Below are 57,040 nucleotides of genomic sequence, written 5' to 3'. Positions count from 1 at the left end.
CAAGAACAGGGCAAGCCTATTGGTGCATCGCTAGGCTCGATGTTTGAAATGGGGGGCGCTGTTGCTTGGACACGCTATACAGCAAGTTTAGAACTACCGGTAAAAGTACTTCAAGACGATGAAAATGGGCATATTGAGCTGCATCGTCGCCCTATTGGCGTCGTAGCTTCGATTACCCCTTGGAATTGGCCTGTATTGATTGCGATCTGGCATATTATACCGGCCATTTTGGCTGGCAATACCGTCGTTTGTAAGCCATCCCCTTATACGCCACTTTCGACACTGCGTATGATCGAAATAATGAACAGCATTTTACCAAAAGGTGTGGTTAATAGTATTGCAGGGGGTGATGAACTCGGTGCAGCGATTTCTGATCATCCTGATATCGACAAAATTGTGTTTACTGGCTCGACTGAAACTGGCAAGAAAGTCATGTCTTCATCCGCTAAAAATCTCAAACACTTAACACTTGAGTTAGGCGGAAATGATGCGGGTATTGTTCTAGGTGACTGCAACCCCGATGAGATTGCTCCAGGTTTATTTTGGGGCGCATTTATTAACAATGGCCAAACCTGTGCCGCAATGAAACGTTTATATGTACACCGCTCGATTTACAATGAGGTTTGTGACTCATTAACGGCTTTTGCAAAAAGTGTCAAAATGGGCGACGGCTTTGCCGAGGGCGCTGAGCTGGGTCCGATTCAAAATAAAATGCAATTCGACATCGTCAACCAGTTGGTAAAAACGTCCATTCAACAAGGCGGAAAAGTGTTACTAGGTGGGCCGCTTGATTCAGAAGACAGCCTATTCTTCCCCATCACATTGGTTGCCGTTGAAAACAATGAAAACGCCTTGGTGCAAAATGAGCAATTTGGCCCTGCTTTGCCAATCATTCCATTCGATACCGTCGAAGAAGCCATCAATCTCGCCAATGATAGCTCCGCAGGCTTAGGTGGATCTGTTTGGTCTAATGATAAAGCCTCGGCCGCTGAGATCGCAGGGCAAATGGAATGCGGTACGGTATGGCTCAATAAGCATGGTGCGATTCAACCGAATGCGCCGTTTGGCGGTGTGAAATCATCTGGACTTGGCGTGGAGTTTGGCGAGGAAGGTTTACTGGCTAACACGACTATCCAGTGCATATTTTCGTAATCAAGACATGAGCAAACGGTATTAGCTGATTGATAGCCAGCTAATACCTTGCTTTTAACTCATCACTTAGTAGGCACACTGGCATCATCCCTCGTAATGTTCACATCAAGCATTTTTCTAACAAACCAGCTTGGCGTCATGTGTGTGAAATACTTAAAGTCTTTGGTTAAGTGGGAGTCGTCATAATAGGAAAAACCCATAAAATCCGTGTGATGATTTTGCTGAAATTCCTCACCATATAAAATATCACTGATAATTTCTTGGAAGCGAACAATCCGGCTGTATTGCTTTGGCGACATGCCAATGCTTTGATTAAATTTCTTTCTGAGCAGTCGTTCGCTGATACCCATGTCATTGGACATATCCGCAATTCTTATTGTTCCATGACTGCTTATGATTTTGTCGATGCAATGATCAATTAAGTCTATTTTAGAGTCATTTAAAGCGCCTGAGTAGATCAGCCAGTTTTCTAATATTTCAACTCGCGACGGGAAATCCACCGCTGAAATTAACGCATCTACTGTCGATGAATCCTGCTTGGTCGCTTCAATAATGGGAATGCCCTGATTGATCATTTCTGAGAACGGTATATAAGCGAGTCTACGACTGATAGAGGTAGACACTCTAATGCCGCAATAGGTTTTTTCCGGCAGATAATGAATACTGGTTGGGGTGTCTACTGACCCCCATAAGATGGCAGATTGATGATGGCTATCACAACAGAACTGAAAATCAGCACACCCATCTGCCACCACTATGGTTGCTTCCGATGACGAGGTAGTAAATTGATAATAAAGAACGGAAAAATTTGAATAATGAACAATTCGTTCATTATAATTTTTGAAATCTAGTGCAAAGCAGTATTGGGCAGGAATCGCATGATGGGCATTCATATAAACCTCTTTAAACTCAGAAGACTCCTTTCTATCCAGTCATTGAATTAAAAGCCATTACCAATGTTTATAATGGCTTTTAATTCTATCCGCTTCAAATTTAAGTACGTGTTACTGACTTAATTCATTGACATTTTTTCTAAAGTAAGCCAGTGCCGCTTTTGCATCCGCTTTTCGATCAGAAACGGAATCAATCCAATCTTGATCAATGCCCTCTTCTAGTGCGTTCATTTCTTTTACGATCGCATCGTCTTCTGTGAGAAACACGACATTAACGCCTTTAGCTTTGGCTTCTAAAATACCGTCTTGGTCTGCTTTACCCCATGCGGCGCCGGCCAATCTTGAAAGCTTCTCTCCAGACACACTCATAATGGCATCGCGATCGTCTTTGCTAAGACTGTCTAACGTATCTGGGTTCATAACGATGCTGAAAGCTGTGGTGTAAAGTCCTTTCGGGAACAAGGTTAGATCAGTTGTCACTTCACTCAAACGTAAGGTTCTTTGCTGTTCCGCTGGTAAGAATGTCCCGTCTACAACGCCTTGTTGCATCAGCTCGTAGGATTTAGGCGCCGGCGCTGAGATCGGTGTTACTTCTAAACGCTCCGCTAGTGTGTTCACTAAGCCGCCACCGATACGCATTTTTTTGCCTTTTAAGTCTGCTAGCGAGTTCACTGGGAAGTTTGTATTTAACTGACCTGGTCCATGTACAAACAAGGCAAGTAATTCCAGCCCAATAAATTCTTCATCGTCTTTAAAGAACTTCTCATAAGTGTTCCATAAGGCCACAGAACCTACTTCCGCATCGGTAATTTCCCCTGGAATTTCAGCAACACTGGTCAATTTAAAACGACCCGGAATATAAGAATTCACACTGAACCCAACATCGTAAACACCGTCTTCTACGGCATCAAAAATGGTTTTTGGATCCCCAGTGTAGTTTTCAATGACGACCTCCACCCGGCCATCGGTCGCTTTCTCAACCCAACTTTTCCAAGTTGGCCAAACAATTGCGTTTTGCGAGCTAGTGGGTGGCAACCAAGTTGCTACATGCAAAGTGGTCTCTGCGGCTGACGCAAAACCAGATGCTAAAATTGATGTTCCACATAGTGCCCAAAGTAGATTTTTTTTAACCTGAATCATATTTATTATTCCTATATTTTATGATTTACATTAATAATATTTCGCTCTCTCAAGAATAACTTTTAATAACATTATTTTAATTAAATGTTTAAAAAGCCTAACAACACATTTAACTCGTATTATTCGTATAGAAATCTAGGTAAAAACATTGATACTGGGACGATAAAAATAATAATGAACAATCGGATAATATCGGCACACCAAAATGGCGTAACGCCTTTAAAAATCGTTCCTGCTTTTACATTTTTCAATACCGCACTTAAGACAAACACATTCATCCCGACAGGCGGTGTTATCAAACTAATCTCGGTGACCACGACCACAACAATACCAAACCAAACAAGGTCAAAACCTAAACTAGCAACCAACGGGTAAAAAACAGGTACCGTGAGCAGCAGCATAGAAAGGCTCTCGAACACCATTCCAAGAATGATATAAATGACCAAAATCACCATAATCACTAGCATCGGGCTAAGCTCTAATGCCGTAACGAAGCCTAATAACGCATCCGGCAACCCTGCTCGCGTGATAAAGTCCGAAAAAATGAAGGCACCTATGACCACACAAAACAACATGGCGGACGTTCTTGTGGTGTCCACTAAGGTTTCAAAAATGCTTCCAAAACTCAGGCTTCGACGGGACAGGCCAATCAGTAAGGCCCCACCCGCACCAATACCTGCAGCCTCAGTGGGTGTAAACACACCTAGATAAATCCCCCCCATTACTATCGTAAACAGCAATAGCACGCCCCAAATGCTCTTCAAGGCTGTCATGCGCTCTTTAAAGCCCATGCGCTCACCAGCAGGCCCAGCGGCAGGGTTTCGCCAGATAACAAAACGAACGGCGCCCATATAAAGCACGATACCCAGTAAGCCCGGTATAAAGCCCGCTGCAAACAACTCGCGAATACTCGATTGGGTCAACAAACCATAGATGACCAAGATGACGCTAGGGGGAATCAATATGCCCAATGTACCACCGGCCGCAATCGAAGCTGTAGCGAGGCTATCTGAGTAACCAAATTTGCGCATCGGTGGCATGGCGACTTTTGCCATGGTGGCAGAGGTGGCTAAACTGGAACCACAAATGGCAGAAAAACCACCACACGCCAATACGGTTGACATCGCTAAACCGCCTTTTCTATGCCCTAAAAAAGCATAAGACGCGTTATATAACTCCTGCGACAGACCCGATCGAGTGACTAAATTCCCCATTAAAATAAATAACGGAATCACGGATAAATTGTAGTCTTGTACTGTGCCAATCACTCGACTGGAAGCTAACGTGAGCGCCGCCGTCCAACGAAATGAAAATAGATTGTCAAAACTGAGGCCTTGCAGAATGGCAAAGCCTAGAAATCCAACCACACCCATGGCAAAAGCAATCGGCATACGGATGACTAGAATTAAAAATAAAAGAACGGCAAAACCAATTAATACAACGGACATGCTAGTCTCCTAACGGCTGTGATTCAGTGTCATCTTTAAGCACGCGATACGCGCCATAAGTCAGCATACAAGCCGCCGTTATCCAACTCATGATAGCGATGTATTCAGTCAGATAACCGGTGGGGATTTTTAGATACTCACTCACCTCTCCGCGACGCAGAGAGCGTTCAGCCAATTCGTAAATACGAACCGCTAAAAAATAGAAGGAAGACGAAACAATCAATACCGAGAAGATACCCAGTACTTTAACAATACGATTACCAAATAAATGATCAAATAAATCCACCACGACATGACTACCACGCCATGTGATTAATGGCATTTGCGCAAATACCATGACGGCCAGGCCAATTTGCGTCAGTTCAAAGGCTCCATTAACTGAGTTATTGAAAAGATAGCGGCCCGCCACATCTATGCAGGTTAGCGCCATCAGAAACACTAATACCGCCGCTGAAATTCCCTCTAATACAATGCCAATCCAACGGTAAATATTGGGCTCTGGATAATGCTTGTCTATCCAATTTCTTATCGACATGAGCGCTCCTAAATTTTTATTATTTTAGTCGGTCAAAAAACGAAAACACGAAAACTAGGGCGGAGTACCCGCCCCCATTCGGATCAAACAGATTGCTTCTTAACCAAGGTTAAAATGTCGTAACTGGCAACCAATTCATCATGCTGATTGGTTACTTGGACATCCCACACCACGACCCCTTGTGGCTCGCCCTTTGGACTTAATTTGCCTTGGTCAATTTTGCGTTTACAGGTAAGACGTGCGCGAATCGTGTCACCAATAGGCACTGGCGTAATAAAGCGCAATGTATCCAAGCCGTAATTGGCTAATACTGGCCCTTCTCCAGGCGATACAAATAATCCGGCTGCGGCCGAAAGAACAAAATAACCATGCGCAATACGTTGCTCAAACTGAGAGTCACGTGCAGCAATATCATCAAAGTGCATATAAAAATGGTCACCCGACAAACAACCGAAGTTCACAATGTCACTTTCTGTAACGGTACGGCGATGAGTCAGAAGCGATTCGCCGATTTGAAGGTTCTCAAAATAACGACGGAATGGATGCACATCAGTTTCAATAGTATCGCCACCCCGCACAAATTCTCCGGTCACCGCGGACAGCATGGTGGGTGAACCTTGAATCGCAGCACGTTGCATGTAATGTTTGACGCCACGAATACCGCCCAACTCCTCACCACCACCGGCACGACCTGGACCGCCGTGTTTTAGCAATGGCAATGGCGAACCGTGCCCAGTTGATTCTTTCGAACTGGCCTCGTTCAAGATATGTACGCGCCCGTGCCAAGCAGCCAGAGCTGGCACGACTTTTTGCGCGACGTGAGGGTCCTGCGTCACTAACGTAGTCACTAATGAGCCTTTACCACGAGCCGCCAAGGCAATCGCGTGGTCAATGTCTTTATATGGCATTAAGGTACTGATTGGGCCAAACGCTTCGATGTCGTGAGCGCCACCGTCCGCGTCTGGATCATTGCTCAGTAGCAATGTCGGCTGAATAAATGCTCCTTGTTTGGCATCACTTCCATGCAGCTCAAGCGTGTCTTTTTCATAGCCAAATACCACTTGACTGCTTTTCAATAATTGCTGAAGTTGCGCCAAAACATCGTCTTGTTGCTCAAAAGAAGCCAGTGCACCCATACGAACTGAATCTAAATGCGGGTCGCCAACCGTGACTTTGGCTAGGCGCTGAGACAGCTTATCTGACACCGCTTTGACATGAGCCTCGGGGATTAATACACGACGAATTGCGGTACATTTCTGACCCGCTTTGACCGTCATTTCACGAGCGACCTCTTTAATGAACAGGTCAAATTCAACGCTATCAACAGAAACATCTGGCGCCAAAATGGCACAGTTCAATGAATCGGCTTCGGCATTAAAAGGAATCGAGTTGTTGATAATATTAGGTGTGACTTTTAATTTGGCTGCCGTGCTTGCAGAGCCTGTAAAGGTCACCATATCTTGACTCTCCAAGCGATCTAATAAATCACCGGTTCGACCAATGATTAGCTGCAAACTGCCTTCTGGTAAAAAACCAGATGTTTGCATCAAGCGCACACAAGCTTCCGTCAAATAAGAGGTAGAGGTTGCAGGTTTTACAATACACGGCACACCTGCCAGAAAATTGGCCGCAAATTTTTCTAACATGCCCCAGATCGGGAAGTTAAAAGCATTAATGTGGACCGCAACACCTTGGCGGGGGACCAAAATGTGCGACCCGAAAAACTGACCTTCACGGCCTAACGGAAAAGCATCGTCTTCGTGAATCAAATTACCCGACGGCAGCTCGCGTCGTCCTAAACTAGCGTAGGCAAACAATGTACCGGCGCCACCTTCTATATCTACCCAGCTATCATTTCGGGTTGCACCGGTCAGCAAAGAGATCTCGTACAGTGACTCTTTGTGTTCAATAAGATATTTGCCTAAGTCTCTCAAGCAGGATGCACGGCTTTGAAAATCCATGTTCATTAACGCAGTGCGGCCTTGGTTACGGGCAAACGCTAATGACTTTTCAAAATCAATGGTTTCCGCATGGGTATGATAAATTGTTTCACCGTTAACTGGGCTAACAAGCGCTTTTTCAGCTTGCTGACCTAACCACTCTCCAGCAATAAAACTTTGTAGGACTGGGCTTTGGCTCATAGTGTTCTCCCTCGATGACTTTGTGCCATCGTAATTATTGTTTTTTATAATTTTGCGCACGAAGAAAAGGCGTTATATCTCGTCGAAATCCAGTACCACTTTCTTTGAGACTGGATAAGATTGGCAAGACAGTATGTAACCGGCTTCTACTTCGTAATCTTCAAGCCCAAGGCTGATGTCCATATCCACTTCACCTTCAATCACCTTACATTTACAGGTAGAGCACACGCCCGCTTTGCACGAAAACGGTAACTCCGCGCCATGCTCATTACCGGCATTTAGTAGGTTCTCTGTGTTTTGTTTGAGATCAAAGTTCATGGCATGACCGTCACGAATAACGGTAATTTCGGATACGTCTGCATGGGCAGCTGCCTGCGCTCGTTGCTCTCGTTTGCGTTCATTGCCTGCTGCAGCAAACAACTCAAAATGAATATTTTCTTCTGGGGTGCCAGACTCTTTTAATAAGTCTTTCACCATTTCGGTCATGGATTGCGGGCCACAAATAAAAGCTCCCGTTAGATTCTTTACATCCACCCAACGTTCGAACAGCACTCGACATTTATCCGCATCAATATGGCCGTTGTACAAGTCAATATCTTGTTGCTCTCGGCTCAACACAAAGATTAAATTCAAGCGATCCATGTAGGTATTTTTAAGATCCGCCAATTGATCTCGAAACATAGTTGACGATGTGGAGCGGTTGCCGTAGACCAATGTGACTTTACTGTGTGGCTCTGCTGCTAATGTTGTTTTTGCAATGGATAGAATGGGGGTAATACCGCTTCCGGCGGCCACTAATAAATAGTCCCCATGTCGCTCTGGATCCAGCTCAGAATAGAAGTGCCCAAGCGGTGGCATGACGTCTAACGCATCGCCTACTTTGATGGACTCATTGGCAAAGGTAGAAAACAGTCCGTCGGCAACACGCTTTATTGCTACACGCATTTCATTATCGTGTACGCCACTGCAGATAGAGTAAGAGCGGCGCACCTCTTCTCCGTCAATATGAGTACGCAATGTCAAAAACTGACCTTGCTTAAACTGATAGCTCTGAGCGAGTTCCTCAGGAATATCAAAAGCAAGTGAAATAGAATCACGTGTTTCACGACGTAAATCAGAAACGGTAAGAGTGTGAAATTGATTCATCTGTGTCTCCACGGCCACGTTATTGTTATCTATGGCTCAAATACATTTAAAATAATCAAACGGTTCTAAACAGGATTTACAGCGATACAAGGATTTACATGCGGTTGAGCCAAATTCACTCAGTTGCTCGGTGTCATCACTGCCACAATTTGGACATTCAACTTGCGTTATTCCAGACAACAAAGTGCGCTTATTTGAACTCCCTACTGGCGGTGCAATGCCATAGGCTTTAAGACGGTTTCGACCTTGATCCGTGATCCAATCGGTTGTCCAAGCAGGGTCTAAACGCTGAGTAATGTGAGGATGGGCAAAACCAGCCTCTTGCAGCGCTTCGCGTATCGAAGTTTCTATGTATTCCGTTGCGGGGCAACCTGAATACGTTGGTGTGACCACCACATATAGGTGCCCATCCGTCCAACCAACATCACGTACGATGCCAAGGTCCATCACGCTTACCACTGGCACCTCTGGATCCATAACGTCTTCCAATACGCTGTAAGCTCGCTGGATATCAGTCTTGTCTCCAGGGCGTCCTAGCTGATCCGTGACAATTAACTCACCAGCTTGCATCGGGATACGCTCTTTGTAAGAACTGCATTTCTGCTAATAAAAGCCCTAAGTGCTCAGAGTGCATGCCTGTTCGGGCACTTAAATAGAAGGTACTGGCGGCATCGGGGACCGTTAATGTTGCGTTAGTGAAAACCTCGCTTACGGTCGCATGCCACAATTCAGGCAATTCAGTTAGCGCCGGAATGTGGCCTGCTTCAGACAGAGACCATTCGGTATCGTTCTGTTCAACCAATTCAAAGGTAAAGCGCCAAACCGTATCAATGGCGTTTACCATACGCTGATGACTCTCGTCGGTACCATCCCCCAAACGCTCAACCCATTGACTAGAGCGGCGTAAGTGATACGTGACTTCTTTAAGCGATTTGGTTGCAATGGCTGCAATACGTTCGTCGCTGGCATTTTTAAGCAGAGTTAATATATGAAATTGCCAAGCATCATAGAAAAACTGCTTCGTCATGGTGACTGCAAAGTCGCCATTTGGCTGCTCAACTAATAGCAGATTACGAAAAGCCCGCTCATCGCGGCGAAAAGCTAATGCATCCGCATCGGTACCATCATTAATTCGCTCTGCGGCATAGTCATACCAGTTGCGAGCTTGACCCACTAAGTCCAAACCAACATTCATCATGCCCAGCTCTTCTTCCAGGGCGGGGGCTCGACCGGTCCATTCACATAGCCGTTGCGCTTGAATTAAGGCACTGTCACCTAGACGCAATAAAAATTCGGTTAAATCATCGTATTTCGTCATAACCACCTCACATGTGTCCGACTTCATCTGGCAACTCATAGAAGCTGGCATGTCGATAAACTTTGTCTTCCGATGGATCGAATAAAGGCTCTTTCTCATCCGTCGCGGTAGCAGTGATCAAAGCAGAAGGCATGACCCAAATACTCACTCCTTCGTTTCGGCGAGTGTATAGGTCTCGCGCATTTTCGATGGCCATTTCGGCATCCGCAGCATGAACGCTGCCGACGTGTTTGTGGTTAAGGCCATGTTTACTTCGGATAAAGACCTCAAAAAGTGTCCATTCAGACATGGTAAATTCCTCAGATTTTTAGGCTGCCGCCTGTTGTTTTTGTTTTTTGTTGGCATGAGCAACCGCCGCTTTTCTCACCCAAGCGCCTTCTAGAGTCGCATTACGACGGGTTTCCAACCGCTCACGGTTGCAAGGGCCATTACCTTTTAATACTTCGTAGAATTCTTCCCATTGAATTTCACCAAAGTCGTAGTGACCGCGCTCTTCATTCCATTTCAAATCAGGATCGGGAACCGTGCAGCCTAATAGCTCTAATTGCGGAATCGTTTGATCAATAAAGCGTTGACGCAACTCATCGTTGGTATGACGCTTGATCTTCCAAGCCATGGATTGAGCAGAGTTAGGTGAATCCGCATCACTTGGCCCAAACATCATTAATGAAGGCCACCACAAGCGATTAATAGCGTCTTGAACCATGTCTTTTTGCGCTTGATTACCATGGCGCATCATGTGCAAAAGGATTTCGTAGCCTTGACGCTGATGGAAACTTTCTTCTTTGCACACGCGAATCATCGCGCGTGAATAAGGGCCATAAGAGGTACGCTGGAGCGGAACCTGATTGACGATAGCAGCCCCATCAACCAACCACCCAACTGCGCCCATGTCGGCCCAATTCAACGTCGGATAGTTGAATATGCTGGAGTACTTCGCTCGGCCAGAATGAAGTTTTTCAATCTCTTCGTCACGATCTGCGCCCAGCGTTTCCATCGCACTGTAAAGATACAAACCATGTCCCGCTTCATCCTGAATTTTGGCCATCAGCTGCAGTTTGCGCTTTAAGGTTGGCGCTCGAGTCACCCAGTTGCCTTCTGGCAACATACCAACGATTTCAGAATGCGCATGTTGAGAAATTTGACGAATCAAAGTCTTACGATAGTTATCTGGCATCCAATTCTTTGCCTCGATCTTAATCTCAGCGTCAATTTTTTCCTGGAAGGCGCGTTCCTCTGCACCCATTTCGTCGAGCGATTTGACTGTTTTCGTCCCTGTTTCAACTTGTTGTGCGTACATGAGAATTCTCCAATATCGTAGATATAAGTCATGGCATTGATTAACAGAATAGACTAACGATACATAAATACAAGTATATTTTAATTTTTGTGTATCGCTTATTTTTGTGTTTTTTGGACACACAAATCCCCTGACCTCTTAACATAAGAGGTCACTTTCTGATAAATACTTAAGTTATTTAAACCGTGGGACGCTCATCGTAAACATGTTTAGCCTTACCTTCTGAGCGAGCTAAACTACCGACTTCTCTGAGCTTGACGTTAATACTGATACCGACTGAAGACTTAACGTGGTGACGCAATTCATTGATGGTGCTAGTGATTTTTTGGTCATCAAAATCCGCGCATTCCGGGCGCAGTTCAACATGCACATCCATACCGTCCATATTCCCTTTACGATACAAGTGTATTTCATAATTTTCAGAGAAGTGATTCACTTTTATCACCTCTTCTTCAATTTGCGTTGGAAAAACGTTAACACCGCGGATAATCATCATGTCATCGCTTCGCCCCGTAATCTTATCAATTCGACGCATACGTCGGGCTGTACCAGGTAAAAGACGTGTTAAGTCACGTGTACGGTAGCGGATCATCGGCAGCGCTTCTTTGCTGAGACTAGTAAATACCAGTTCACCCATTTCGCCATCCGGCAATACCTCGCCAGTATTAGGATCAATAATTTCAGGATAGAAATGATCCTCCCAAACGGTCGGCCCATCTTGGCTTTCAGCGCATTCCATCGCGACACCCGGCCCCATAATTTCCGATAAGCCATAAATATCCATGGCACGAATTCCCGCACGCTGCTCAACTGAACGACGCAGTTCATGCGTCCAAGGCTCGGCACCAAAAATCCCTAAGCGCAACTTGAGGTCTAACGGGTCAATCCCCTGTTTTTCCATTTCATCTAATAAATTCAGCATGTAGGACGGTGTCACCATGATGATGTCAGGCTGAAAATCTTGAATTAAACGGACTTGCTTCTCGGTCTGCCCACCAGACATTGGAATTACGGTACAACCAAGGCGCTCAGCGCCATAGTGCGCCCCCAAGCCGCCGGTAAACAGCCCATAGCCGTAGGCATTGTGCAATATATCGCCTTTACGGCCACCCGCAGCACGAATGGATCGCGCAACAATATTGGCCCAAGTGTCGATATCATTCTGGGTATAACCGACAACTGTCGGCTTACCTGTCGTGCCACTGGACGCATGAAGTCTTACCACTTGATCCATCGGTGTCGCAAACATACCGTACGGGTAGTTATCGCGTAGATCCGATTTGGTACTGAAAGGAAGTTTGGCAAGATCGTCTAATGACTTAATGTCGTCCGGGTGAATACCCAGTTGATCAAAACGCTGTTTATACATTGGAACGTTGTTATAGGCATGACGAACGGTCCACTGCAATCGCTCTAGCTGATGTGCTCGCAGCTCATCAATACTGGCCGTTTCCATTGGATCAAGTTGTTCTGGATTAAACTGGCTACGAATATCCATGATTTTGCTCTCTCATTTATTATTTTTAGAGTTTATGCTTTATCACTGTAGTATCACTTGTCATACAGCTTTTTTGTAACGGTTGGATTAATCCAACCGCTCAATGACCATTGCAATGCCCTGACCTACACCAATACACATAGTGCACAAAGCATATCGCTTATTCTTAATTTCTAACTCATTTAGAGCGGTGGTGATCAATCGCGCGCCACTCATCCCGAGCGGATGACCTAATGAAATAGCACCGCCGTTTGGATTAACTCGTGCATCATCATCTGCAAGCCCCAGTTCGCGCATCACGGCCAATCCTTGAGATGCAAACGCTTCATTTAATTCAATAACGTCCATTTCATCTAACGTCAGCCCCACTTGCTCTAGTACTTTTTTGGAGGCAGGCGCAGGACCGATCCCCATGATACGAGGCTCAACACCCGCTGCCGCCATACCAAGCACTCGACCTCGAGCCTTCAAGCCATAGGTCGCAGCCGCCTCTTCACTCGCCAACAACAAGGCACAAGCACCATCGTTAACGCCAGATGCATTACCTGCTGTGACAGATCCTTTGCCATCTTTTCTAAAAGGGGTGGAAAGCTTTGATAACGCAGCCAACGTGGTTTCGGCACGCGGATGCTCATCACGCTCCACGACTACTGGATCGCCTTTTCGTTGTGGGATCACAACTGGGACAATTTCTTTAGCGAGGCGTCCATTTTCTTGGGCAATGGCTGTTTTTTGCTGGCTACGTAAAGCAAATGCATCCTGATCTTCACGCGAAATATTGAACTCTTCTGCCACATTTTCAGCCGTTTCGGGCATTGAATGCACGCCAAACTGGTCCGCCATGAGCTTATTCACAAAGCGCCAGCCGATGGTCGTATCGTACATATCTGCTTGACGAGAAAATGCCTGATCGGCCTTACCCATAACAAACGGCGCACGCGACATTGACTCCACGCCTCCCGCAATCATGAGCCCTGCTTCACCTGAACGAATGGTTCTGGCCGCTAACCCTACAGCATCCATACCCGAACCACACAAGCGGTTAATCGTCGAACCAGGGACACTGTGTGGCAACCCTGATAGCAAAGAAGACATGCGCGCCACATTGCGGTTATCCTCACCTGCTTGGTTGGCGCAGCCATACAACACATCACTGACCTTTGACCAATCAACTGTTGGGTTTCGATCCATTAGAGATTTGATAGGGATTGCCCCTAAGTCGTCCGCCCTGACCTTCGATAGCGCGCCACCATAACGTCCAATCGGCGTTCGGATAGCATCAATAATTAGCGCATCAGTCATTTACATTCTCCTGTGAAAGTATCTCGCCTTTAACGCGGTAAGACTTACCATGAAAAATGGCGATCAATTGATCTTGTTGATTGTGTATTTCGACATCGTAATTCCCGGTCCGGCCACCACGGCTTTTTTCATGGCAACTCGCGGTTAGCACATCCCCTTCAAAAGCTGGGGCGACATAGTCAATCGAGCAGCCCAGTGCAAAAGTCGGTTGGTTATAGGTATTGCAGGCAAACGCAAAGGCTGAATCAGCCAGCGTAAAGAGATAGCCGCCGTGACACGTTTTAAGACCTTGCAACATAAAGTCCTGTACCGTCATGCGAACTTTGGATTGACCTGGCGCTGAAAAAAGCAACGCCATGCCTAAATGCTGAGTGGCCATATCTCGCTCGTACAAAGCTTTTGCACAACGCTCAGCCAGTTCAACATCCACTTGTGTATCGGTTGTATTATTCCCCATGAAAATACCCTCCTGTCATCGCAGTGCGACGCATGAGTAAAGAAGGACGGTATCTATCCTCACCATAGGACAGTTGCAACTGATGCAGCACCGCATTCACCTTAGCAACACCAATCGAGTCGGCCCAAGCCAGCGGCCCTTTGGGATAATTCAAACCAAAACACATGGCTGTATCCACGCCCTCGGCTGTGGCAACCCCTTGCAAAACCGCATCCGCGGCTTCATTCGCCAGCATCGCTACGGTACGCATTACTACCAAAGCAGGGGAATCTTCGACTTCGCTGATTTTGATGCCTGCCAAATCAAAGCATGTCACCACATCCTCAAACGACTTATCGGATGTTGATGCTGATCGGCTCAATGCAATGTGCTCTACCGCTAGATAATCTAGGGCCAGATCCACCAGTACCAGATCACTCAGCTGCTCATCGATGGCACGCTCACATGCCATGCGACCATCGGTAAGCGCCAACCAAGCATCGCCTACTTTTAAATAACCTGGTGCCAGGCTCGATTCTTGTGTGACTTGAATGCCTGCCTGAGCCAAACGCTCAACCAATCCAGTCAGATGCCCCATGTCCTTAGACACCTGGCACTTGATTGGCGTTGCTGGAACAGACGAAGCTGGGGAAAATTGCGCCTTGGGCTTTTCGACACCTTCTTGATAGGAGTAGAAACCTTGCCCTGTTTTCCGCCCTAAAAAACCGGCATCGACTAAGTCTTTTTGGATTAAAGACGGTTGGAAACGAAAATCGCCATAATAGGCATCAAATACCGAACAGGTGACAGCATAGTTCACATCGTGGCCAATCATATCCGTCAGCTCGAAAGCCCCCATGCGGAAGCCACCTGCACTTTTTATCAGTGCATCCAGCGTCGCGCAGTCAGCCACATGTTCCTGACACAGTCGAAAACTTTCCGCATAAAAAGGACGCGCTACTCGGTTAACAATAAAACCTGGTGTAGACGCGGCATGAACGGGTTTTTTACCCCAATTCGATGCGGTTTCATAAATGCACGCCGCGACGGTGGAATCCGTGGCTAAGCCTGATACCACTTCAACTAATTTCATAATGGGCGCAGGGTTAAAGAAATGCATGCCGATCATACGCTCTGGATGCTGCATGCCAGCGGCCAAACGAGTAATAGAAATGGAAGACGTGTTACTGGCGATAATGCAATCGGTAGCACAGACCGACTCCAAGGTGTCAAAAATGGCTTTCTTAACGTCAACATTTTCAACAATGGCTTCGACCACCAATCCAGCATTCGCCAGATCATTTAAGGAGCTCACCACCTCTAATCGAGACAATATCTGCTGAACTTGCTCTGTCGTAAACTTTTGACGCTCGACCAGCTTAGCTAATTGTTTCGCCATCGCGTCTATGGCAGAACTAGCCGCACCGTCTCGGTTATCGTAAAGCTTCACTGAGTGGCCTGCTTGAGCCGCAACCTGAGCAATACCCGCACCCATTGCGCCTGCACCAATGACACCAACCACAGTGTTTTGTTGTAATGCAGACATGGTTATTCTCCCTTAAATTCTGGCGTGCGTTTTTCCATAAAGGCTTTGACACCCTCACGGTAATCCTGAGTTTGACCTGCTAAACGCTGTAAATCGCGTTCTACATCAAGCTGAGCATGACAGTCATGGTCAAAACTTTGGTTGAGTGCGCGCTTAATAAAAGACAAACCTTTGGTGGGCTGAGTGGCTAATTGACGCGCTAACGATAAGGCCTCATCTCGAAGTGCCTCGTCATCCACAACTTTGTAAATCATGCCCCACTCTTGAGCTTTTTCTGCCATGAGCGGCTCGCCTAATAGAGCTAACTCTTTGGCTCTTGCCATGCCAATCAAACGCGGTAAAAACCACGTTCCACCGGAATCTGGAATTAAGCCAATTTTGCAAAAGGCCTGAATGAATTTGGCTGAACGTGCGGCAATAACAAGATCACATGCTAGAGGAATATTCGCGCCCGCCCCCGCTGCCACACCGTTCACGGCACAAATTACGGGCATAGGAAAAGACTGTAATTGTTTGATTAGCGGATTATAGAAACGCTCGATGGAAACTCCCAAATCGGGGGCATCTGCATTAGGATCAACATTGCGATCAGACAAGTCCTGCCCTGCACAAAAACCTCTTCCTTCTGCGGTTAATACCAACGCTCGGACCTGCGTATCTTTCAAAGCAGATTTAAGCGCTTGCTGCACTTCAAGATGCATGGCTTCATTAAAACTATTCAGCGCTTTGGGACGATTTAAGCTCAATAACGCAACACCTGAATCGACCGAATATAAAATGTGTTCGAAGCTCATGTCTGATTGTCTCTCTTAGAATTGAAAATAACGTTTAATTATTTTTGGCCAGTGAATTAGCGACCGGTAAATTTAGGGCGGCGCTTTTCTTTGAACGCCTTAATCCCTTCATTTCGATCATCGGTGCCAGCCAATACAGTAAAAGCATGTCGTTCAAAACGCAGACCCGTCGCTAAGTCTGTGTCCATGCCTTTCAGGATGGATTCTTTTGCAAGACGCACAGCTAAAGAACCTTTACTGGCAATAACACTGGCCAACGACAGCGCTCTTGTAACCGTTAGTTCGGGTTGGGTGATTTCACTGATGAGACCTGCGTCTTTTGCTTGCTGGGCTGTGATAGGTAGACCGGTAAGCACCATTTGCATGGTGAGGGATTTGCCGACGGCTCGAAGAAGACGCTGGGTTCCACCAGCGCCAGGCATAATGCCTAAATTGATTTCTGGTTGGCCAAACTGAGCATCGCGACCCGCAATCAAAATGTCGGCATGCATGGCTAATTCGCATCCGCCGCCTAAGCAGTAACCATTGATGGCCGCGATCACTGGCTTAGAAAAACGCGTGATACTTTGCCAATACTGCTGACGTGGATCGTTTAACATACCTACAAGGTCACGCTCTGCCATCTCGTTAATATCAGCACCGGCAGCGAAGGCTTTCGAGTTTCCAGTTAGTACTAGCACTCGAATATCGTCTGACACCTCAGCTTTGTCCATGACATCAGAAAGTTCTGCCAACAGTTCAGTCGTAAGGGCATTCAGCGCCTCTGGGCGGTTCAACTGCACTAGTTGAACGCCACTCTCGACCTGATGCACCACCAATAATTGGTAATTGTCATTTTTCATTTGATTCAAACACTCGATCTTATTGTTATTTATTTCTTAACCGATCAGAGCTCTGAGACTCTGTTTCGTTTCGATAAATATTAAGATGGACCATAAATTGATACAAAACAACTTAATTTTTAAGATTTTATGTATCCTTTTAAGTTTTACTTGCATCACTTGATTGGCAAAATAAAAATAAACCAATATATTCAATAAGTTATGTTAAACACAATTCTGAAGTCGTTTTAAAATTTTCATAAATCACTCAAATCACATTGCTTTAACACTTAAAAAAGGATTGTTTTCTGGAAATACGATACAAAAATAGCTATAAATAATATAAATAATAGAAATAATAGAAATAATAAAATACATAGAGAGATGCATTTATGCCGTATTACAAAATTGATGGTGTTACACCAGTGGTAGACCCGAGCGCCTATATCCACCCAACAGCCACACTTATTGGCGACGTGATCATCCAAAAAGGTTGTTATGTGGGCCCTGGCGCTTGCCTAAGAGGGGACTTTGGCCGAATCACCATGGAAGAAGAGTCAAACATTCAAGATAATTGTGTGGTTCACGGTTTTGCCGGTAGCCATACTGTCATTAGCAAACGTGGACACATTGGCCATGGTGCAGTGTTACATGGCTGTGTCATTGGGGAAGACGCGCTGGTTGGTATGAATACCGTGGTTATGGACGGAGCCGACATAGGCGAAGGCTCTATCGTTGCCGCTTGCTCTTTTATAAAAACCGGCTTCACCTGCTCTCCTAGATCCATGATAATGGGCACCCCCGGAAAAGTAGTTCGCTCTGTGTCCGATGACGAATTGAAATGGAAGCAAACCGGCACGCGTGAATACATCGAACTTTCTAAACGTTGCTTAACATCAATGGTTGAATGCGCACCGCTCACTTCTCTTGAGCCCAAAAGACCGACACTGCAAACAGGGTCCCATCAACCAAAAAGCTAATACTGTCTTTCATGTAAAAACATTAGTCTAAAGCAGCACAAGGCTATTTCACTTTACTAAGCTGAACAGGTTTAAGAAAATAGCCTGTCGACTTTACTCACTGGATTACCAGTCACTAATGAATAAACTTACTACTTTAGATACGTTAATTACTCGGTTCCAACAGCAGAAGCCCATTCGAGCGTCCTCACTTGTGATCACACTGTACGGCGATGCCATTGAACCTCATGGCGGCACGGTATGGCTCGGCAGTTTAATCAAGTTACTTGAACCTATGGGCATCAATGAACGACTGATGAGAACCACCATTTTCCGCTTAACTCAAGATGGCTGGCTAACCAACGACAAAGTGGGAAGAAAAAGCTATTACAGTTTAACAGGCTCAGGACGACGCAAGTTTGAGCAAGCTTTTCGACGTGTATACAACTCTAATCAGACTGTCTGGGACGGCTCATGGTGCTTAATCATGACGCAACAATTGTCACCGGAAGAACGAAAGCAGCTCTTAGATGACCTGAGTTGGCAAGGCTTTGTTGTGCTAACAGGCCAACTGATAGGCAGCCCGATCACCAACTTAAGCGATATTAATACCGTGCTGATATCATCCGGTCTGCAAAATAAAGTTATTGTCTTTAAAACCCAGCAACAAGAAGAGCTGGCAGGAAAGCAGGTTCGAACGCTCGTAAGAGAATGCTGGGAACTTGATAAGCTCGGCGTACAATACCAAGAATTTATAAATCTGTTTCGCCCAGTATGGCAAGAGCTAGGCGACAAAGAGAGCCTTGATCCGGAATCCAGCTTCCTAACTCGCACCTTACTCATCCATGAATACAGAAAGCTGTTACTTCGTGATCCCCAACTTCCCGATGAACTCCTCCCTGGCGACTGGGAAGGCCGAGCAGCACGCCAGTTATGCCGCAATATTTATCGCAAAGTCACGCCAGCGGCAGAGCAATGGCTTGGCAATAACCTTGAATCCGCAGATGGCCCACTTCCTGAAGCCTCCCAATCGTTTTACCAACGATTTGGTGGGCTCAATTAGTCCCAACAGTCGATTTTGAACGATTATCCATTAAAAATGGCCATCAACTCACATTGATGGCCATTTTTTAATACGTCTCAGTCTATTTATGTATTTGCCAATTCTCTATTACCTCAACAAAATGACTTAAAAATAAGTTCGTCTGATAGGCATCTAAAGCCCGATGATCAATGGAAAGCGAGACATAACATTTGGGCCGAATGACAATTGTCTCTTCACCGTTTATTTCTTCCACAACGGCTCTTTTTTCGAGCTTACCGATTCCTAATATGGCCACCTGAGGTTGGTTGATGATGATTGGAGCGGCAAACAAGCTACCACTAACACCATGATTTGAGATCGTGAACGTTCCGTCACGCATGTCAGCTGACGTTAATTTGCCTTGTCTGGCTTTATCCGTCTGGTGTTGAAGCGCTGAGGCAATGTCATACAGATTCTTTTCTTGAACCTGTTTAACAACGGGGACAACGAGTCCATCATCACCGAGTGCCGTACCAATACCAATGTTGATGTCCTTAAAAATTTCTAGACTGTCCTCATGAAAGCGCGCATTCACCATTGGCACTTTTTGAATGGCTTTTGCACTGGCTGCCAAGAAATAAGCTGTAAAAGTCAACTTAACACCCGCTTCTTCAAATCCCATTTTGCACTGATTTCGATGCTCTATAACACGTCCCATATCCATTTCGAAAACGCTCGTCACATGCGGAGAGGTGTGTAATAAACTCTCCACCATATGACTTGCGATCTTTTTACGCATGGGACTGTGAGGCACGAACTCACTCTTTAGCTCATTTAATGTTTCAGACGATGCACACACATCTGACTGTGTTTGAGTATGATCATTCTGCGACTCTACGAACGCTAAAATATCGTCACGTGTGACCCGACCACCCTTCCCAGTCCCATTGATAGCCGCTAAATTCAAGCCATACTTTCTTTGGAGTTTTCTCACCGCTGGACCGACCAAATGCCGCTTAGAGGTATCTTCAGTGGCATTAATTCCACTTGCCTCTACCCTTGCCTCATGTTTTGCACTGACATCGCTGCTGGCTTCAGACGCTATCTTTTGTGAAGACTCTGCTTGCTCAGCACAATTTAAGCGGCCAAGAACGGTGCTTTCATCGACATCAGCTCCTGACGTAGCAATAATATCAACAATTATTCCGTCGCTTTCGGCGCACACCTCCATCGATACTTTGTCCGTCTCTAACTCTAGGATCGGGTCACCTTTGCTAACATGATCACCCTTACCAACTAGCCAGCTTGAAACGACCGCCGCTGTGCCTTCTAACGTACCTTTTGGAAGGGTAATGGTCATGGATTCATTCATCTTTTTCCCCTTACACTTCAATCAGTTTTTTCATGGATTGGGCAATTTTTTGCTCAGTCGGAACCGCTTCTTCTAACAACAAAGCATTATGAGGGTTAGGAATATCGGGCATGGTGAGACGCTGAATCGGAGCATCTAGACTGAAGAACAATTCGTCGGCTAATGTCGCGGCAATTTCCGCGCCAAAGCCAGCGGTTCTATTGTCTTCATGCACGATCAGGCAGCGCCCTGTTTTTTCAACCGAAGCCAGTATCGCCGTCTTATCCCAAGGCTGAATGGTACGAAGATCAATCACCTCTATATCTAAATCCAGACTTAACGCCGCTTTTTCACAGCGTTCTACCATGGCTCCCCAACACACGACGGTTAAGGCCGCACCTGAAAGAATCGTCTTAGCTTGCCCAAAAGGAATGATGTACTCATCACCTGGATAAGGGCGACGTGACCAGCCATTGTCTAATAACGAACGATGCTCAAAGAAAATCGTTGGGTTGTTATCTCTAAGTGCGTAACGCAGTAACCCCACCGCGTCTTCCGCGTTCGAAGGCATGGCTAACTGCCATCCCACTTTGTGCGCCCATTCGACTTCATCACTCATGGAGTGCCAAGGATCGCCTCGACGCGCAAAACCACCTGGGATCCGAACTACCATGGGGGCTGCAAATTGATTGTTGGTTCGCCAGCGCATAATGCCTGTGTCTGATAACTGCTCTGCCGCAGGCTCCGCATATTTACGAAACTGGATTTCTGGTACCGGCATCAGCCCACTGAGGGCTAAGCCTACTGAACGCCCAATAATGCCCTCTTCCGATAAGCTGGTATCAAATACTCGATGGTTGCCAAATTTTTCATTCAGGCCAAGGGTCGCCGCATGGACACCTCCTTTCGGGCCAACGTCTTCTCCGAAGACAAGAACTTTAGGGTTTGTCTCAAGTTCATAGTCCAATGTCTTGCGGATCGCAGTGAGCATATTTAAACGAGCCCCTTCTGGCTTAGGCTGTTCACTTTGCACTGGAAACGTATGCCCACTGGCTGCCAATCCACCTCGAAGCTGAACTTGATCTTTTTCAGCGTATACATATCGAGTTAGGCTATCAGGATCAGGCTGTTGACGCAGCTTAGCACTATCAACAGATGCTCGAATCGCCGTATAGCATTCATCTTCCAACGCTTGCCATTCGTCAATCGCGATTAAGCCCTTGTTCAATAGATAGCTTCTTAGCTTTGGCAATGGGTCTTTAGCTTGCTCTTGCGCAATGAAATCTGCAGATTTGTAAGTTTGGGTGTCTTGGAAGGTATGACCACATAAACGTGGCACTTTTAATCGTAGTAAACACGTTCCCTGACCGGATCGCACATACTCGACCGCCTCTTTAATCAGGATTGGCGTTAGTTCAGGGTCGGTACCATCACCGTCAATAATCTTCAGATTTTTATAGGCTTTTAGATTTGCTACCTGATCACCACCCGGTGTTTGCACTTCCTGCGGTACCGAAATGCCATAACCGTTGTCTTCAATATAAAATAGATGCGGTAAATTATTCGTCGTCGAGATGTTTAGTGCCGCCCAAAAACCACTGGTCGACATTGAAGAGTCGCCTCCCATTGAAACAGCAATCGCACCTGCGTAGCTCTCATCTTTTAACTGTAATTGGTGATACCTAATGGACTGTGCCCAACCTGAAATCGGCGAATATTGAGCCCCTACACCACCACACATTGGGAACAACATAGCGCCTTTTCTATTCACATTAGGGTAGTTACATACGACACCGATGTCTCTGCCATCACTGTAACCACCCGATTTTGCCAAAGGTGATGCCACCACCTCATCTAGCTCGATCCCCAAGCTCATCACAAAGGGTCTTGAACGATAGTAGCCCGTCGCAGCGTCATGAGGATGCGTCAAAAGAGAACCTAAAAGAATTTGGGCAAAGTCGTGCCCGCGAGCGGAAAACTGATTAAACACTAATTTCTCAGGCACAAGCTCATGTTCTTCAATGTCATCAAGAGCGCGAGATAAAAGCATTAATCGACTGACGCTTCGCCAATCAAAATCAGGCTTATTTGTATTAAGCTTTGAAGTGCATGTTGGATTTTCTAGCAATTCATTCATTAAGACACATCCTCTTTCATTGCTTTTCAGCTTTATTTTTATAAGTAAGATGTAGTTAATGTTATCCACGAATTGACGAAATTATCTTTCTTAATTGCTATCTCTTTGCCACACTAAGCAACAAAGTTTCTTCAAACAACAATAAAGGGAAACAGTTCGTGCTGGATAAATTTGATATTAGTATTCTTGCAGCGCTGCAAAATGACGGCCGTTTAAGCAACAGGGATTTAGCGGATAAAATAGGACTTTCGAACGCACCATGCTGGCGTCGACTAAAACGTTTAGAAGACGAAGGCTACATCAGTGGCTATAAAGCTGAACTGAATGCGAAAAGGCTGAACTTAAATGTGATCGCTTTTGCACAGGTATCAATGGACAATCATCATCCTGAAACCCTTGAGCCTTTTCTCTCCATTGTCAGTGACTGCCATGAAATACAAGAGTGTCATTCCGTCAGCGGCGATTGCGACTACCTACTAAAAATTGTCACGAAAGACCTAATCACCTATGACGAACTACTAAGCCAAAAGCTCTTACAAGCTAAAGGCGTGCGCTCCGTGAATACCATGTTTTCAATGAAACAACCCAAGGTATCGAGAGAATATCCATTGCATGAATTTCCCATTAGTGACTTTTCGTGAAGATGCGACTTACAGACTGAGTCGATACTGTAACGCGCCGCTATTTTTGACATCACTTGATTAACCTGAAATTAGATATGAATGTTACCGAAGCGAGTGACACCACTAAACTCCTAGACTAGGGGGCAAACTAACATTTATATGCAAGAATCGATGTCCTCTACACATCCCCCCTTAATCCCACGCACGCCTATCAAGCGGTTAAGACGTCGATGCCTTGGTCTTTCAATTCGTTGTACGCACTGTCTGGCAAGCCGCTGTCGGTAATGACGGTATCGATGCATTGCATGTCCAGCGCATGGAAGGCGGCTATTTGGCCGTATTTTGAGATATCTGGTGCAGGGCACGGTGAAAGCCGTGTTTGATATCGACAGTCCCATGATAAATCGCTTTAGCGAAGCCGACCAACAGGGTATTGAGCAATTGGTGCAGACCTTTACGAAGGCCTGTGATTGGCAATGGTCGATCTAACGGCCTTCGAACTGAGAGTGCCTCCCACTCTCAGTGGCCCATGTTATGGGGCGCACCGAGAGCTTTAAGCACGGGGCTAGGTCTAAATATCGCCTAGACAGACGTATTTCATTTCTAGGTAGTCATCCAGTCCGTACTTTGAGCCTTCACGCCCTTGCCCGGACTCTTTGACGCCACCAAATGGGATCATCTCTGAGCTGATGGCTGTTTCATTGACACCCACCATCCCGTATTCCAAACGCTCACTCACGCGCCACGATCGGGATTGATCTTTGGTAAACACGTAGGCGGCTAAACCGAACTCTGTGTCATTTGCCATCGCGATGGCTTCGTCTTCCGTTTCGAATTTAAAGATCGGTGCCACTGGCCCAAATACTTCTTCTTTCGCCAAGCGCATTGTTTGATCCAAATCGCGGATCACGGTTGGCTGGAAGAAAAAGCCGGTGCCTTTATTGAGCGCTCCGCCGATGGTGAGCTGCGCGCCTTTTGCTAGCGCATCCGCTACCAACTCCGCCACACCCTCTGCGGCATGACGAGTAATCAATGGCCCCATGGTGCTGCTGTCCGCTAGGCCATCCCCCAAGACAAAGTGCTCTACTTTTTCTGTTAGGCGGCGCACAAATTCTTCGTAAATGTTGCTATGGACTAAGATGCGATTGGCACAGATACAGGTTTGTCCCGCGTTTCTAAATTTTGCCATCAACGCGCCCTGCACGGCTTTATCGATGTCGGCGTCGTCAAACACCAAGACTGGGGCATTACCACCCAACTCCATGGACGTGCGCTTAACGGTCTGGGCCGTTTGCGCCATCAAGATTTTGCCGACGCGAGTGGAGCCCGTGAAGGTCAGCTTTTTGACCAGTGGGTGACCAGTCAGTTGCTCACCAATCTCTGACGATTGTTTGCTAGGGATGACGTTGATCATCCCTTTGGGGATGCCTGCACGCTGTGCCAGCTCCGCGAGCGCCAAGGCCGAAAGCGGCGTTTCTGCGGCAGGTTTCAGGACAACCGAGCAACCCGCAGCCAGCGCTGGGGCAATTTTTCGCGTAATCATGGCGTTCGGAAAGTTCCAAGGCGTAATCGCTCCCACCACACCAATCGGCTGCTTGATGACCATAGAACGACGATCTTGTGTTGTGCTGGGCAAGATGTCGCCGTAGATGCGCTTGGCTTCTTCGGCAAACCATTCGATGTATGAGGCACCATAAGCCACCTCACCTTTCGATTCCGCTAACACCTTGCCCTGCTCAAGGGTCATGATCGTGGCTAAATCTTCTTGGTTCGCCATCACCAGGTCAAACCACTGACGCAGTAGCGCGGATTTTTCTTTGACGGTTCGCGTGTTCCAATCCGTCATGGCCACATTCGCGGCTTCAATCGCGCGCTTGGTTTCGGCGGCCCCTAAGTCGGCGACGGTGGCGATGCACTCACCGTTCGCAGGATTGAACACATCAAAGGTTTTATGGGCGTCTGCTGACACCCATTCGCCGTTAATCAACCCTTTTGATTTGAGTAAGCTTTGATCCGTTAGTTTTTGCTCGAACATTTTATGCTCCTAAATGTAGGGCCGAAGCCCTACTTTGGTAAAATTACTGCGCTTGTGTACGACCTGCAGATTGCTCGGCAGTGATAGGCTTAGCCAGATCGGCCTCAACATAGCGAATGCCCTGCTCCTCATCTTTTAACCCTTTAAACAGGGCCCAACACATAAAGATAAAGACAATTGAGAACGGAAACGCCGCCACAATAGAGGCTGTTTTTAGGGCATCAAGCCCGCCTGATACCAAAAGAATGCCTGATATCACACCCAGCCCGACGCCCCACGCTGCGCGTAGCCAATTCGGTGGATTGGTACAGCCCTTGGACACGATCGTACTGATGACCAAAGTGCCCGAGTCTGCTGAGGTCACGAACCAAGTCAGAATCAAGAATGTAGACAGCGCAGCCACCAATGTGGTCATAGAGTCCACACCGAGCGCTTCAATGGTGCTGTAGAGCGCTTGAGTCATGTCGGCATTCACCACTTCGGTCAGTTGTCCCCCTTGGAACAAGTCGATATGAAGCGCCGTGCCACCAAAAATCACGATCCAAAGGAAGCCGCCCAGTGGTGGAATCACGAGCGCTGACAGCAGGAATTGACGAATAGTGCGGCCACGAGAAATACGCGCAATGAACATACCGACTAATGGACCCCAAGATAACCACCAGCCCCAGTAGAACAGTGTCCACCAGCCTTGCCATTGACGTTCAGGATCTAGATCGACCCAAAAACCCATAGATGCAAAAGATACGGCGTAGTCACCAATGGCGGAGACCGCTAGGTCGAATAAGAATACGGTTGGACCTGCAATCACAAAGAACAAGATAACGAGAGTACTGAGACGAATATTCCAAATACTTAAGACTTTGATACCACGGCCTACCCCCGATACGGCCGACACCGTTGCAATCAGCGATACGACGGCAATCAATATCAGTTGAGACTCTGTGGAGATGGACATACCGAACAAATAGTTGAGTCCGGCGTTCATTTGCGATACCCCAAGGCCCAATGTCGTGGCGGTACCAAATAAAGTACTAAAGATCGCCAACAAGTCGACGGCATGACCGATCGGGCCGTTTACACGCTCACCCAAGAGTGGGTATAGCCCCGAGCGAACGGTGAGCGGTAAGCCACGGCGGTAGCAGAAGTAAGCCAGACACAAGCCGACCATAATGTAGACAGCCCAGCCATGAATCCCCCAGTGAAACATGGTGATCTCGATCGCCATTTGCGCCGCTTCGACCGTGTTTGGCTCAATGCCTTTCATGTCTAAGAAGGGATTTCCCTGCATATGAGTAATCGGCTCAGCGATACTCCAAAACAGCAAGCCCGTACCAATGGCACAACTAAACAGCATGGAAAACCAAGCGGTAAAGCTGAACTCAGGGGTTTCGTCGTCGGCGCCTAAACGAATTTGACCAAAGCGGCTAAACGCGACCCAGACAGCAAACGCTAGGACACCGCTCAAGATCAAGATGTAATACCAACTAAAATTGGTGGTGATCCATCCGTTGAGGGTATTAAAGATATCATTGGATAATTTGACGTTGGTGACCGCGAACACGACAAACACAAACACCATTAAGCTTGATGCGATACACATAAACTTATTAGTGCCCAGCCATGTGTCACGGCTCTCGACCGAATTGCTAGGTTTCATATTAACTCCTAAGCCACCCCCATTTTCGGGGGCTTTATTTTTATTTTAATGTTGTACCAAGCGCTTTTTCAGGGTGCAGAAACCTCCCCAAAGGGCGTTTTAGGCCATTCAGGTGTGTAGGTTTACGGCAATGAAAAAGGTTGGCGACCTAGCGCATCACAAAAGGATTCGACATAGGTTCACTTGAGGTGCTAATCCAAGTCGTTCGCACTCGAACATAGTCTTGGATGGCTTGTATCCCAGCTTCACGCCCATAACCTGATTGGTTAACACCGCCAAAAGGCGCCATGGGTGAGACAGCACGATACGTGTTTACCCAACAGATACCGGACTGTATCTGCTGCGATACTCGCAAGGCTTTGGATAGGTTTTCCGTGAACAAACCCGAACCCAAGCCAAATTCTGAATCGTTCGCTAATGCAATCGCCTCTTCTTCCGTATCAAAACATGCGATCGACATGACGGGGCCAAACAGCTCAACGTGGAGTGTTTCGATATCGGTATTTGGGCACTCAACAATGGTAGGCGCAAAATAATACCCTGCGCCCATGTCTTTAAGACGCTCTCCGCCGATTAAGATCTTGCCGCCCTGCTCGGTTGCTTTTTCTAGGGCCCGCTCGATGCCTTCGATTTGCGCCATGGTGCATAAAGGCCCGATGTGGGACTCAGCGTCTAACGGATCGCCAACCTTGATTTGTGCGGTACGCTCTAACAGTCGATCACGCAGAGCTGGGTAGAGATCACGTTGCACGTAGACTCGAGACCCTGCGACACAGGATTGACCCGATGCACCAAAGTTACCGGCGATAATGCCGTTGGTAGCGCTCTCCAGATTCGCGTCATTAAAAACCAGAATCGGGGATTTACCCCCCAACTCAAGCGATGTCACAGCGAAATTATTGGCCGTATTACGCACGACATGTTTTGCCGTTTCGGGACCGCCAGTAAACGCTAAACGGTCAATGTCGGCATGGGACGTTAATGGAATCGCACAGCCCTTGGCATCGCCTGTGATGACAGAGATTACACCGTTAGGGAAACCGGCCTTTTCAATCAACTTAGCAAACTCTAGGATCGCAACTGGGGCCATCTCAGAGGCTTTGATAATGACACTACAACCAGCGGCCAAAGCCGGTGCAAGTTTGGTCGCCGTCAGGAACATTTGTGCGTTCCAAGGCACCACCGCAGCGACGACGCCAATCGGCTCAGGCTTGGTGAATACATGCATATCTGGCTTATCAATCGGCAGCGTCTGCCCTTCGATTTTATCCGCTAGACCCGCGTAGTAACGGTAGTAGTTCGCCACGTATTTGGCTTGAGATTGGGTTTCCGCGGCGAGCTTACCGCTGTCAGTGGTTTCCACTGCTCCTAACGCTTCGGAATGCGCTTCGAGCTGATCCGCGAGTTTGTGCAAGAGTTGCCCACGCGCTGAAGCGGTCAAACCTGCCCAAGCGGGATCTTTCAGTGCACGACGAGCGGCTTTTACCGCACGATCAACGTCCTCTGGTTCAGCACAGGCGAAGGTCGCCCACTGTTGGCCTGTCGCAGGGTTCACCGTTGGCATCACATTGCCAGCGGAGCCTTCGACCCATTCGCCATCAATGTAGAGCAAGTAATGAGGTAATGTTATTTTTGACATACTGACGCTCGAATTGTTTAGTTGAAGGCAGGCATAACTTCGTCTATGAAGCGACGCAACGAGGTTTCTTTTTCTGCTCGGGTCATGCCGGAATCACTCCAGTAGGCAAACTCGTCGTAACCCAATTCTTCGTAATATTTTAGACGCTCAATGATTTGCTTAGACGTACCGATCATGAGGTCCTTACGAATGTCTTCACGCTTATAGAAAGGATGATTATCGATTTCTTCCTGACTGAGCGTTTCAACTAAGCCTTGGCTGATTGGGCGCTCATTCTTAAACCAAGCACCGAAATAGCAGTAGAACTCATGGAGTTTGCGGGTCGCTTGTTCGAGTTCTGCTTCATCATTCGCCACGTAAGCGTGTTGCAAGATCATAATCTTGGTACGCTTATCAAACTTGGCACAGGCCTCATTGTATTTACTGATCAGGGACTCCACTTCTTCTAGCCCTTGCCACAATGGTGTGACTTGCACGTTGCACTCTTGGCTTAGGGCAAACTCGTGACTGTTGATGTCTCGTGCTGCCACCCAAATTGGCGGACCATCTTCTGTTAGCGGTTTGGGTGAAGACGTCGTTTTAGGAAAGTTGTAATGTTTGCTTTCTTGGGTGTGATCCCCTTTCCAGAGTCCTTTCAGAGCAGGAATCATTTCACGCAGGCACTCACCTGCTTGCCATGCATCCATACCACCAGGCACCATACGCTCATACTCAAATGAGTAGGCACCACGGGCAATCCCTAGCTCTAAGCGCCCTCCGGTAATGATGTCTGTCATGGCCGCTTCGCCTGCCAGCTTGATCGGGTGCCAGTAAGGCGCAACAACGGTTCCGGTACCCAAACGAACATTTTTAGTTTGATGGGCAATATCAATCAGATTTAGAAATGGATTCGGCGCGATGGTGAAATCCATACCATGGTGCTCACCCGTCCAAATGGTTTCCATGCCACCTTCGTCAGCGATTTTACACAGTGACAAAAATTCGTCGTACAATTCCGTTTGGCGCTGGCTTTCGTGAACACGTTCCATGTGAGCAAAAAGTGAAAATTTCATCGAACATCTCCTTCTAAGTCATTACCAACATACAAACGGAAAACACCATGCTGCTTTTCAGTGACAAAGCGATTGACCATCGTGGTGAGATCGTAAGAAATAAAATTCAGATTCTGCAGCGCATCAATTGGCACGTATTCGCAGTTTTCGGGGGTTTGACCACCTGTGCGCTCAACACGATAGAATGCAATAAAGTTTCCGGTGCTGGATTTTTCGTAGACCGAAAACACTTGTCCGATTTCTGACTCACCGCCTAATTGCTCTAAAAATGCAGCTAAGGTCGCACGTGAACCTTTTTCAGAGGAAATATCCACAGCTGGCAAACGGTAACCTTCCGCTGTTTTTTCCACTAAGAGCTTACCGGCGGACTCAATGAGTGCCCCCACACGAGCACATTGACCGTGGGCCACTTCTTCCGCTTTATGCTCCATACCTAAACTAAAATACCCACCTTTGGCATAGCCTAGACCGAATTTCTCATTATGGGTAAAGTGCTCAACCTGTCCGACCAACATGAGATGGTCACCTGCCGGAATTTTTTCAAACGCAGAACAAGAGAAATGGGCCACAGCCCCACTAATCAGCGGCGTGCCAAACGCGTCTTCATGCCATGCCACTTGCGCAAAGCGGTCTTCTTTGGAGCCCGCAAAACAGTTGGAAGCATGCTGTTGGTCTTCGGCTAAGACGCTGACCGCGAAATGCTCACATTGCTCAAAGATGTCAAAGCTAGACAACTTGTTGGCAGGACACACCATCAACAAAGGTGGATCCATCGAAATCGATGTAAATGAGTTGGCCGTGAAACCGACCTTTTCCCCCGTTTTACTAACCGCGGTCACAATGGTGACACCAGTCATAAATGAGCCAAACGCGTTACGCAAAGCCTTAGGGTCATGCGTGGTCATGGGAAACCTCCTCTTTTGGGTCAAAGCACTGTTGCCCAAATTTGATTATTATTGGATTGAGTTCGTCGGCATGCGTCATCGGTGCCATGTGTCGTGCGTCCTCGACAATGTATACGCTGCCTTGTGGACACAACTCAGCCATGGCTTCTGACATCTTCGCGGTAGAATTTGGGTCACCGCGGCCAGTGGCAAAGAGTGCCGGTACGGTTAATGAAGTGAGATCTTCATCGGCTGGGCCATCATTGAAACAGAACACTTCATACGCTTGGCGGTAGCCATCCAAAGACGCTTTGGACAACCACTCGCTACAAAGCTGTGCGTTTTGAATGTCTTCACCGCGCAACGGAAAGTCGAACCAACGTTTTACAGGAGCCGTCACATTGTCTGCCGTGATGCTCTGTTTGATTTGGGCAACACGACTCAACACCGCCTTTTTGGCTTCTTCAGAACGGCGAAACACCGAATTTAATGCCACGACTCCTGCGCATTCATTTGGGTAACGAATGGCAAGATTCAGTGCGATCATAGAGCCCATCGAGTGCCCGACAATCACCGCTGGGGTTGCAATGTCGTTTTGTATCCAGCCCGCAATGACATCGGTGTAATCACTGATATCGTGGCACTCTGGAAACAGCTCACTGCCTCCATGCCCAGGCATATCCACTGCGTACACAGTAAAATGCTGAGCCAGCTCGCTAAGCTGGTTTAACCACGCCTCAAGTCTGAGCCCAACACCGTGGATCAGCACGAGGGATGGCCCCGTACCGACCTTGACATAAGCCAGACCCTGCGACGATTTAGACCGCTGCGGGATTTTCGACATCATGCCCTAGCTCCTTAAGCTCTTGGTAACGATCACCAATACGGTGATGTGGACGGCCGCCTGTGGCCGCACCAAGCACGATTACAATTTCGTCATCTGCCGGTGCATCACAGATATTAAATTGCAGCGTTAGGTAGTGTGAGCGACGACCACCATCGTTTTTATCCATCATTGGCACTGAGATCGTGGCATTTGCGGGGCCGCGTGTGTTGGTAAACGAAAGAAACGACTTAGCTTCCACGGCTTCACGGTAGAAGTTGCCAAAATGCAGCGTATGAATCAGCGCCGAAGCGTGCTCAATTTCACCGTTTAAGCCAACCACAGCCGCTTTACCAAAAGCTTCAATTTGCTCTGCGCCACCCGATTGCTCACAGATACGGTCGGTTAATAATTTACCAAGCTGAGGGCCGAAGTCGCGTATCTCTGGCTTCAGGTCTTCAACGTAACGCCCTGCCCATGGGTTCTTGATGACTGCCGCCACGCCCACCATGCGCAAAGGCTTCTCCGCTTGCTTGAATCCTTCAATGAGGGTTTCTTCTTCAAAGGTCACGATCTTGCGAATTTCTAAACTCATAATGATTTCCTGAAAGAGAATTAAATCGTATGTTTTGTAATATGGTATACCATATGATATAAACATAAACATACTATCCTGTATAGTTCAAGCGTCAGTGTGTTAATATTTGGAAAGTCTTAAATGAAAGAAAGGAAAAATAAGCTGATGCAAAAGGTTGAGCGACCGAAAACACTCAAAGAAAGCGCCCTTGCCTCTCTTCGAGATGCCATTACTAGCAACACATTGAAGCCTGGCACCCGTTTAGTAGAGCGCAACTTGTGTGAAAGCATGGGAGTGAGTCGCACTGTCGTCAGGGAATGCATTCGCCATTTGGAAAGTGAGCGCTTAGTCAAAGGGCTGCCTAATTCAGGGTTCGTCGTGGCCTCAATAAGTGACGCAGAGGCACGCGAAATCTATGAGATCCGCACCATGCTTGAGTGCAGCGCCGTCAAGGCCTGTAGCCAAGTCATTACGCCGGAGATCATCAAGCAGTTATACGATTTTCATGATGACATCGCTTTGCATCTTGAAAAGGATGATATTAAAACGGCTCTGAAACTGACTACCCGTTTTTATGAGTTAATTTTTAAAACGGCCGAAAAGCATGTGTCTTGGGTGTTGGTTGAACAGTTGAATTCTCGGATATCACGCTTACGCGCCTATACCTTGAGTTCCCAAGGGCGAAAAACGGCAGGTCCGAAAGATCTATACGATATGATCAAAGCACTTGAAGAACACAACCCTGACACCGCTGTGGAAATTTGTGAGCGCCATTTGCGTGAAGCCTATGACATAGCGACCACGATAGATAAAGGAAGTGATGTATGAACAAAGAATTATTTGAGCTGGGTATTGCCAAACGCAAAGCCACACTAGGTGACGAATACGTCGAACGTAATCTCGCCAAAGCCGACGCATTTAATCAGCCTTTCCAAGAAGCTATGACCGAATGGTGCTGGGGGTTTGGCTGGGGCGATGACACCATTGATGCCAAGACCCGTTCGATGATGAATCTCACAATGATCGCAGCCTTAGGCAAGATGGAAGAATGGGAATTGCATCTTAATGGCGCGCTGAACAACGGTGTTAGCGTGGATGAGATTCGCGCCATTTTGCATGCCATCGCCATTTACTGTGGTGTGCCTCAAGGCGTGGAGTGCTTCCGAATTGCACGTGCCGTGTTAACAGAAAAAGGCTTGCTCGACCCAGTCAAAAACTAATCAAGGACTGCGCTATGAAAGGTTATTGGATTGCTCATGTGCAGGTAAACGATGCCGACGCGTATCAAAATTATCTCGCAAAAGCGCCCGCCGCGCTGGCGGCCTATGGCGCGAAAATGCTTTCCCGTGGTGAAGATTTCACCATGCTGGAGGGCGATCAACCGACGCCTACTCGCGCCGTGGTATTTGAATTTGAGAGTTATGAAACCGCATTAGCCTGTTACCACTCTGACGCCTATCAAGCGGCTCGTGCCAATCGACTGGATTGCGCCAATGCAACGATTTTGATCCTCAAAGGTTTACCTTCACAATCATAATGCCTACCGTAGCAGCTCTGTTGAATAATCATGGAGCTGCTTTTTCACCGTCCTTGAATCGCATCCACAGTGGCCGCTGATGCTGACCTGTCTACAGACAATAGTGGTAGAACAATCACCCTAAGTAATTTTTACCCTTCGGGGTTATTCGTAAGCCCCTCCTTTTAACATTCATCCAGAAATGAAATAGCACCGAAAGAAAAGAAGACGATCGATAACCTGGATGGAGCCGACTGAGATGACAGGAACAATTGAGCGTTGTATGAGCAATACGAAGAAAACAGAAGTGAGATAGATATTAAGATGCGATAAACACAGAACAATGGTGGGTGTGGAGAGGTTCGAACTCCCGACATTCGCCTTGTAAGGGCGACGCTCTCCCAACTGAGCTACACACCCATCGCAATGATAGTGACGCTTGCTAACTTACTGTTTTTTAAAGCTAAAAAAAGTAAGTGGCGGAATGGACGGGACTCGAACCCGCGACCCCCTGCGTGACAGGCAGGTATTCTAACCAACTGAACTACCACTCCGTTGTCATAGATTGTTTAGCCACTGTTCTATAAGTGGTGGGTGTGGAGAGGTTCGAACTCCCGACATTCGCCTTGTAAGGGCGACGCTCTCCCAACTGAGCTACACACCCATCATAACGATGGTACTACTACCAACTTACTTCTCATTAAAAGTAAGTGGCGGAATGGACGGGACTCGAACCCGCGACCCCCTGCGTGACAGGCAGGTATTCTAACCAACTGAACTACCACTCCTAACTTCAACACAAACTAGGTCTGCGCCGTAAGATGGAGCGTATTATAGGGAAACTAATGTGCAACGCAACCGATTTTTTTAAAATAATTCTTTTATTTTTAAGGTGTTGAAAATTTAATCAGGTCAATACTATAGCCAACTATACGCGGCTAGATCCCATCTCCACCGGCCATGATTCGCTGCGTTGTGCACACAGGTCAACTCAATCATTTCTATAAAGCCCTTCTAAAAATTGACTTGCTGGGAACGCTCGAACAACAAGCAATGCTTTACATCTCACCACAACACAGTTGATAATGATTACCAAAATCATTAAAACAATCAAAAATAATTACTTTAAAGGATTCAAGGACCCATGTATCCCAATAAAACTGCTAACTCATTAATCTTAGTTGCGACGTTAACCCCTCTCACAACCGCCGCGCTAGCGCAGACAGAGCCATTCACTATTAAATTGCAGCCTGTTGAAGTGACGGCTACCCGTCAAGGCATGGACGCTAAAGAACTAGCAAACTCCGTTACAGTAATTGATCGTAAGCAGTTAGAACGCCAGTTTCAGACCTCTCGCAATTTAAGTGAGGTATTAGCAAAAAACGTCCCTGGCATGGCCCCCGCCAGCCAAACTTTGACCAACTTCAACCAAAGCATTCGTGGCCGAAGCATGCTCGTTCTAATTGATGGCGTTCCACAAAACACTAACCGTAATGTTAGCCGCGACTTGATGAATATCGATGTAGCTAACATCGAGCGCATTGAAGTCTTGCGCGGCGGCAGTGCTGTGTATGGCAGCGGTGCTGCGGGTGGTGTCGTCAATATCATTACACGCAAAAATGAATTCGCTACGACCACCACAATTGGTCTCTCAAGCTCATTAACGGAACTAGACAGCAAGGGCATAGGCTATCGAGCTGAACAATATGCTGGTGGCGGTGATGATCATTTCGATTACAACGTTAATATAGCATGGGAAGCTCGCAATGCGTTTTATGATGCGGATGGCGATCGCGTCGCACCAGAACCTAGCCAAGGTGATTTATCCGATACAGACAGCTTAAGTTTGTCTGGTAAAGCACGCTGGCTAATGAATGATAGCTCACTCACCCTGTCTGCCAACCATTTTGATGCGGAGCAGGACACCGACTACGCATCAGACCCTTCGGTCACTGATTTGCCTGCCGGTAGCGTCAAAGCACAAGCCCTTCCCGGCTTACAGCTAGATAAGCAAAATCGCACTCGCAACAGCCTGATTAACCTTGCATGGCAAACCGAACACACGGCGCTTGGCAGTTTAGACGCTCAGGTGTACTACCGTGATTACCATGCGCGCTTTACGCCCTTTGATGGTCGTGCTTTCGGCACTTGGAATTCTTTAGCTCAGTCATATCTCGACAGTGAGAGCATAGGCAGCCGCTTGACGTTCAATACTGATCTCGGCGATGACAGTCAACTACGCTGGGGCCTTGATCTCAATCGTGAAAAATCAGAAATGCCTGTCACAACCTACGATGGAGCTGCTTACGACAATAGCAACGGAAGAATATTTGTCGATACGGGGGATCGTACGTTTATGCCCCCGATCACTCAAGATAATATCGGCACCTTCGCGCAATTCGAGAGTTATTTGCAGGAAGATCTACGCTGGGAGGCCGGGGCACGCTATGAGTACGTATCCGCTTCATTCGATGACTTTACCACGCTTGGTCAGGGCAACGCCGTACAAGGCGGCGACATCAGCTATGATGATGTCTTATTCAACACTGGATTAATTTACTTTGTAGACGATAATACTGAATTGTACGGTAACTTCTCACAAGGCTTTGACCTTCCAGATATCGGCCTGAGACTGCGTTATGCATCCGCTGATTTTGATATGGCAGGCTCTGACTTGGAGCCCATTAAGACAGATAATTATGAAATTGGTGTTCGCAATGATTGGGGTCATACACAAACTAGTGTTGCTGCCTTTTACAACGAGTCAGATTTAGGGCAAACGACTATTCAGAACTTTTCTTTAGCCCTGCCCCGCTCTGAGGAGCGTATCTATGGCCTTGAGCTAACACTTGATCATCAGCTTAATGATAATTGGGCCTTGGGTGGTTTGTTAGCGTGGACAAAAGGAGAGCGCTATGATGAAAACGATGGCTCTTGGAAAGCCTTAAATGGCTACCGTATTGCGCCGTTGCAAATCCATGCCTACAGCGAATACTCACCTAGTCATCATTGGTTTCATCGCCTACAAGTAAACTACAGCGGCTCACGTGACGACGCATTTGAGGATCAAGTCGGCTTTGGTAGCAACAAGGTTGATGCCTACACCACCGTTGACTACAGCGCCCGCTATCAAATGGATAAACATTCGCTTAGTCTCGGCATTGAAAACCTGCTCAACGAAGACTACTACACGGTCTACAGCCAACTACTACGCAATGGCAACAACACTAGCCATATCGCCGCAGCAGGCACAACCGTAAAAGCAAGCTATCAATATCAATGGTAGGCTTGCAACAATACATGCCTTAACACTATAACTCGCTGACTAGATGCACCGCTTGGCACTGCTTCTTAAATAGGGGTAGTGGCCAAGCCATCTAAAGGAGATGATTTACTCTAGGCATAAACCGAGCGCTTATACTGAAATCACTAACACAGCCTGCGACGCCTCAAACACGAATAGATTTTACTTGGTACGATAGGTATGAGTCTCTGTGAGCGCAGTTCACTTAAGCAGGTTAAAATATTGAAGAAATAAGAGAAACAAAGATAGGAATAGAGATGGTGGGTGTGGAGAGGTTCGAACTCCCGACATTCGCCTTGTAAGGGCGACGCTCTCCCAACTGAGCTACACACCCATCATAATGATGGTACTGCTACCAACTTACTTCTCATTAAAAGTAAGTGGCGGAATGGACGGGACTCGAACCCGCGACCCCCTGCGTGACAGGCAGGTATTCTAACCAACTGAACTACCACTCCGTTGTCATAGATTGTTTAACCACTGTTCTATAAGTGGTGGGTGTGGAGAGGTTCGAACTCCCGACATTCGCCTTGTAAGGGCGACGCTCTCCCAACTGAGCTACACACCCATCGCAATGATGGTAACGCTTACCAACTTACTGTTCTTTAAGACTAAAGAAAGTAAGTGGCGGAATGGACGGGACTCGAACCCGCGACCCCCTGCGTGACAGGCAGGTATTCTAACCAACTGAACTACCACTCCGTTGTCATAGATTGTTTAGCCACTGTTCTATAAGTGGTGGGTGTGGAGAGGTTCGAACTCCCGACATTCGCCTTGTAAGGGCGACGCTCTCCCAACTGAGCTACACACCCATCGCAATTCTAGTAATGGTGCCGCCACCAAGAGTCGAACTCGGGACCCCCTGATTACAAGTCAGGTGCTCTACCAACTGAGCTATAGCGGCAAAAATATCACTAGCAATTTAATGGTGCCGCCACCAAGAGTCGAACTCGGGACCCCCTGATTACAAGTCAGGTGCTCTACCAACTGAGCTATAGCGGCGAAACTGTTTTACTAAAATTTAATGGTGCCGCCACCAAGAGTCGAACTCGGGACCCCCTGATTACAAGTCAGGTGCTCTACCAACTGAGCTATAGCGGCTTAAACCGTTTTCACATCAAATTTTGATGGTGCCGCCACCAAGAGTCGAACTCGGGACCCCCTGATTACAAGTCAGGTGCTCTACCAACTGAGCTATAGCGGCAAAAACGTTTTACTATCAAATTTTAAATGGTGCCGCCACCAAGAGTCGAACTCGGGACCCCCTGATTACAAGTCAGGTGCTCTACCAACTGAGCTATAGCGGCACTTAATGCCAAGTATTTAAGATGGTGCCGCCACCAAGAGTCGAACTCGGGACCCCCTGATTACAAGTCAGGTGCTCTACCAACTGAGCTATAGCGGCTCTTAAATACTTAACCAAATTGTCGAACCAGATCAGATGTGGTGCCGCCACCAAGAGTCGAACTCGGGACCCCCTGATTACAAGTCAGGTGCTCTACCAACTGAGCTATAGCGGCAAAAAATCGTTTCTGGTCGGGACGGCAGGATTTGAACCTGCGACCACTAACACCCCATGCTAGTGCGCTACCAGGCTGCGCTACGCCCCGAAACTAACAAGAGCGCTGCCCCTGTCAGCGGGTGCGTATATTACTATAACGAATTCAAAAGGGAAGACGTTTTTGTTTTTTTTTAATATTTTTTTTAAATCCACAAAAACGAACAGCACATGTAACTTGTTTATATATAAAGAAAAGCCTTGAATACAGTCGCTTTCGCCAACACCAGCAGCTAAAAAACCGCCTCTACTCCATTAAAAACCACTCTAAAGCTCTATGTATATGTTTACATTGCATATTCAGCTACAAAAAAGGCCGCCATCGAATCTAATCGAAAGCGGCCTTTTTAGACTCACAATGTTACTCTTGCATGTAACTCTCAACCTTGGACTTTAACTTTTGCCCAGGTTTGAACGTAACAACAGTTCGTGCTGTGATAGGAATTTCTTCCCCAGTTTTCGGGTTGCGCCCTGGACGCTGGCTTTTTTCGCGCACTTCGAAATTACCGAAACCGGACAATTTCACCTGCTCCCTCTCTACCAGTGTTTCTCTGACCGTATCAAAGAAACTTTCCACTAGGTCTTTCGCATCTTTCTTGCTCAAGTCTAGAGAGTCTACTAAGTTTTCCGCTATATCTGCTTTCGTCAAGGACGCCATACTCTTTACCCCCGAATAACCGCTCCAAGCTTTTCAGCAAGCGCTGCAGTGACAGAATCGACTGCGCTGTTTACTTCTTCATCACTAAGAGTGTGTGATGGATGCTGCCACGTCAACCCCAAAGCAACACTTTTTTCTGACTCATCAATACCTTGGCCTTGATAAACATCGAAAACAGTGACTTTCTTAAAGGCTTCACCAGCATGCTCAGCAATCACTTTCTCAAGCGCTTGGACAGGTGTTTCACGCTTTACTAACAACGCAAGATCACGACGCACTTCGGGGAATTTCGAGACACGTTGATACTCTGGAAGCTTAGCGCCCAACACGGCATCAAGATTTATCTCGAACACGTAAACAGCTTGGTTAGTACCCAGTTGCTTCGATAGCAGAGGATGCAACTCACCAATTACCCCTACACGCTCACCATTGACCAACACGTAAGCTGAACGACCAGGATGCAAGTACACTTCGTCAGCACGCTCAAACTCAGGCTTAGCCCCATGGTTCAAAGCAAACAACGCTTCAACATGTGACTTAAGATCAAAAAAGTCTACTTTTTCACTGTTGTGGTACCAGCCTTCAGGGTAGCGAGAACCGGCAATTAGGCCTGCCACTTGATGCGTTTGATCCAATTCATCAAGTTTGTTGACATCACCCACGAAACGGCTTCCTGTTTCGAAAATACGCACTCGTGATTGCTGACGGTTTTGGTTATGTAAATACACTTTAACCAAACCAGGCAATAAACTTGGACGCATTACACCCATATCACCAGAAATTGGGTTTTCAAGTGGCACAGGATCTATGTGAGGGAAAAATTGCTTACTCGCAACAGGATCAATAAAGCTGTACGTAACCGCTTCCTGGTAGCCCTGAGATACAAGCGTTGCACGCAAGGACTGAATCGGAGTTTTACTTTCAGTCGCTGCAGTAAAGTTCACCGCCGCCGTTGGCATTGATGACGGCAGATTGTCGTAACCAAAAATTCGCGCTACTTCTTCAATCAAATCCGCTTCAATTTCGATATCAAAACGATGAGACGGTGCAACCGTTACCCATTGCTCATCCGTAACGTCTGTCACATCTAGACCTAGACGTGACAGAATGTCCGTCACTAAGTCTTTATCTAACGACATCGCTAAATATTGATCTAGCTTCTTACGACGAAGTGTTACTTTATTAGCAGTCGGCAAAAACGCTTGGGCAGCGACCTCGTTGATAGGGCCTACTTCACCACCGGTAATCTCAAGGATCAATTGCGTCGCACGCTCCATTGCCTTGCTGGCTAACGTCGCATCAACACCACGCTCAAAACGGTGCGAGGAATCGGTATGCAAACCGTAAGAGCGCGCTTTACCTGCCAAAGCTAGCGGGGCGAAAAAAGCACTTTCAAGGAATATAGTTTGCGTGCCAGCATTCACACCAGAGTGCTCGCCACCCATGATACCAGCCATGGCTAACGCTTTTTGCTCATCCGCGATAACCATAGTATCTGCACGCAACGCGACTTCTTGACCATCAAGAAGAAGCAATTTTTCGCCCTCTTCTGCCATCCGCACAACAATCGAACCGGATAGGTTATTCAAGTCAAAGGCATGCATTGGCTGACCCAGCTCAAGCATTACGTAATTAGTAATGTCTACAATTGGGTCTATTGAGCGAACACCACTACGACGCAGTTTCTCAACCATCCAAAGGGGCGTAGAAGCGGCTACGTTTACGCCCTTAATGACACGACCAAGATAGCGCGGACACCCTTCAGAAGCCTCTACACGAATCGGGAAAGTATCATCAATGCTTACTGTCTGCTCTGTAATAGCAACAGGCACCACATCTACTTTGTTAATCACCCCTACTTCACGAGCAAGACCAGCAATACTTAAACAATCGGCACGGTTTGGCGTTAAGTCGACGTCAATAATGCTATCGTTTAGGTTTAGGTACTCGCGAATATCGACGCCCACTGGTGCATCAACAGAAAGCTCTAAGATGCCATCGTTTTCTTCACTGATTTGAAGCTCGGACGCAGAACACAGCATACCGAACGATTCAACTTGGCGCAGCTTCGCTTTTTTAATCTTGAAGTCAGCACCTAGAACCGCGCCGATCTTTGCAAATGGAATTTTAATCCCCGGACGAGCATTCGGCGCACCACACACTACTTGGAATTGCTCAGTACCGTCTGAAACGGTACACACCTGTAGCTTGTCCGCATTGGGATGTGGTTCTGTCGCAACGATTTCACCAACAACAACGCCGGTGAACTCACCTGCTGCGGCTTCAACTTCGTCTACCTCTAGACCAGCCAATGTCACTTGAGCAACCAGCTCATCGGTAGTGACCTCTGGATTGACCCACTCTCTTAGCCAATTTTCACTGAATTTCATAGTTAGCCCTTGGTCCTTACTTGAATTGCGTTAGGAAACGAAGATCGTTTTCGAAGAACATGCGTAAGTCATCTACTTTGTAACGCAACATCGCGAAACGTTCGACGCCCATGCCAAAAGCAAACCCAGTGTACTTCTCTGAATCAATGCCAGACATTTCTAGCACTTTCGGATGCACCATGCCACAACCCAGCACTTCCAACCAAGACTCTTCGCCTTTACTGTTAGTACGCATAATATCCACTTCAATCGAAGGCTCAGTGAACGGGAAGTAACTTGGACGGAAACGTACTTTAAGATCGTCTTCAAAGAACACGTTCAAGAACTGCTGCAGGATACCTTTCAAATCGGCGAAAGAAATATTCTCGTCAATCAATAAACCTTCTACCTGATGAAACATAGGCGTGTGAGTTTGATCAGAATCACTGCGGTAAACACGACCTGGACAAATAATACGAATAGGCGGTTGATTATTTTCCATGGTACGAACTTGCACAGGGGATGTGTGCGTACGCAATACCGTATTTGGGTTGAAGTAGAACGTGTCTTGCATCGCACGAGCTGGATGATGCGCTGGAATGTTTAGCGCCTCGAAGTTATGGTAATCATCTTCGATTTCAGGGCCTGACGCGACGTCAAAACCAATACCACGGAAGAATGTTTCAATTCGCTCCATAGTACGTGTAACTGGATGCAAACCACCAATTTCTTGACCTTTACCTGATAAGGTCACGTCAATGGTTTCGTTAGCAAGTTTTGCATTTAAAGCTGCTGCTGCGAGAGCCGTCTTACGCTCGTTCATTTTTGCCTGAACTTGCTCTTTTGCTTCGTTTACCATTTGTCCGAATTTTGGACGGTCTTCTGGAGCAACATTTCCCAGTTGCTTTAGAAGCGCGGTTAGAGCGCCTTTTTTACCTAGATATTGAACACGAATTTCATCTAGGCTGGCCTCATTATCAGATGCAGCTACCGCAGTTAAAGCGTCAGCAAGAATCTGGTTTAGGTTCTCCATTTCATACTCCAAAAAATAAAATAGGGGAAGAGCGTTGGCTCTTCCCCTATCAAAGACTGCTTGAGTGAGAACACAAAATGTGTTGATTCACTCTAGGCACTACGTCTGAAATTAAGCCAAGCTTGCTTTCGCTTTCTCAACGATCGCAGCAAAAACTTCTTTTTCGTATACAGCCAAGTCAGCCAGTACTTTACGGTCAATTTCAATAGCCGCTTTCTTAAGGCCAGCAATGAAGCGGCTGTAAGATAGACCATTTAGACGAGCCGCAGCGTTAATACGAGCAATCCATAGAGCACGGAATTGACGTTTACGTTGACGACGGTCACGGTAAGCATATTGACCCGCTTTAATAACCGCTTGTTTCGCTACACGAAACACACGGCTACGAGCACCGTAGTAACCTTTAGCTTGCTTTAAAATCTTTTTGTGACGGCGACGAGCCTGAACACCACGTTTTACGCGAGGCATAATATAAACCTTTTTTAACTAGTTAATGACTGAAAATATCGATTAAGCGTATGGAAGCATGCGAACGATCAATGGCTTATCGCAAGATTTAACTTGCTGCATTGTACGAAGCTGGCGCTTACGCTTAGTAGACTTTTTAGTCAAAATGTGACTAGTGAAAGACTGCTTATGTTTAAAACCGTTTGCGGTACGTTTGAAGCGCTTAAGTGCGCTACTGTTAGATTTAATTTTTGGCATGGTAAAACCACTCTCGCATTCGTTAATGTTAAATATAATAACAAGTGCTAATTACTTAGCTGCTTTTATTACTTCTTCTTTTTAGGGGCCAGCACCATAGTCAATTGACGACCTTCCATTTTCGCAGCTTGCTCTACAACACCATGCTCTTCCAAGTCTTTAGCGACTCGATGCATAAGTTGCATACCAAGCTCCTGATGGGCCATTTCACGGCCGCGGTAACGTAAAGAAACCTTAGCCTTATCCCCTCCTTCAAGGAAACGTATCAGGTTGCGGAGTTTTACCTGATAATCCCCTTCCTCCGTCCCTGGACGGAATTTCATTTCTTTTACTTGGATTTGTTTCGCATTCTTTCTTTGAGCAGCCTTAGCTTTCTTTTGCTCAAAGATATGCTTACCGTAGTCCATGACTTTGCAAACAATCGGATCTGAATCAGCAATCTGCACTAGGTCTAGCGTTGCAGCACGTGCAGCTTCTAGTGCTTCTTCAATCGAAACAACACCAATTTGATCACCATCGGCACCGATAAGGCGCACTTCGGTAGCTCGAATGTTTTCGTTGATTTGAGGGCGCTGCTTGGCGTTAGCACGTCCACGATTCATATTACCTTTTATAGCTCTATCTCCATTATTTATTTTCGACTACGGCGTGAGATTTCTGTTTGAAGCAATTCTTCAAATTCTTGAACACTCATCACACCAAGATCATCACCGGTACGAGTACGAACAGCAACTTGCTGGTTCTCGACTTCTTTATCACCGACAACGATCATGTATGGCACTCGTTGCAGAGTATGCTCGCGGATTTTAAACCCGATCTTCTCGTTTCTCAAGTCAAGTTTTGCACGGAAGCCCTTAGAATTTAGAGTTTTCTCTAAATCAGCACAATATTCTGCTTGGCGATCGGTAATATTCATTACTACCACCTGTTCTGGCGCAAGCCAAACAGGGAACGATCCTTCCGTTTCCTCGATCAAAATACCGATGAAGCGCTCTAAAGAACCAACAATTGCACGGTGAAGCATGACAGGCGTTTGGCGAGAGCCATCTTCCGATACATATTGCGCACCTAAACGTGTTGGCATTGAGAAGTCTACCTGAATCGTACCACATTGCCATACACGGCCAATAGCATCTTTCAAAGAGAACTCAATTTTCGGGCCGTAAAATGCACCTTCACCAGGCAGCTCTTCCCACTCTAATTGAGCAGAGTTCAGAGCATCTGATAATGCTTTCTCAGCCTTATCCCATACCTCATCAGAACCAACTCGCTGTTCAGGGCGCGTTGATAAACGATAAATAATTTGTTCAAAACCAAAATCTTCATACACTTCATGTAACAGTTCAATAAATTCAGACACTTCTGCCTGTATTTGATCTTCCGTTACAAAGATATGACCATCATCTTGAACAAAGTTACGCACACGCATAATGCCATGCAATGCACCAGAAGGTTCATTACGGTGACAAGAGCCAAACTCTGCCATACGAAACGGCAGGTCGCGGTAACTCTTAAGCCCTTGGTTGTACACTTGAATGTGACAAGGACAGTTCATTGGTTTTACGGCGTAGTCGCGGTTTTCTGAATGAGTAGTAAACATGTTTTCATGATACTTACCCCAATGACCAGATTTTTCCCACAATACACGGTCAACAATTTGAGGTGTTTTCACCTCGTGATAACCGTTTTCAAGCTGCTTCTGACGCATGTACTGCTCAATAGTTTGATACAGCTTCCAGCCTTTAGGATGCCAGAAAACCATGCCAGGCGCTTCTTCTTGAACATGGAATAAATCCAGTTTTTTGCCTAATTTGCGATGATCACGTTTTTCAGCTTCTTCAATACGCGTCAGGTACGCTTTCAGATCTTTTTTGTCAGACCAAGCCGTACCGTATATACGCTGAAGCTGTTCATTACTGGAATCACCGCGCCAGTATGCACCGGCCAATTTCATCAATTTAAAATGACGCAACACACGAGTGTTTGGCACGTGTGGGCCACGACACATGTCCATGTACTCTTCATGATGATATAAGCCAACTTCTTCTACAGAGTCGTCCATATCATCAATCAGCTGAACTTTGTAATCTTCACCTCGCTCAACAAATTGAGCGCGCGCCTGATCAACAGGTGTCACTTTCTTAACCACATCGTAATCTTTCTTAATCAGCTCACCGATGCGTTTCTCAATTGCAGCCATATCATCTGGAGTGAATGGACGCTCATAAGCAATATCGTAGTAAAAGCCTTCTTTGATAACAGGACCAATGGCCATTTTAGCCGTTGGAAACAACTGTTTTACAGCGTGGCCTACCAAATGGGCAAATGAGTGGCGAATAATTTCAAGGCCTTCCTCATCACGTGCCGTCACTAAACTCACATCGGAGTCTTCTGAGATAACTTCACAAGCATCAACTAAACGACCGTTGATTTTACCTGCGACGGTAGCTTTAGCTAAACCAGGACCAATATTCTCGGCCACTTGCATTAGAGTAACGGACTCAGCAAAAGAACGCTGGCTTCCATCTGGTAAAGTAATTACTGGCATTTTTTCCCCTATTTGGAGTCAGTGGTGCTCCATACGTAAGAGCACATGTAAATTTTAAGGCCATTAAACTACCACTTATTAGAGCATTTTGCGACCACTCGATAGCAGTTTCCTAGTTTCTACAAAATCCGCACCGATATTCACAAAAATCAACCTTTTTTTATGCTTTTCTACCATAGACTTTCCCTGTCAGCGCGTTAAAATAGCGCTCGTTTCACAACAACCCCTCTAGATACTTTAGGCCTTATGGATCACGAAGCAATTGACAACTACTGTGTTGAGACAACTCAACCAGAGCCAGACCTTTTGTTGGAATTAGTCGAGAAGACTTATACCGACATGGGCTACCCGAATAAACTGTCGGGTCGCACGATCGGTCGAACGTTGAAAATGCTCGCGAAAATTCATCAACCTAAAAATGCGCTAGAGATCGGGATGTTTACTGGCTACTCAGCACTCTCGATTGCTGAGGGTATGCCTGAAGATGGCAAGTTAACTTGCTGTGAAACCAACCCACGCGCAATTGAGTTTGCGCAAACGTTTTTTGATCGCAGCCCGTTCGGGAGCAAGATCACCCCCATTTTCGGCCCTGCTTTGGACACTATCCAAACTCTAGAAGGGCCTTTAGATTTTGTGTTTATCGATGCCGACAAACGCAACTATCTCAACTATTATGAGGCTGTTGTGCCGCTCGTTCGCAGCGGTGGCCTAATCATAATTGACAACTCTATTTGGCAAGGACGAGTCCTCTCCCCCATAGAGAATAGTGATATCGCAGTGGATGAAATGAATCAGCGTATCGCTAAGGATCCGAGAGTGGAGAATGTCCACCTCCACGTACGAGACGGCTTAAATCTCGTTATCAAACTTTAATACTCATTAATTTTTGCAAGCACCAGACATCGTCTACTTCATAGACGAGGTTGGTTATGCTTTTGCATTTGACTGTAAGAAATTCAAGAGGCAGGGATTTTGGTTGTTTTTAAAATCACAAATAATGTCACTGGAAAGCACTATGTTGGTACATCTTTCAACAGTGGATTTCAGCGCTTTGAGCAATATGTCGAAGCCGCTAACGAAGATCTAGATTACCCACTGTATGAAGAGATCCGTACGCATGGCGTAGACGCATTTTCAGTAGAAGAGCTTTTCGAGACAAACGATAAAGAAGAGCTATACGAGCTAGAACAAGACTACATTGTGATCTACAATGCTGAGAGCCTTCGTGGTTACAAGATCGGACAGACAACCGTAAAAGGTCGCCAGTTAGATTTAGGCAAAAAAGCAATGTTTGACACTAACGGCAATTCCACTAAGGAACCCGTTAAGAAAACAGGCGGCCGCAAAGCTGCTGCAAAAAAGACCGACCTACCTAAAGTAGAGCTCCCTAAGAAAGACGAACCTAAGCCTACAGCGTCGTCATTTTTTGGTGAACTTATTGGCGAAGATCGCTTAGACACACCAGCAAACGGTGAGATCGAAGATCTAACAAAGCCTTCTACTATTAAGCGTAGCGCTGCACCAAGTACAGCAGCAAGTAGCTCTCCAAAAGGCACCACTCGCAGCTCAAGTAGCATTCAAAAAATGCTTCGTGAAGCCGAGAAACAAGCAAAAGCTGAACGTGCAGAAGAATTGCGCAAACAGCAACAAGAGCAAGCGGATGAAATGGCTCTTATCATGGCTAAACTAGACATGACAGCTAAATCAGCGACTTCTGCTTTCCGTCGCCGAAAAGGCTAACGGACCCACAGAAACATTAAAAAGCCCCTTTGCAGAGCTTCTGCAAAGGGGCTTTTTTTATTTCCAAAACAACAAGTTGTTATGCGCGTGCTTTTTTGAGCGTATCAGCAATCATAAACGCCAATTCAAGCGACTGATCCGCATTAAGGCGCGGGTCACAATGCGTATGGTAACGATTCGCTAAATCTGCTTCCGTTACCTGGAAAGCACCGCCGACACACTCTGTCACATTCTGTCCAGTCATTTCAAAATGCACGCCACCAGGATAAGTCCCCTCAGATTTATGGACTTCAAAGAACTGCTGAACTTCACGCAGCACATCATCGACTTTACGTGTTTTGTAGCCAGTGCTCGCCTTGATCGTATTGCCGTGCATCGGATCACTGCTCCACACCACTTTTTTACCTTCTCGCTCAATCGCGCGAATTAAATTTGGCATGCCATCAGCCACCTTATCGGCACCCATGCGCACAATTACGTTCAAACGGCCTTCTTCATTGTTCGGATTTAGAGTGTCACACAAGCGCAACAGATCCTCTGAATCCATAGACGGGCCAGCTTTCACACCAATAGGGTTGTTTACACCACGCAAAAACTCAACATGCGCGCCGTCAATTTGGCGCGTACGATCACCAATCCATAACATGTGTGCAGAACAATCGTACCATCCACCCGTTAGACTGTCTTGGCGAGTTAAAGCCTCTTCATAAGGCAACAACAGCGCCTCATGAGACGTATAAAATGACGTTTCACGTAGTTGCGATGCACCTGCTCCAATGCCACACGCCTCCATAAACTGAAGCGCGTCATCAATCTTATCCGCTACGCTCTGGTAACGCTCACCTGCAGGACTGTTTTTGATGAAATCAAGATTCCATTTATGAACCTCATGAAGATCCGCAAACCCACCTTGAGAAAACGCACGCAACAAGTTCATTGTTGCTGAGCTCTGATTATACACCTTAATCAAACGCTCGGGATCCGGTACGCGCGCACCTTCAGTGAAGTCAATACCATTGATGATGTCACCGCGATAACTTGGCAGCTCTACACCGTCAATGTTTTCCATCCCCGCAGAACGCGGCTTGGCAAATTGCCCCGCCATTCGGCCTACTTTAACCACAGGACATTTACCAGCGTACGTCATCACTACTGCCATTTGCAGTAGCACCTTAAATGTATCTCTAATATTGTTCGCAGCAAACTCAGCAAAGCTTTCAGCACAATCACCACCCTGCAGCAAAAAGGCATTTCCTTTTCCTACTTCAGCAAGCTCCGAGCGTAATTGTCGAGCTTCACCAGCAAACACCAGCGGTGGCATTGTTGACAACGTTTGCTCTACGCCAGCCAGCGCAGCTGCATTTGGGTATTCTGGTTGCTGCAACGCTTGTTTAGTGCGCCAGCTTTGTACACTCCATGAGTTAGCCATTAAAACCTCTATTAATAATCTTTTATATTAAACGTGTATTGCACTCTACATATTATCGAGCTACAACCCACAATATTTGCGCATCATCTTCCGACTTTGATACTACAATGTGCCCCATGGCCGCATCGTAATACACACTATCACCCTCATTAAGGTCTACTGGCTCATAAAACTCTGAGTAAAAGACAACGCTACCTGAGAGCACCAACAAGAACTCTTCACCGTCATGACGCACCCACTCTTTAAACTCAGAAAAGCTTCGTGCACGAACAATAGTTTTAAAAGGCACCATTTTCTTGCGGCTTATGGAGAAACTTAATAGCTCATGCTCATAAGTCGCTGTCGGGTGCGGCTCCCCTTGTCCTGCCTTAGTAATATCTCGACGACCTGCAATAGAATGCTCTAGAGTCTCAACAAACAGTTGCGGCAAATCCATGCCTAAGCCACCTATTAGCTTCTGCACAATAGCAAAACTTGGCGACACTTGATCATTCTCAATCTTAGATAATGTAGATCGAGCAATACCTGTTCGCTTGCTTACTTCTTCTAGCGTCCAGCCTTTAGTTAGGCGGATTTCTTTTACTCGCTTACCAAGCTCTAACGGCTCTACAAATTGATCTGGGTCTGAAGCGGTAGCAGTTTCTAACGAGGGTCGACTTACCATCTGCAATTTCTCCTTTACGCTTCACAAGTTTACTAAAATAAACTCCGTTGACCTATACGATATTCGACCAACTTAACACTAAAATCCATAAAAAAGCCCGCAATAGAGCGGGCCTTTGAGATTCAATCGTACCTAGCGCTTCTTAAGGCGCTCCATTGCAGGCAGACATCGTCCTAAATCGAAACCTTTCTTCATAACATCCGCCACTAATGTCACAAATGACATTTCATCTTCTTGCTTAGCCAGCACCCACAAAACCGATGATCGAGTACCAGTACGACAAAATGCAAAGACTTTATCGTTTGCTTTTATCTGCTCATCCTGAACGGCTACTTCTTTACTCGACAGCTGCTTTAGATCAACTGGATTGTAGACATAACGTAAGCCCGCTTGCTCTGCAGCAACTTGAATTTCAGAACTACTAGGCTGATCCTCCGCCTCACCGTCTGGACGGTTATTCACAACCACAACAAAACCTTGGGACTTTAACTCTTCAAGATCAGCAATTTCTATTTGCGGCGACACGAAGTACTGCGGTGATAATTCAGTAATATTCATGAACAACTACTTCCTTAAACTATGAGCGATAAAGTACTTTAATAAGATGAAAGCCAAACTGTGTTTTAATAGGACCCTGTACCTTCAATAGCGGCCCGCTGAAAACAGCCTTATCAAAAGGTGCCACCATATCTCCTTTGCGAAATTCACCCAAGTCGCCACCTTTTTTGCCAGATGGACATGTAGAAAACTTCTTAGCCAATTGATGGAAATCAGCACCCTGATCTAGCTTTGATTTAAGCTGTTCGGCTTCTTGTTTTGTTTTCACCAAAATATGGCAGGCACTAGCTGTTGCCATTTATAACCTCTTTATTTTCTCAATTTAGACACACATACAAAAAGCTGTGTTACATTCGTTTAGTATAACTATTTTAGCAGTAGAGGGTAGTATGGAGCTAATGCCATCTTCGGAAGAACTTTCGATTCTCTTAGTAGAACCGTCTTCCACTCAACAGAAAATCATTCGCCTAGCGCTTGAAGATGCAGGCGCGAGACACCTGTATTTTGCCGACTCGTTGAAGTCGGCAATTTACGCGATTAAGGAAAATGAACCAGATCTAATTATTTCGGCCATGTATTTACCAGATGGCACGGCAGAAACATTGATTACGCTTATCAAAAAAAATCCAGAGACAGAACACATCAACTTCATGCTCGTGTCGAGTGAGCGCAATCGCAAGCAATTAGAGACACTGCGTCAAGCAGGTGTCATTGCAATATTACCCAAGCCTTTTGAAATGAAAGACTTACAGCGCGCCATCAACGCAACACTTGATCTAAGCATGGAGCAAGAGATTGACTTAGAGCTGATTGACCCACACGAAATGCAAGTACTCTTAGTCGATGATAGCCGCTTAGCTCAAAAGCACATTACGCGTGTCTTAGAGTCTATGGGGATCGTTAACATTGATGTTGCAGCTAATGGTGCAGATGCTATAACGCTGATGAATGATGAAAGCTACGACTTAGTGATCACCGATTATAATATGCCTGAAATGGACGGGATAGAATTCACCCATACTATTCGAATGACGGAACACCTTTCACATATCCCAATTTTAATGGTTGCCTCTAATGCGGATCAACCTCAGCTAGCAAACATCACCCAAGAAGGGGTTGATGCTATATGCGACAAAGTCTTTGAGCCAGAAACATTAAGGGTCTTACTACACAATATTTTAGATTAAAAAAACGGCCTAAGAAGGCCGTTTTTTTATACTTTAAGCAAGGCTTCCACGATCGGCACATTGGCTTCTGGAAAAGTATAAGCAGATAAATCTGAGCGATTAACCCAAGTAACTTTCTGACCTTCTTTGCCATGCGGCTCACCAGAAAACTCACTTACCAAGTAGAAGTATAACTCGACAGATTTATCAGCATAATCATGACGAATAAACTTAAACAGCTCTGATTTATCCGTTGCAATACCGCACTCTTCCATCAACTCTCGAGCTAACGCTTCTGCTGGGTCTTCACCCTCTTCAACCTTACCGCCAGGGAACTCCCAGCAACCACCTTGATGTTTATCGTCTGAGCGTAAAGCAATAAACACTTGATCTTCACGGGCGATAATACCAGCCGCAACACGAATGGCCATTAGCTACGATACTCAGCATTGATCGTAACGTACTCATGAGAGAAGTCGGTTGTCCAAACTGTATCCGCTTGATCACCCGCCCCCAGATCCACAACGATATGGATTTCTTCTGGATTCATAGCTGCTTGACCTGCATCTTCAGTATAAGCTGGCGATCGACCACCCTCACGAACAATTTCACAACCGTTAATGAAGATCGAGACTGTATCGACATTTAAGCTCTCAACGCCCGCACGACCGACTACAGCTAGAATGCGACCCCAGTTAGGATCAGATGCAAACAATGCCGTTTTCACCAATGGAGAATGTGCTATCTCAAACGCTGTTTTAGTAGCATCAGATTGCTGCTCAGCACCTTTTACTTCAACAGTTACAAATTTAGTAGCGCCCTCGCCGTCACGCACGATCGCATGCGCAAGCTCTTGCATGACCTCAAGAAAAGCCGCCGCAAACAGCGCACCATCGCCTTGGGAAAAATCGGTAATAACAGGCATTTGAGCAGCGCCTGTAGCTACCGCAATACACGAGTCATTCGTCGACGTATCACTGTCAATGGTAATGCGATTAAAGCTCCGATCTGTCGTTTGCTTTAGCAACGACTGTAGTGCCATTTGATCAACAGCAGCATCCGTAAAGATGAAGCCAAGCATCGTCGCCATATTAGGACGAATCATGCCAGCACCCTTAGATATACCACCTATCGTGATAGTTTGGCCTGCTATCTCAACTTGACGATAAGCGCCCTTTGGTAAGGTATCTGTCGTCATAATACCCAAACCGACACTAGACCAGTCTTCAGCCGTCATGCTTTTCAAAGCACTTGGCAACACACTCGTAATTTTATCGACGGGTAGCGGTTCACCAATAACACCGGTTGAAAAAGGCAGCACTTGTTCTAATGCAACCCCAGACAAGTTAGCTAGGGTCTCACAGGTGTGCAAAGCATCTTGCAATCCTGATTTACCAGTACCGGCGTTAGCATTACCTGTATTAATAACCAAATAGCGAGGCTTAGCCTTAGCAAGATGCTCACGACAGACTCGAACTGGCGCAGCACAAAATTGATTCTGAGTGAATACACCTGCCACTGCAGAACCTTCAGCCAACTCAAAAACCACTACGTCTTTTTTGTTTGCTTTTTTAACACCTGCTTCCATAGCTGCAAAACGTACACCAGAAATCGAAGGTATTACTGGAAAAGATCCTAATCCAACTGCCATTTTGGCCTCTCGCTCTAAACTGATTAACTAGACTAAACTACCGTGACATTGCTTATACTTCTTACCTGACCCACAAGGACAAGGCTCGTTACGCCCAACGCGAGGCACATCGCCTGCAGCTTCTGCAGAATCGCTCTCAGCGTCAGCCAAGTTAGTTGTCACTTTGGTTTTGACCTCTTGCTCACGACGCGCTGCTTCGATTTTCTCAGCATCTTCTGCTGATTGCACTTTAACGCGCGTCACAACTTGCAATACATCAAACTTAATTTGCTCCAATAAACCTTGGAACAACTCAAACGCTTCACGCTTATATTCTTGTTTCGGGTTTTTCTGCGCATAACCACGCAAGTGAATACCCTGACGCAACATATCCATTGTTTGCAAATGCTCTTTCCATAATGTATCAAGCACTTGAAGCAAGACTTGTTTCTCGAAGTTACGCAAGCTATCAGGGCCTGCAATCTGCTCTTTAGCAGCGTAATCATCAATAAACGCCTGAAGAATTTTCTCTCGCAGCGGCTCTTCGTAAAGCTTCTTATCTTCAGCAACCCACTGCTGGATCGGCAACTCCAAACCAAACTCATTGCGAATACGATCTTCTAATCCTGCGAGATCCCATTGATCAAAGATACTCTGCGGCGGAATGTATTCATCAATTAATCCAGCCAAAACATCTTCACGCATAGAAGAAATTGCGTCGGACAGATCATCAGAAGCCATCATGTCATAACGCTGCTGATAAATAACTTGGCGCTGATCGTTCGCAACATCATCGTATTCTAATAACTGCTTACGAATATCGAAGTTACGACCTTCAACTTTGCGCTGCGCTTTTTCAATCGCGTTGGACACCATTTTGTGCTCAATCGCCTCACCTTTCTCCATGCCCAATGCTTGCATCATTTTTTTGATTCGATCGGACATAAAGATACGCATTAGATTATCTTCAAGAGACAGATAGAAACGAGATGAACCGACGTCACCTTGTCGACCCGCACGGCCTCGAAGCTGATTATCGATACGACGTGACTCATGACGCTCGGTACCAATAATATGAAGACCGCCAGCGGCTAATACCGCTTCATTACGCGCTTTCCAATCGGCTTTTAACGTCTCTTTTTGCGCATCAGTCGCATCTTCACCAAGGTCTGATAATTCAACCTGCAGATTGCCGCCCAATACAATATCAGTACCACGACCCGCCATGTTAGTTGCGATTGTTACCGCACCAGGACGACCAGCTTCTGCGACAATTTCCGCTTCTCTCTCATGCTGCTTGGCGTTCAATACATTATGCTTTACGCCTTGCTTCTCCAAAAAGCCTGACAGCAATTCAGAATACTCAATTGACGCCGTACCAACTAGAATAGGACGGCCTTGCGCGACGTTCTCACCAATATCTTTAACAATTGCTTCGAACTTTTCATTCGTCGTCATAAAGATTAAGTCGTTGTAATCTTTACGCTGCACCGAATTATTGGTTGGAATAACAATGACGCTCAAAGAATAGATTTGCTGAAATTCAAACGCTTCCGTATCCGCTGTACCGGTCATACCAGATAACTTACTGTATAAACGGAAATAATTCTGGAACGTTGTAGAAGCCAGTGTTTGACTTTCGGCTTGGATGGTCACACCTTCTTTCGCTTCTACCGCCTGATGAATACCTTCAGACCACCGACGACCTTGCATCGTACGCCCAGTATGTTCATCAACGATCACAACTTGACCGTCTTGAATCACATAATCTACGTTCTTCTGGAAGACAATATGTGCTCGCATACACGCATACACATGATGTAAAAGCTGCAAATTACCTGCGGCATAAAGACTATCGCCTTCTTCTAACATGCCCTGCTCAACCAACCACGACTCAACAAACTGATGGCCATTTTCGGTCAACTCGACATTTCGCTGAGCTTCATCGTAAGTGTAATGTCCGTCTTCTTCGCCCTCTTCTTCTTGCTTAACAAGCAAAGGAGCAAGTAGATTGATTTTGCGATACTGTTCAGAGCTGTCTTCTACTGCACCTGAAATAATTAATGGTGTACGTGCCTCATCAATTAAGATTGAGTCCACTTCATCGACCACAGCGAAAGACAAATCACGCTGCATACGTTCTTCCATACGGAAAACCATATTGTCGCGTAAGTAGTCGAAACCAAACTCGTTATTCGTGCCGTAGGTGATGTCAGATTGATAAGCGCTGCGCTTTTCTTCACGGTCTTGGCCGGCATGAACAACGCCAACACTCATATCAAGAAACTCATAAAGAGGTCGCATCCAGTTCGCATCACGTCGCGCAAGGTAATCATTGACCGTTACAACATGAACACCTTTACCTGATAATGCATTCAGATAAACCGCTAACGTCGCGACAAGTGTTTTACCTTCACCTGTACGCATCTCCGCGATTCGACCTTCATGAAGCACCATACCACCGATCATCTGCACGTCGAAATGACGCATACCCATGACACGATTACTGGCTTCACGAACCGTTGCAAAAGCTTCTGGCAAAAGAGAGTCTAGTGACTCGCCCTTAGCCAGACGCTCCCGAAACATAGCAGACTTGGCCATCAAATCATCATCGGTCAATTGCTTATAAGCATCTTCTAACTTATTGATCTGAGAGACGACTTTTTTATAGCGCTTTACTTCACGGTCGTTTTTAGTACCGATAACTTTTTTAATGACTTTTCCGAACATTTTTCAACACAACTTAGAATTGGAATGATTTAGAGTCTACCATGGTAAATAGCGACAAAACATGGATTATCAATCCCTTATAACGAAAAAAGCCAGACATATGTCTGGCTTTTTAAAGATTCGTTCAATATCTAAGCAGTTGCTGCCGCTTCCGTAAAGGAAATAGGATTCAATGCTTCGTCTTCTTCAAACGTCACGTATTCCCATGCCTCTTGGTTTTGCAGTAGCTCTAATAACAGTTTGTTGTTCAAACCATGACCAGACTTAAACGCTTTGTATTCACCAATGACACTGTGTCCAAGTAAGTACAAATCACCAATCGCATCAAGTACTTTATGACGCACAAGCTCATCACGGTAACGAAGACCTTCATCATTCAATACACGGTATTCATCAAGCACGACCGCATTTTCCATGTTCGCACCGCGCGCTAGGTTATTGTCTTTAAAGTATTCAATATCCTTCATAAAGCCAAATGTGCGCGCACGTGAAATCTCTTTGACAAATGTCGTTGTTGAGAAATCAACCGATGTGTACTGAACTTCTTCATCAATCGCTGGGTGTTGAAAATCAATCGTGAAAGATAAGCGAAAACCATTAAAAGGTTCGAGTGATGCATACTTATCACCATCATCAACACGAATCATTTTTTTAATACGAATGAATTTCTTAGGCGCTTCCTGTTCTTCAATACCTGCAGATTGCAGCAAGAAGACAAACGGGCTTGCGCTACCGTCCATCAAAGGCACTTCACTTGAGCTAAGCTCAACGTAACAGTTATCAATACCTAAGCCAGCCATCGCAGACAATAAATGCTCGACAGTACTGACTGTCACTTCGCCGTCACGAAGCGCTGTAGCGAAATTGGTAGCGCCAACAGACTGAGCCGAACCAAGAATTTCAACAGGTGGCTCTAAATCTGTACGCACAAAAACAATACCAGTGTTAACTGGTGCTGGTTTAAGCGTTAGATATACTTTTTCGCCCGAATGTAAACCCACTCCGGTAGCGCGAATAATGTTTTTAAGGGTGCGCTGACGTACCATTATATTCCTACAATATGATGACAATTAAAATTTGCCGGAATCATACCAACAAGTGTCGTTTTATACAATTCAGAAGCACTTAGCTGCGCATTTTTTGCGCAATATTTTTGCTAGTCTGCTTGGCGACGCAAAAACGCCGGAATATCCAAGTAGGA

At 46.3% G+C, this 57,040-nt stretch carries 53 protein-coding genes and 17 tRNA genes (2 of these 70 cut by a window edge); 12 read left to right on the top strand and 58 right to left on the bottom strand.

Annotated elements, in window-relative coordinates:
- Positions 1 to 1,152, top strand: partial view of an aldehyde dehydrogenase family protein gene (locus ACPUEK_RS10125; protein ID WP_425640625.1) — the 3' portion only. The gene continues 258 nt to the left of window position 1, outside the view; 1,152 of the gene's 1,410 nt are visible here — the last part of the coding sequence; its start codon lies beyond the left edge, outside the window; it ends in the stop codon at positions 1,150 to 1,152.
- A 62-nt stretch (positions 1,153 to 1,214) separates the two neighbouring features.
- Here ACPUEK_RS10125 and ACPUEK_RS10120 read toward each other — a convergent pair whose 3' ends face one another.
- From ACPUEK_RS10120 to paaF, 16 genes are all read right to left on the bottom strand, one after another.
- Positions 1,215 to 2,045 (bottom strand): helix-turn-helix domain-containing protein, encoded by an 831-nt coding sequence (locus ACPUEK_RS10120; RefSeq protein ID WP_067217834.1) that lies wholly within the window; start codon positions 2,043 to 2,045, stop codon positions 1,215 to 1,217.
- A 111-nt stretch (positions 2,046 to 2,156) separates the two neighbouring features.
- Positions 2,157 to 3,185 carry a TRAP transporter substrate-binding protein gene (locus ACPUEK_RS10115; RefSeq protein ID WP_425640624.1) on the bottom strand — a complete coding sequence of 343 codons (1,029 nt, stop codon included), beginning with the start codon at positions 3,183 to 3,185 and terminating at the stop codon, positions 2,157 to 2,159.
- 119 nt (positions 3,186 to 3,304) lie between these two features.
- Positions 3,305 to 4,633: a TRAP transporter large permease gene (locus ACPUEK_RS10110; RefSeq protein ID WP_425640623.1), complete on the bottom strand. Its 1,329-nt coding sequence runs from the start codon at positions 4,631 to 4,633 to the stop codon at positions 3,305 to 3,307.
- Position 4,634: 1 nt separating this feature from the next.
- Positions 4,635 to 5,168, bottom strand: a complete 534-nt coding sequence (locus ACPUEK_RS10105; RefSeq protein ID WP_067217844.1) for a TRAP transporter small permease — start codon at positions 5,166 to 5,168, stop codon at positions 4,635 to 4,637.
- A gap of 83 nt (positions 5,169 to 5,251) precedes the next feature.
- Entirely contained in the window at positions 5,252 to 7,309 is a 2,058-nt protein-coding gene (paaZ, locus tag ACPUEK_RS10100; protein WP_425640622.1) for a phenylacetic acid degradation bifunctional protein PaaZ, read from the bottom strand.
- A gap of 72 nt (positions 7,310 to 7,381) precedes the next feature.
- Positions 7,382 to 8,455, bottom strand: a complete 1,074-nt coding sequence (gene paaE / locus ACPUEK_RS10095; protein WP_067217850.1) for a 1,2-phenylacetyl-CoA epoxidase subunit PaaE — start codon at positions 8,453 to 8,455, stop codon at positions 7,382 to 7,384.
- 36 nt (positions 8,456 to 8,491) lie between these two features.
- On the bottom strand, positions 8,492 to 9,025 hold the full coding sequence (gene paaD / locus ACPUEK_RS10090; RefSeq protein WP_425640621.1) for a 1,2-phenylacetyl-CoA epoxidase subunit PaaD: 534 nt from the start codon (positions 9,023 to 9,025) through the stop codon (positions 8,492 to 8,494).
- Positions 9,012 to 9,773, bottom strand: a complete 762-nt coding sequence (gene paaC, locus ACPUEK_RS10085; protein ID WP_425640620.1) for a 1,2-phenylacetyl-CoA epoxidase subunit PaaC — start codon at positions 9,771 to 9,773, stop codon at positions 9,012 to 9,014. Before paaC ends, paaD begins: the two co-directional genes overlap by 14 nt.
- A 7-nt stretch (positions 9,774 to 9,780) precedes the next feature.
- Positions 9,781 to 10,062, bottom strand: a complete 282-nt coding sequence (gene paaB / locus ACPUEK_RS10080) for a 1,2-phenylacetyl-CoA epoxidase subunit PaaB (RefSeq protein ID WP_067217858.1) — start codon at positions 10,060 to 10,062, stop codon at positions 9,781 to 9,783.
- Positions 10,063 to 10,080: 18 nt separating this feature from the next.
- A complete protein-coding gene (gene paaA, locus ACPUEK_RS10075; protein WP_425640619.1) occupies positions 10,081 to 11,073 on the bottom strand; it encodes a 1,2-phenylacetyl-CoA epoxidase subunit PaaA in 993 nt (330 codons plus the stop codon).
- Between the two features lie 178 nt (positions 11,074 to 11,251).
- Positions 11,252 to 12,571: a phenylacetate--CoA ligase PaaK gene (paaK, locus tag ACPUEK_RS10070; protein ID WP_425640618.1), complete on the bottom strand. Its 1,320-nt coding sequence runs from the start codon at positions 12,569 to 12,571 to the stop codon at positions 11,252 to 11,254.
- Between the two features lie 87 nt (positions 12,572 to 12,658).
- Positions 12,659 to 13,873 carry a 3-oxoadipyl-CoA thiolase gene (gene pcaF, locus ACPUEK_RS10065; protein WP_417507066.1) on the bottom strand — a complete coding sequence of 405 codons (1,215 nt, stop codon included), beginning with the start codon at positions 13,871 to 13,873 and terminating at the stop codon, positions 12,659 to 12,661.
- The gene (gene paaI, locus ACPUEK_RS10060) at positions 13,866 to 14,330 is read right to left on the bottom strand and encodes a hydroxyphenylacetyl-CoA thioesterase PaaI (RefSeq protein WP_417507068.1); all 465 of its coding nucleotides are present in this window, start codon (positions 14,328 to 14,330) and stop codon (positions 13,866 to 13,868) included. Before paaI ends, pcaF begins: the two co-directional genes overlap by 8 nt.
- Entirely contained in the window at positions 14,320 to 15,855 is a 1,536-nt protein-coding gene (paaH, locus tag ACPUEK_RS10055; protein WP_425640617.1) for a 3-hydroxyacyl-CoA dehydrogenase PaaH, read from the bottom strand. Before paaH ends, paaI begins: the two co-directional genes overlap by 11 nt.
- Before the next feature lie 2 nt (positions 15,856 to 15,857).
- Positions 15,858 to 16,649: a 2-(1,2-epoxy-1,2-dihydrophenyl)acetyl-CoA isomerase PaaG gene (gene paaG / locus ACPUEK_RS10050; RefSeq protein ID WP_425640616.1), complete on the bottom strand. Its 792-nt coding sequence runs from the start codon at positions 16,647 to 16,649 to the stop codon at positions 15,858 to 15,860.
- 56 nt (positions 16,650 to 16,705) lie between these two features.
- Entirely contained in the window at positions 16,706 to 17,491 is a 786-nt protein-coding gene (gene paaF, locus ACPUEK_RS10045) for a 2,3-dehydroadipyl-CoA hydratase PaaF (RefSeq protein ID WP_425643028.1), read from the bottom strand.
- 371 nt (positions 17,492 to 17,862) lie between these two features.
- On the opposite strand from paaF, the gene ACPUEK_RS10040 reads away from it, so the two are divergent.
- Positions 17,863 to 18,450 carry a phenylacetic acid degradation protein PaaY gene (locus ACPUEK_RS10040; RefSeq protein ID WP_425640615.1) on the top strand — a complete coding sequence of 196 codons (588 nt, stop codon included), beginning with the start codon at positions 17,863 to 17,865 and terminating at the stop codon, positions 18,448 to 18,450.
- A 118-nt stretch (positions 18,451 to 18,568) separates the two neighbouring features.
- Positions 18,569 to 19,492, top strand: a complete 924-nt coding sequence (gene paaX / locus ACPUEK_RS10035) for a phenylacetic acid degradation operon negative regulatory protein PaaX (protein ID WP_067217887.1) — start codon at positions 18,569 to 18,571, stop codon at positions 19,490 to 19,492.
- Positions 19,493 to 19,574: 82 nt separating this feature from the next.
- Here the strand turns inward: paaX and ACPUEK_RS10030 are convergent, their stop codons facing one another.
- Positions 19,575 to 20,825: a dihydrolipoamide acetyltransferase family protein gene (locus tag ACPUEK_RS10030; RefSeq protein ID WP_425640614.1), complete on the bottom strand. Its 1,251-nt coding sequence runs from the start codon at positions 20,823 to 20,825 to the stop codon at positions 19,575 to 19,577.
- A gap of 10 nt (positions 20,826 to 20,835) precedes the next feature.
- Entirely contained in the window at positions 20,836 to 22,941 is a 2,106-nt protein-coding gene (locus ACPUEK_RS10025) for an alpha-ketoacid dehydrogenase subunit alpha/beta (protein WP_425640613.1), read from the bottom strand.
- A gap of 158 nt (positions 22,942 to 23,099) precedes the next feature.
- Here ACPUEK_RS10025 and ACPUEK_RS10020 point away from each other — a divergent pair, with 158 nt between their 5' ends.
- A complete protein-coding gene (locus ACPUEK_RS10020) occupies positions 23,100 to 23,582 on the top strand; it encodes an Lrp/AsnC family transcriptional regulator (RefSeq protein ID WP_067217894.1) in 483 nt (160 codons plus the stop codon).
- Between the two features lie 336 nt (positions 23,583 to 23,918).
- The gene (locus ACPUEK_RS10015) at positions 23,919 to 24,053 is read left to right on the top strand and encodes a hypothetical protein (RefSeq protein WP_425640612.1); all 135 of its coding nucleotides are present in this window, start codon (positions 23,919 to 23,921) and stop codon (positions 24,051 to 24,053) included.
- An 82-nt stretch (positions 24,054 to 24,135) separates the two neighbouring features.
- Here the strand turns inward: ACPUEK_RS10015 and ACPUEK_RS10010 are convergent, their stop codons facing one another.
- The 7 genes from ACPUEK_RS10010 to ACPUEK_RS09980 all read right to left on the bottom strand — a co-directional run bounded on the left by ACPUEK_RS10010 (position 24,136) and on the right by ACPUEK_RS09980 (position 32,249).
- Positions 24,136 to 25,599: an NAD-dependent succinate-semialdehyde dehydrogenase gene (locus ACPUEK_RS10010; RefSeq protein WP_425640611.1), complete on the bottom strand. Its 1,464-nt coding sequence runs from the start codon at positions 25,597 to 25,599 to the stop codon at positions 24,136 to 24,138.
- A 43-nt stretch (positions 25,600 to 25,642) separates the two neighbouring features.
- Positions 25,643 to 27,256 carry a BCCT family transporter gene (locus ACPUEK_RS10005; RefSeq protein ID WP_425640610.1) on the bottom strand — a complete coding sequence of 538 codons (1,614 nt, stop codon included), beginning with the start codon at positions 27,254 to 27,256 and terminating at the stop codon, positions 25,643 to 25,645.
- A gap of 148 nt (positions 27,257 to 27,404) precedes the next feature.
- A complete protein-coding gene (locus ACPUEK_RS10000; RefSeq protein WP_425640609.1) occupies positions 27,405 to 28,895 on the bottom strand; it encodes an aldehyde dehydrogenase in 1,491 nt (496 codons plus the stop codon).
- A gap of 17 nt (positions 28,896 to 28,912) precedes the next feature.
- Positions 28,913 to 29,947, bottom strand: a complete 1,035-nt coding sequence (locus tag ACPUEK_RS09995) for an LLM class flavin-dependent oxidoreductase (protein WP_425640608.1) — start codon at positions 29,945 to 29,947, stop codon at positions 28,913 to 28,915.
- Complete coding sequence (locus tag ACPUEK_RS09990; RefSeq protein WP_425640607.1) at positions 29,944 to 30,852, bottom strand: flavin reductase family protein; 909 nt, start codon at positions 30,850 to 30,852, stop codon at positions 29,944 to 29,946. The genes ACPUEK_RS09995 and ACPUEK_RS09990 overlap by 4 nt, the downstream gene beginning before the upstream one ends.
- Positions 30,839 to 31,678, bottom strand: a complete 840-nt coding sequence (locus tag ACPUEK_RS09985) for an alpha/beta fold hydrolase (RefSeq protein ID WP_425640606.1) — start codon at positions 31,676 to 31,678, stop codon at positions 30,839 to 30,841. Before ACPUEK_RS09985 ends, ACPUEK_RS09990 begins: the two co-directional genes overlap by 14 nt.
- Positions 31,650 to 32,249, bottom strand: a complete 600-nt coding sequence (locus ACPUEK_RS09980) for an amino acid synthesis family protein (protein ID WP_425640605.1) — start codon at positions 32,247 to 32,249, stop codon at positions 31,650 to 31,652. The genes ACPUEK_RS09985 and ACPUEK_RS09980 overlap by 29 nt, the downstream gene beginning before the upstream one ends.
- Positions 32,250 to 32,372: 123 nt before the next feature.
- Here ACPUEK_RS09980 and ACPUEK_RS09975 point away from each other — a divergent pair, with 123 nt between their 5' ends.
- Genes ACPUEK_RS09975 through ACPUEK_RS09965 form a run of 3 tightly spaced genes read left to right on the top strand, consistent with a single transcriptional unit; the run spans position 32,373 to position 33,768 of the window.
- Positions 32,373 to 33,059 carry a GntR family transcriptional regulator gene (locus ACPUEK_RS09975; RefSeq protein WP_425640604.1) on the top strand — a complete coding sequence of 229 codons (687 nt, stop codon included), beginning with the start codon at positions 32,373 to 32,375 and terminating at the stop codon, positions 33,057 to 33,059.
- Complete coding sequence (locus tag ACPUEK_RS09970; RefSeq protein ID WP_425640603.1) at positions 33,056 to 33,451, top strand: carboxymuconolactone decarboxylase family protein; 396 nt, start codon at positions 33,056 to 33,058, stop codon at positions 33,449 to 33,451. Before ACPUEK_RS09975 ends, ACPUEK_RS09970 begins: the two co-directional genes overlap by 4 nt.
- A gap of 14 nt (positions 33,452 to 33,465) precedes the next feature.
- Positions 33,466 to 33,768 carry a DUF1330 domain-containing protein gene (locus ACPUEK_RS09965; protein ID WP_425640602.1) on the top strand — a complete coding sequence of 101 codons (303 nt, stop codon included), beginning with the start codon at positions 33,466 to 33,468 and terminating at the stop codon, positions 33,766 to 33,768.
- A 323-nt stretch (positions 33,769 to 34,091) separates the two neighbouring features.
- Here the strand turns inward: ACPUEK_RS09965 and ACPUEK_RS09960 are convergent.
- The 4 genes from ACPUEK_RS09960 to ACPUEK_RS09945 all read right to left on the bottom strand — a co-directional run bounded on the left by ACPUEK_RS09960 (position 34,092) and on the right by ACPUEK_RS09945 (position 34,535).
- Positions 34,092 to 34,167 (bottom strand) — tRNA-Val (locus ACPUEK_RS09960).
- A 57-nt stretch (positions 34,168 to 34,224) separates the two neighbouring features.
- Positions 34,225 to 34,301, bottom strand: a tRNA-Asp gene (locus tag ACPUEK_RS09955).
- A 34-nt stretch (positions 34,302 to 34,335) separates the two neighbouring features.
- A tRNA-Val gene (locus ACPUEK_RS09950) sits at positions 34,336 to 34,411 on the bottom strand.
- Between the two features lie 47 nt (positions 34,412 to 34,458).
- Positions 34,459 to 34,535, bottom strand: a tRNA-Asp gene (locus tag ACPUEK_RS09945).
- Between the two features lie 356 nt (positions 34,536 to 34,891).
- Here ACPUEK_RS09945 and ACPUEK_RS09940 point away from each other — a divergent pair.
- A complete protein-coding gene (locus tag ACPUEK_RS09940; RefSeq protein ID WP_425640601.1) occupies positions 34,892 to 37,033 on the top strand; it encodes a TonB-dependent receptor in 2,142 nt (713 codons plus the stop codon).
- Between the two features lie 276 nt (positions 37,034 to 37,309).
- Here the strand turns inward: ACPUEK_RS09940 and ACPUEK_RS09935 are convergent.
- The 20 genes from ACPUEK_RS09935 to thrS form a co-directional block, all read right to left on the bottom strand.
- Positions 37,310 to 37,385: transfer RNA gene (locus ACPUEK_RS09935), tRNA-Val, on the bottom strand.
- A gap of 47 nt (positions 37,386 to 37,432) precedes the next feature.
- Positions 37,433 to 37,509: transfer RNA gene (locus tag ACPUEK_RS09930), tRNA-Asp, on the bottom strand.
- Positions 37,510 to 37,543: 34 nt separating this feature from the next.
- A tRNA-Val gene (locus tag ACPUEK_RS09925) sits at positions 37,544 to 37,619 on the bottom strand.
- A gap of 57 nt (positions 37,620 to 37,676) precedes the next feature.
- Positions 37,677 to 37,753, bottom strand: a tRNA-Asp gene (locus ACPUEK_RS09920).
- Between the two features lie 34 nt (positions 37,754 to 37,787).
- Positions 37,788 to 37,863, bottom strand: a tRNA-Val gene (locus tag ACPUEK_RS09915).
- A 16-nt stretch (positions 37,864 to 37,879) separates the two neighbouring features.
- Positions 37,880 to 37,955 (bottom strand) — tRNA-Thr (locus ACPUEK_RS09910).
- A gap of 22 nt (positions 37,956 to 37,977) precedes the next feature.
- Positions 37,978 to 38,053: transfer RNA gene (locus tag ACPUEK_RS09905), tRNA-Thr, on the bottom strand.
- A gap of 23 nt (positions 38,054 to 38,076) precedes the next feature.
- Positions 38,077 to 38,152, bottom strand: a tRNA-Thr gene (locus ACPUEK_RS09900).
- 27 nt (positions 38,153 to 38,179) lie between these two features.
- Positions 38,180 to 38,255: transfer RNA gene (locus tag ACPUEK_RS09895), tRNA-Thr, on the bottom strand.
- Between the two features lie 27 nt (positions 38,256 to 38,282).
- Positions 38,283 to 38,358 (bottom strand) — tRNA-Thr (locus tag ACPUEK_RS09890).
- Positions 38,359 to 38,380: 22 nt separating this feature from the next.
- Positions 38,381 to 38,456: transfer RNA gene (locus ACPUEK_RS09885), tRNA-Thr, on the bottom strand.
- Positions 38,457 to 38,495: 39 nt separating this feature from the next.
- Positions 38,496 to 38,571: transfer RNA gene (locus ACPUEK_RS09880), tRNA-Thr, on the bottom strand.
- 13 nt (positions 38,572 to 38,584) lie between these two features.
- Positions 38,585 to 38,661: transfer RNA gene (locus ACPUEK_RS09875), tRNA-Pro, on the bottom strand.
- A 309-nt stretch (positions 38,662 to 38,970) separates the two neighbouring features.
- Positions 38,971 to 39,267 (bottom strand): integration host factor subunit alpha, encoded by a 297-nt coding sequence (locus ACPUEK_RS09870; RefSeq protein ID WP_067036998.1) that lies wholly within the window; start codon positions 39,265 to 39,267, stop codon positions 38,971 to 38,973.
- A 5-nt stretch (positions 39,268 to 39,272) separates the two neighbouring features.
- Entirely contained in the window at positions 39,273 to 41,657 is a 2,385-nt protein-coding gene (gene pheT / locus ACPUEK_RS09865) for a phenylalanine--tRNA ligase subunit beta (RefSeq protein WP_067214402.1), read from the bottom strand.
- A 16-nt stretch (positions 41,658 to 41,673) separates the two neighbouring features.
- Positions 41,674 to 42,669 carry a phenylalanine--tRNA ligase subunit alpha gene (gene pheS, locus ACPUEK_RS09860; RefSeq protein WP_067214404.1) on the bottom strand — a complete coding sequence of 332 codons (996 nt, stop codon included), beginning with the start codon at positions 42,667 to 42,669 and terminating at the stop codon, positions 41,674 to 41,676.
- A gap of 111 nt (positions 42,670 to 42,780) precedes the next feature.
- Entirely contained in the window at positions 42,781 to 43,137 is a 357-nt protein-coding gene (gene rplT, locus ACPUEK_RS09855; protein ID WP_067036992.1) for a 50S ribosomal protein L20, read from the bottom strand.
- Between the two features lie 42 nt (positions 43,138 to 43,179).
- The gene (gene rpmI / locus ACPUEK_RS09850) at positions 43,180 to 43,374 is read right to left on the bottom strand and encodes a 50S ribosomal protein L35 (RefSeq protein WP_067036991.1); all 195 of its coding nucleotides are present in this window, start codon (positions 43,372 to 43,374) and stop codon (positions 43,180 to 43,182) included.
- A gap of 68 nt (positions 43,375 to 43,442) precedes the next feature.
- Entirely contained in the window at positions 43,443 to 43,976 is a 534-nt protein-coding gene (gene infC / locus ACPUEK_RS09845; protein WP_067036989.1) for a translation initiation factor IF-3, read from the bottom strand.
- Positions 43,977 to 44,005: 29 nt separating this feature from the next.
- Positions 44,006 to 45,922 carry a threonine--tRNA ligase gene (gene thrS, locus ACPUEK_RS09840; RefSeq protein ID WP_425640600.1) on the bottom strand — a complete coding sequence of 639 codons (1,917 nt, stop codon included), beginning with the start codon at positions 45,920 to 45,922 and terminating at the stop codon, positions 44,006 to 44,008.
- Between the two features lie 246 nt (positions 45,923 to 46,168).
- Between thrS and ACPUEK_RS09835 the strand changes: the two genes are divergently transcribed.
- Together ACPUEK_RS09835 and ACPUEK_RS09830 are read left to right on the top strand one after the other, a co-directional pair.
- On the top strand, positions 46,169 to 46,795 hold the full coding sequence (locus ACPUEK_RS09835) for an O-methyltransferase (protein WP_067097582.1): 627 nt from the start codon (positions 46,169 to 46,171) through the stop codon (positions 46,793 to 46,795).
- A 99-nt stretch (positions 46,796 to 46,894) separates the two neighbouring features.
- Complete coding sequence (locus tag ACPUEK_RS09830) at positions 46,895 to 47,662, top strand: GIY-YIG nuclease family protein (protein WP_067214410.1); 768 nt, start codon at positions 46,895 to 46,897, stop codon at positions 47,660 to 47,662.
- A gap of 79 nt (positions 47,663 to 47,741) precedes the next feature.
- On the opposite strand, the gene ACPUEK_RS09825 is transcribed toward ACPUEK_RS09830, so the two are convergent.
- The 4 genes from ACPUEK_RS09825 to ppiC all read right to left on the bottom strand — a co-directional run bounded on the left by ACPUEK_RS09825 (position 47,742) and on the right by ppiC (position 50,611).
- A complete protein-coding gene (locus ACPUEK_RS09825; protein WP_067214411.1) occupies positions 47,742 to 49,091 on the bottom strand; it encodes a class II 3-deoxy-7-phosphoheptulonate synthase in 1,350 nt (449 codons plus the stop codon).
- 52 nt (positions 49,092 to 49,143) lie between these two features.
- The gene (locus ACPUEK_RS09820; protein ID WP_067036979.1) at positions 49,144 to 49,755 is read right to left on the bottom strand and encodes a helix-turn-helix domain-containing protein; all 612 of its coding nucleotides are present in this window, start codon (positions 49,753 to 49,755) and stop codon (positions 49,144 to 49,146) included.
- Between the two features lie 132 nt (positions 49,756 to 49,887).
- Positions 49,888 to 50,313: a TIGR01244 family sulfur transferase gene (locus tag ACPUEK_RS09815; protein ID WP_425640599.1), complete on the bottom strand. Its 426-nt coding sequence runs from the start codon at positions 50,311 to 50,313 to the stop codon at positions 49,888 to 49,890.
- A 19-nt stretch (positions 50,314 to 50,332) separates the two neighbouring features.
- Positions 50,333 to 50,611, bottom strand: coding sequence for a peptidylprolyl isomerase PpiC (ppiC, locus tag ACPUEK_RS09810; protein ID WP_067036975.1), 279 nt, complete (start codon positions 50,609 to 50,611; stop codon positions 50,333 to 50,335).
- Positions 50,612 to 50,702: 91 nt separating this feature from the next.
- Between ppiC and ACPUEK_RS09805 the strand changes: the two genes are divergently transcribed.
- Positions 50,703 to 51,500 carry a response regulator gene (locus ACPUEK_RS09805; protein ID WP_067214414.1) on the top strand — a complete coding sequence of 266 codons (798 nt, stop codon included), beginning with the start codon at positions 50,703 to 50,705 and terminating at the stop codon, positions 51,498 to 51,500.
- A 26-nt stretch (positions 51,501 to 51,526) separates the two neighbouring features.
- On the opposite strand, the gene mutT is transcribed toward ACPUEK_RS09805, so the two are convergent.
- From mutT to ftsZ, 5 genes are all read right to left on the bottom strand, one after another.
- Positions 51,527 to 51,910, bottom strand: coding sequence for an 8-oxo-dGTP diphosphatase MutT (mutT, locus tag ACPUEK_RS09800; RefSeq protein ID WP_425640598.1), 384 nt, complete (start codon positions 51,908 to 51,910; stop codon positions 51,527 to 51,529).
- Positions 51,910 to 53,130, bottom strand: a complete 1,221-nt coding sequence (gene argJ, locus ACPUEK_RS09795) for a bifunctional glutamate N-acetyltransferase/amino-acid acetyltransferase ArgJ (RefSeq protein ID WP_425640597.1) — start codon at positions 53,128 to 53,130, stop codon at positions 51,910 to 51,912. Before argJ ends, mutT begins: the two co-directional genes overlap by 1 nt.
- Positions 53,131 to 53,157: 27 nt before the next feature.
- Positions 53,158 to 55,839 (bottom strand): preprotein translocase subunit SecA, encoded by a 2,682-nt coding sequence (secA, locus tag ACPUEK_RS09790; protein WP_425640596.1) that lies wholly within the window; start codon positions 55,837 to 55,839, stop codon positions 53,158 to 53,160.
- A 131-nt stretch (positions 55,840 to 55,970) separates the two neighbouring features.
- Positions 55,971 to 56,885, bottom strand: a complete 915-nt coding sequence (gene lpxC / locus ACPUEK_RS09785) for a UDP-3-O-acyl-N-acetylglucosamine deacetylase (protein ID WP_067036965.1) — start codon at positions 56,883 to 56,885, stop codon at positions 55,971 to 55,973.
- 110 nt (positions 56,886 to 56,995) lie between these two features.
- A protein-coding gene (ftsZ, locus tag ACPUEK_RS09780; RefSeq protein ID WP_425643027.1) for a cell division protein FtsZ crosses the window boundary here: on the bottom strand, positions 56,996 to 57,040 show its 3' end. The gene runs 1,218 nt beyond the window's last position; the window shows 45 of its 1,263 coding nt (coding positions 1,219-1,263); its start codon lies off the right edge, out of view; it ends in the stop codon at positions 56,996 to 56,998.

It is taken from the genome of Marinomonas gallaica (genome assembly GCF_049821165.1).
Lineage (GTDB): Bacteria > Pseudomonadota > Gammaproteobacteria > Pseudomonadales > Marinomonadaceae > Marinomonas > Marinomonas gallaica.
The sequence above is the reverse complement of the archived record's forward strand: the minus strand, read 5'-3'. Positions and strand labels throughout refer to the sequence as shown.

Bases quoted from the DNA above. Each gene is read 5' to 3' on its own strand.
- ACPUEK_RS10120 (WP_067217834.1), bottom strand. From the start codon at position 2,045: ATGAATGCCCATCATGCGATTCCTGCCCAATACTGCTTTGCACTAGAT.
- ACPUEK_RS10115 (WP_425640624.1), bottom strand. From the start codon at position 3,185: ATGATTCAGGTTAAAAAAAATCTACTTTGGGCACTATGTGGAACATCA.
- ACPUEK_RS10110 (WP_425640623.1), bottom strand. From the start codon at position 4,633: ATGTCCGTTGTATTAATTGGTTTTGCCGTTCTTTTATTTTTAATTCTA.
- ACPUEK_RS10105 (WP_067217844.1), bottom strand. From the start codon at position 5,168: ATGTCGATAAGAAATTGGATAGACAAGCATTATCCAGAGCCCAATATT.
- paaZ (WP_425640622.1), bottom strand. From the start codon at position 7,309: ATGAGCCAAAGCCCAGTCCTACAAAGTTTTATTGCTGGAGAGTGGTTA.
- paaE (WP_067217850.1), bottom strand. From the start codon at position 8,455: ATGAATCAATTTCACACTCTTACCGTTTCTGATTTACGTCGTGAAACA.
- paaD (WP_425640621.1), bottom strand. From the start codon at position 9,025: ATGCAAGCTGGTGAGTTAATTGTCACGGATCAGCTAGGACGCCCTGGA.
- paaC (WP_425640620.1), bottom strand. From the start codon at position 9,773: ATGACGAAATACGATGATTTAACCGAATTTTTATTGCGTCTAGGTGAC.
- paaB (WP_067217858.1), bottom strand. From the start codon at position 10,062: ATGTCTGAATGGACACTTTTTGAGGTCTTTATCCGAAGTAAACATGGC.
- paaA (WP_425640619.1), bottom strand. From the start codon at position 11,073: ATGTACGCACAACAAGTTGAAACAGGGACGAAAACAGTCAAATCGCTC.
- paaK (WP_425640618.1), bottom strand. From the start codon at position 12,571: ATGGATATTCGTAGCCAGTTTAATCCAGAACAACTTGATCCAATGGAA.
- pcaF (WP_417507066.1), bottom strand. From the start codon at position 13,873: ATGACTGATGCGCTAATTATTGATGCTATCCGAACGCCGATTGGACGT.
- paaI (WP_417507068.1), bottom strand. From the start codon at position 14,330: ATGGGGAATAATACAACCGATACACAAGTGGATGTTGAACTGGCTGAG.
- paaH (WP_425640617.1), bottom strand. From the start codon at position 15,855: ATGTCTGCATTACAACAAAACACTGTGGTTGGTGTCATTGGTGCAGGC.
- paaG (WP_425640616.1), bottom strand. From the start codon at position 16,649: ATGAGCTTCGAACACATTTTATATTCGGTCGATTCAGGTGTTGCGTTA.
- paaF (WP_425643028.1), bottom strand. From the start codon at position 17,491: ATGAAAAATGACAATTACCAATTATTGGTGGTGCATCAGGTCGAGAGT.
- ACPUEK_RS10040 (WP_425640615.1), top strand. From the start codon at position 17,863: ATGCCGTATTACAAAATTGATGGTGTTACACCAGTGGTAGACCCGAGC.
- paaX (WP_067217887.1), top strand. From the start codon at position 18,569: ATGAATAAACTTACTACTTTAGATACGTTAATTACTCGGTTCCAACAG.
- ACPUEK_RS10030 (WP_425640614.1), bottom strand. From the start codon at position 20,825: ATGAATGAATCCATGACCATTACCCTTCCAAAAGGTACGTTAGAAGGC.
- ACPUEK_RS10025 (WP_425640613.1), bottom strand. From the start codon at position 22,941: ATGAATGAATTGCTAGAAAATCCAACATGCACTTCAAAGCTTAATACA.
- ACPUEK_RS10010 (WP_425640611.1), bottom strand. From the start codon at position 25,599: ATGTTCGAGCAAAAACTAACGGATCAAAGCTTACTCAAATCAAAAGGG.
- ACPUEK_RS10005 (WP_425640610.1), bottom strand. From the start codon at position 27,256: ATGAAACCTAGCAATTCGGTCGAGAGCCGTGACACATGGCTGGGCACT.
- ACPUEK_RS10000 (WP_425640609.1), bottom strand. From the start codon at position 28,895: ATGTCAAAAATAACATTACCTCATTACTTGCTCTACATTGATGGCGAA.
- ACPUEK_RS09995 (WP_425640608.1), bottom strand. From the start codon at position 29,947: ATGAAATTTTCACTTTTTGCTCACATGGAACGTGTTCACGAAAGCCAG.
- ACPUEK_RS09990 (WP_425640607.1), bottom strand. From the start codon at position 30,852: ATGACCACGCATGACCCTAAGGCTTTGCGTAACGCGTTTGGCTCATTT.
- ACPUEK_RS09985 (WP_425640606.1), bottom strand. From the start codon at position 31,678: ATGATGTCGAAAATCCCGCAGCGGTCTAAATCGTCGCAGGGTCTGGCT.
- ACPUEK_RS09980 (WP_425640605.1), bottom strand. From the start codon at position 32,249: ATGAGTTTAGAAATTCGCAAGATCGTGACCTTTGAAGAAGAAACCCTC.
- ACPUEK_RS09975 (WP_425640604.1), top strand. From the start codon at position 32,373: ATGAAAGAAAGGAAAAATAAGCTGATGCAAAAGGTTGAGCGACCGAAA.
- ACPUEK_RS09970 (WP_425640603.1), top strand. From the start codon at position 33,056: ATGAACAAAGAATTATTTGAGCTGGGTATTGCCAAACGCAAAGCCACA.
- ACPUEK_RS09965 (WP_425640602.1), top strand. From the start codon at position 33,466: ATGAAAGGTTATTGGATTGCTCATGTGCAGGTAAACGATGCCGACGCG.
- ACPUEK_RS09940 (WP_425640601.1), top strand. From the start codon at position 34,892: ATGTATCCCAATAAAACTGCTAACTCATTAATCTTAGTTGCGACGTTA.
- ACPUEK_RS09870 (WP_067036998.1), bottom strand. From the start codon at position 39,267: ATGGCGTCCTTGACGAAAGCAGATATAGCGGAAAACTTAGTAGACTCT.
- pheT (WP_067214402.1), bottom strand. From the start codon at position 41,657: ATGAAATTCAGTGAAAATTGGCTAAGAGAGTGGGTCAATCCAGAGGTC.
- pheS (WP_067214404.1), bottom strand. From the start codon at position 42,669: ATGGAGAACCTAAACCAGATTCTTGCTGACGCTTTAACTGCGGTAGCT.
- rplT (WP_067036992.1), bottom strand. From the start codon at position 43,137: ATGCCTCGCGTAAAACGTGGTGTTCAGGCTCGTCGCCGTCACAAAAAG.
- rpmI (WP_067036991.1), bottom strand. From the start codon at position 43,374: ATGCCAAAAATTAAATCTAACAGTAGCGCACTTAAGCGCTTCAAACGT.
- infC (WP_067036989.1), bottom strand. From the start codon at position 43,976: ATGAATCGTGGACGTGCTAACGCCAAGCAGCGCCCTCAAATCAACGAA.
- thrS (WP_425640600.1), bottom strand. From the start codon at position 45,922: ATGCCAGTAATTACTTTACCAGATGGAAGCCAGCGTTCTTTTGCTGAG.
- ACPUEK_RS09835 (WP_067097582.1), top strand. From the start codon at position 46,169: ATGGATCACGAAGCAATTGACAACTACTGTGTTGAGACAACTCAACCA.
- ACPUEK_RS09825 (WP_067214411.1), bottom strand. From the start codon at position 49,091: ATGGCTAACTCATGGAGTGTACAAAGCTGGCGCACTAAACAAGCGTTG.
- ACPUEK_RS09820 (WP_067036979.1), bottom strand. From the start codon at position 49,755: ATGGTAAGTCGACCCTCGTTAGAAACTGCTACCGCTTCAGACCCAGAT.
- ACPUEK_RS09815 (WP_425640599.1), bottom strand. From the start codon at position 50,313: ATGAATATTACTGAATTATCACCGCAGTACTTCGTGTCGCCGCAAATA.
- ppiC (WP_067036975.1), bottom strand. From the start codon at position 50,611: ATGGCAACAGCTAGTGCCTGCCATATTTTGGTGAAAACAAAACAAGAA.
- ACPUEK_RS09805 (WP_067214414.1), top strand. From the start codon at position 50,703: ATGGAGCTAATGCCATCTTCGGAAGAACTTTCGATTCTCTTAGTAGAA.
- mutT (WP_425640598.1), bottom strand. From the start codon at position 51,910: ATGGCCATTCGTGTTGCGGCTGGTATTATCGCCCGTGAAGATCAAGTG.
- argJ (WP_425640597.1), bottom strand. From the start codon at position 53,130: ATGGCAGTTGGATTAGGATCTTTTCCAGTAATACCTTCGATTTCTGGT.
- secA (WP_425640596.1), bottom strand. From the start codon at position 55,839: ATGTTCGGAAAAGTCATTAAAAAAGTTATCGGTACTAAAAACGACCGT.
- lpxC (WP_067036965.1), bottom strand. From the start codon at position 56,885: ATGGTACGTCAGCGCACCCTTAAAAACATTATTCGCGCTACCGGAGTG.